The sequence below is a fragment of the Vibrio sp. 1978 genome, from assembly GCF_033344345.1.
On the sequence record NZ_JAWPOP010000009.1, the window covers coordinates 57,672 to 115,342 of the forward strand.

The 57,671-nt window shown below is 44.3% G+C and carries 50 protein-coding genes, 1 tRNA gene, 1 pseudogene and 1 riboswitch (2 of these 53 cut by a window edge); of the genes and pseudogenes, 15 read left to right on the forward strand and 37 right to left on the reverse strand.

The window, feature by feature from the left end; all coding sequences use genetic code 11:
• The 10 genes from mltG to yceD form a co-directional block, all read right to left on the reverse strand.
• Positions 1–120: the start of an endolytic transglycosylase MltG gene (gene mltG / locus R8N49_RS11000; RefSeq protein ID WP_005372950.1), read on the reverse strand. Its footprint begins 897 nt before the window's first position; only the first 120 of its 1,017 coding nucleotides appear in the window; its start codon is at positions 118–120; its stop codon lies off the left edge, out of view.
• Positions 117–932: an aminodeoxychorismate lyase gene (gene pabC, locus R8N49_RS11005; RefSeq protein ID WP_065274708.1), complete on the reverse strand. Its 816-nt coding sequence runs from the start codon at positions 930–932 to the stop codon at positions 117–119. The genes mltG and pabC overlap by 4 nt, the downstream gene beginning before the upstream one ends.
• Before the next feature lie 107 nt (positions 933–1,039).
• Positions 1,040–2,290 carry a beta-ketoacyl-ACP synthase II gene (gene fabF, locus R8N49_RS11010; RefSeq protein WP_005372948.1) on the reverse strand — a complete coding sequence of 417 codons (1,251 nt, stop codon included), beginning with the start codon at positions 2,288–2,290 and terminating at the stop codon, positions 1,040–1,042.
• A gap of 93 nt (positions 2,291–2,383) precedes the next feature.
• Positions 2,384–2,617, reverse strand: coding sequence for an acyl carrier protein (acpP, locus tag R8N49_RS11015; RefSeq protein ID WP_004406112.1), 234 nt, complete (start codon positions 2,615–2,617; stop codon positions 2,384–2,386).
• 246 nt (positions 2,618–2,863) lie between these two features.
• The gene (gene fabG, locus R8N49_RS11020) at positions 2,864–3,598 is read right to left on the reverse strand and encodes a 3-oxoacyl-ACP reductase FabG (RefSeq protein ID WP_031781117.1); all 735 of its coding nucleotides are present in this window, start codon (positions 3,596–3,598) and stop codon (positions 2,864–2,866) included.
• Between the two features lie 45 nt (positions 3,599–3,643).
• Positions 3,644–4,567 carry an ACP S-malonyltransferase gene (gene fabD, locus R8N49_RS11025; protein WP_005387313.1) on the reverse strand — a complete coding sequence of 308 codons (924 nt, stop codon included), beginning with the start codon at positions 4,565–4,567 and terminating at the stop codon, positions 3,644–3,646.
• Positions 4,568–4,642: 75 nt separating this feature from the next.
• Positions 4,643–5,593 carry a beta-ketoacyl-ACP synthase III gene (locus R8N49_RS11030; RefSeq protein WP_017821385.1) on the reverse strand — a complete coding sequence of 317 codons (951 nt, stop codon included), beginning with the start codon at positions 5,591–5,593 and terminating at the stop codon, positions 4,643–4,645.
• Positions 5,594–5,598: 5 nt separating this feature from the next.
• Positions 5,599–6,624 (reverse strand): phosphate acyltransferase PlsX, encoded by a 1,026-nt coding sequence (gene plsX, locus R8N49_RS11035; RefSeq protein ID WP_017633846.1) that lies wholly within the window; start codon positions 6,622–6,624, stop codon positions 5,599–5,601.
• Positions 6,625–6,634: 10 nt separating this feature from the next.
• Positions 6,635–6,805, reverse strand: coding sequence for a 50S ribosomal protein L32 (rpmF, locus tag R8N49_RS11040; RefSeq protein WP_005396978.1), 171 nt, complete (start codon positions 6,803–6,805; stop codon positions 6,635–6,637).
• Positions 6,806–6,864: 59 nt separating this feature from the next.
• Entirely contained in the window at positions 6,865–7,389 is a 525-nt protein-coding gene (gene yceD, locus R8N49_RS11045) for a 23S rRNA accumulation protein YceD (protein WP_318189980.1), read from the reverse strand.
• A 149-nt stretch (positions 7,390–7,538) separates the two neighbouring features.
• Between yceD and R8N49_RS11050 the strand changes: the two genes are divergently transcribed.
• Positions 7,539–8,120, forward strand: a complete 582-nt coding sequence (locus tag R8N49_RS11050; RefSeq protein WP_017821384.1) for a Maf family protein — start codon at positions 7,539–7,541, stop codon at positions 8,118–8,120.
• A 58-nt stretch (positions 8,121–8,178) separates the two neighbouring features.
• On the opposite strand, the gene rluC is transcribed toward R8N49_RS11050, so the two are convergent.
• A complete protein-coding gene (rluC, locus tag R8N49_RS11055) occupies positions 8,179–9,123 on the reverse strand; it encodes a 23S rRNA pseudouridine(955/2504/2580) synthase RluC (RefSeq protein WP_021033985.1) in 945 nt (314 codons plus the stop codon).
• A 639-nt stretch (positions 9,124–9,762) separates the two neighbouring features.
• On the opposite strand from rluC, the gene rne reads away from it, so the two are divergent.
• Positions 9,763–12,837, forward strand: coding sequence for a ribonuclease E (rne, locus tag R8N49_RS11060; protein WP_258489674.1), 3,075 nt, complete (start codon positions 9,763–9,765; stop codon positions 12,835–12,837).
• Between the two features lie 332 nt (positions 12,838–13,169).
• Positions 13,170–14,729 (forward strand): SulP family inorganic anion transporter, encoded by a 1,560-nt coding sequence (locus R8N49_RS11065; RefSeq protein ID WP_005380840.1) that lies wholly within the window; start codon positions 13,170–13,172, stop codon positions 14,727–14,729.
• A 60-nt stretch (positions 14,730–14,789) separates the two neighbouring features.
• Here the strand turns inward: R8N49_RS11065 and R8N49_RS11070 are convergent, their stop codons facing one another.
• Positions 14,790–15,245 carry a low molecular weight protein-tyrosine-phosphatase gene (locus R8N49_RS11070; RefSeq protein WP_318189981.1) on the reverse strand — a complete coding sequence of 152 codons (456 nt, stop codon included), beginning with the start codon at positions 15,243–15,245 and terminating at the stop codon, positions 14,790–14,792.
• A 117-nt stretch (positions 15,246–15,362) separates the two neighbouring features.
• On the opposite strand from R8N49_RS11070, the gene cobO reads away from it, so the two are divergent.
• Entirely contained in the window at positions 15,363–15,968 is a 606-nt protein-coding gene (cobO, locus tag R8N49_RS11075; protein WP_005380837.1) for a cob(I)yrinic acid a,c-diamide adenosyltransferase, read from the forward strand.
• Positions 15,969–16,030: 62 nt separating this feature from the next.
• On the opposite strand, the gene R8N49_RS11080 is transcribed toward cobO, so the two are convergent.
• From R8N49_RS11080 to apbC, 3 genes are all read right to left on the reverse strand, one after another.
• Complete coding sequence (locus R8N49_RS11080; RefSeq protein ID WP_085569760.1) at positions 16,031–18,118, reverse strand: AsmA family protein; 2,088 nt, start codon at positions 18,116–18,118, stop codon at positions 16,031–16,033.
• 188 nt (positions 18,119–18,306) lie between these two features.
• Positions 18,307–18,948, reverse strand: coding sequence for a uridine kinase (udk, locus tag R8N49_RS11085; protein WP_005380833.1), 642 nt, complete (start codon positions 18,946–18,948; stop codon positions 18,307–18,309).
• A gap of 180 nt (positions 18,949–19,128) precedes the next feature.
• Positions 19,129–20,205: an iron-sulfur cluster carrier protein ApbC gene (apbC, locus tag R8N49_RS11090; RefSeq protein ID WP_054729788.1), complete on the reverse strand. Its 1,077-nt coding sequence runs from the start codon at positions 20,203–20,205 to the stop codon at positions 19,129–19,131.
• Between the two features lie 162 nt (positions 20,206–20,367).
• Between apbC and metG the strand changes: the two genes are divergently transcribed.
• Both metG and R8N49_RS11100 read left to right on the forward strand, forming a co-directional pair.
• Positions 20,368–22,443 carry a methionine--tRNA ligase gene (gene metG, locus R8N49_RS11095; protein WP_005387290.1) on the forward strand — a complete coding sequence of 692 codons (2,076 nt, stop codon included), beginning with the start codon at positions 20,368–20,370 and terminating at the stop codon, positions 22,441–22,443.
• A 209-nt stretch (positions 22,444–22,652) separates the two neighbouring features.
• Positions 22,653–23,462: a hypothetical protein gene (locus R8N49_RS11100; protein ID WP_213905685.1), complete on the forward strand. Its 810-nt coding sequence runs from the start codon at positions 22,653–22,655 to the stop codon at positions 23,460–23,462.
• 110 nt (positions 23,463–23,572) lie between these two features.
• On the opposite strand, the gene fadR is transcribed toward R8N49_RS11100, so the two are convergent.
• Positions 23,573–24,412, reverse strand: coding sequence for a fatty acid metabolism transcriptional regulator FadR (gene fadR / locus R8N49_RS11105; protein WP_005380824.1), 840 nt, complete (start codon positions 24,410–24,412; stop codon positions 23,573–23,575).
• A 639-nt stretch (positions 24,413–25,051) separates the two neighbouring features.
• On the opposite strand from fadR, the gene nhaB reads away from it, so the two are divergent.
• Positions 25,052–26,638 (forward strand): Na(+)/H(+) antiporter NhaB, encoded by a 1,587-nt coding sequence (nhaB, locus tag R8N49_RS11110; RefSeq protein ID WP_154205151.1) that lies wholly within the window; start codon positions 25,052–25,054, stop codon positions 26,636–26,638.
• Between the two features lie 83 nt (positions 26,639–26,721).
• Entirely contained in the window at positions 26,722–27,258 is a 537-nt protein-coding gene (dsbB, locus tag R8N49_RS11115) for a disulfide bond formation protein DsbB (protein ID WP_031779052.1), read from the forward strand.
• A 79-nt stretch (positions 27,259–27,337) separates the two neighbouring features.
• Here dsbB and R8N49_RS11120 read toward each other — a convergent pair whose 3' ends face one another.
• Positions 27,338–27,955, reverse strand: coding sequence for a YecA family protein (locus tag R8N49_RS11120; RefSeq protein ID WP_005380818.1), 618 nt, complete (start codon positions 27,953–27,955; stop codon positions 27,338–27,340).
• A 170-nt stretch (positions 27,956–28,125) separates the two neighbouring features.
• On the opposite strand from R8N49_RS11120, the gene dusC reads away from it, so the two are divergent.
• Positions 28,126–29,085 carry a tRNA dihydrouridine(16) synthase DusC gene (dusC, locus tag R8N49_RS11125; RefSeq protein WP_213905683.1) on the forward strand — a complete coding sequence of 320 codons (960 nt, stop codon included), beginning with the start codon at positions 28,126–28,128 and terminating at the stop codon, positions 29,083–29,085.
• 51 nt (positions 29,086–29,136) lie between these two features.
• Here dusC and R8N49_RS11130 read toward each other — a convergent pair.
• From R8N49_RS11130 to yfbV, 6 genes and pseudogenes are all read right to left on the reverse strand, one after another.
• Positions 29,137–30,595 (reverse strand): annotated as a pseudogene (locus R8N49_RS11130) (sensor domain-containing diguanylate cyclase).
• 174 nt (positions 30,596–30,769) lie between these two features.
• Positions 30,770–32,596, reverse strand: a complete 1,827-nt coding sequence (gene malZ / locus R8N49_RS11135; protein WP_258489667.1) for a maltodextrin glucosidase — start codon at positions 32,594–32,596, stop codon at positions 30,770–30,772.
• Between the two features lie 141 nt (positions 32,597–32,737).
• Positions 32,738–33,532 (reverse strand): ABC transporter ATP-binding protein, encoded by a 795-nt coding sequence (locus R8N49_RS11140; protein ID WP_005387275.1) that lies wholly within the window; start codon positions 33,530–33,532, stop codon positions 32,738–32,740.
• A complete protein-coding gene (locus R8N49_RS11145; RefSeq protein ID WP_012841584.1) occupies positions 33,529–34,464 on the reverse strand; it encodes an ABC transporter permease in 936 nt (311 codons plus the stop codon). The genes R8N49_RS11140 and R8N49_RS11145 overlap by 4 nt, the downstream gene beginning before the upstream one ends.
• A gap of 175 nt (positions 34,465–34,639) precedes the next feature.
• A complete protein-coding gene (locus R8N49_RS11150) occupies positions 34,640–35,605 on the reverse strand; it encodes an ABC transporter substrate-binding protein (RefSeq protein ID WP_017633858.1) in 966 nt (321 codons plus the stop codon).
• A gap of 330 nt (positions 35,606–35,935) precedes the next feature.
• The gene (gene yfbV, locus R8N49_RS11155; RefSeq protein ID WP_005380809.1) at positions 35,936–36,388 is read right to left on the reverse strand and encodes a terminus macrodomain insulation protein YfbV; all 453 of its coding nucleotides are present in this window, start codon (positions 36,386–36,388) and stop codon (positions 35,936–35,938) included.
• 347 nt (positions 36,389–36,735) lie between these two features.
• On the opposite strand from yfbV, the gene R8N49_RS11160 reads away from it, so the two are divergent.
• The 3 genes from R8N49_RS11160 to R8N49_RS11170 all read left to right on the forward strand — a co-directional run bounded on the left by R8N49_RS11160 (position 36,736) and on the right by R8N49_RS11170 (position 40,977).
• A complete protein-coding gene (locus tag R8N49_RS11160; RefSeq protein WP_005380807.1) occupies positions 36,736–37,932 on the forward strand; it encodes an acetate kinase in 1,197 nt (398 codons plus the stop codon).
• Positions 37,933–38,068: 136 nt separating this feature from the next.
• Positions 38,069–40,213, forward strand: a complete 2,145-nt coding sequence (gene pta, locus R8N49_RS11165) for a phosphate acetyltransferase (RefSeq protein ID WP_005380805.1) — start codon at positions 38,069–38,071, stop codon at positions 40,211–40,213.
• Positions 40,214–40,554: 341 nt separating this feature from the next.
• On the forward strand, positions 40,555–40,977 hold the full coding sequence (locus R8N49_RS11170) for a hypothetical protein (protein ID WP_005380804.1): 423 nt from the start codon (positions 40,555–40,557) through the stop codon (positions 40,975–40,977).
• Positions 40,978–41,090: 113 nt separating this feature from the next.
• Here R8N49_RS11170 and R8N49_RS11175 read toward each other — a convergent pair whose 3' ends face one another.
• The 11 genes from R8N49_RS11175 to moaA all read right to left on the reverse strand — a co-directional run bounded on the left by R8N49_RS11175 (position 41,091) and on the right by moaA (position 51,192).
• On the reverse strand, positions 41,091–42,038 hold the full coding sequence (locus R8N49_RS11175; RefSeq protein WP_042523110.1) for a glutathione S-transferase family protein: 948 nt from the start codon (positions 42,036–42,038) through the stop codon (positions 41,091–41,093).
• Between the two features lie 167 nt (positions 42,039–42,205).
• On the reverse strand, positions 42,206–43,219 hold the full coding sequence (oppF, locus tag R8N49_RS11180) for a murein tripeptide/oligopeptide ABC transporter ATP binding protein OppF (protein WP_005387265.1): 1,014 nt from the start codon (positions 43,217–43,219) through the stop codon (positions 42,206–42,208).
• Complete coding sequence (locus tag R8N49_RS11185; RefSeq protein ID WP_005380792.1) at positions 43,198–44,169, reverse strand: ABC transporter ATP-binding protein; 972 nt, start codon at positions 44,167–44,169, stop codon at positions 43,198–43,200. The genes oppF and R8N49_RS11185 overlap by 22 nt, the downstream gene beginning before the upstream one ends.
• Before the next feature lie 27 nt (positions 44,170–44,196).
• A complete protein-coding gene (gene oppC, locus R8N49_RS11190) occupies positions 44,197–45,099 on the reverse strand; it encodes an oligopeptide ABC transporter permease OppC (protein ID WP_017633861.1) in 903 nt (300 codons plus the stop codon).
• 15 nt (positions 45,100–45,114) lie between these two features.
• Positions 45,115–46,035 (reverse strand): oligopeptide ABC transporter permease OppB, encoded by a 921-nt coding sequence (gene oppB, locus R8N49_RS11195; protein WP_005380786.1) that lies wholly within the window; start codon positions 46,033–46,035, stop codon positions 45,115–45,117.
• A gap of 128 nt (positions 46,036–46,163) precedes the next feature.
• Entirely contained in the window at positions 46,164–47,840 is a 1,677-nt protein-coding gene (locus tag R8N49_RS11200; RefSeq protein WP_017633862.1) for an ABC transporter substrate-binding protein, read from the reverse strand.
• Positions 47,841–48,371: 531 nt separating this feature from the next.
• Positions 48,372–48,827, reverse strand: coding sequence for a molybdopterin synthase catalytic subunit MoaE (gene moaE, locus R8N49_RS11205; RefSeq protein WP_005380781.1), 456 nt, complete (start codon positions 48,825–48,827; stop codon positions 48,372–48,374).
• A 1-nt stretch (position 48,828) separates the two neighbouring features.
• Positions 48,829–49,086: a molybdopterin synthase sulfur carrier subunit gene (gene moaD / locus R8N49_RS11210; protein WP_186584795.1), complete on the reverse strand. Its 258-nt coding sequence runs from the start codon at positions 49,084–49,086 to the stop codon at positions 48,829–48,831.
• Positions 49,083–49,562 (reverse strand): cyclic pyranopterin monophosphate synthase MoaC, encoded by a 480-nt coding sequence (moaC, locus tag R8N49_RS11215; RefSeq protein ID WP_005380779.1) that lies wholly within the window; start codon positions 49,560–49,562, stop codon positions 49,083–49,085. Before moaC ends, moaD begins: the two co-directional genes overlap by 4 nt.
• 26 nt (positions 49,563–49,588) lie before the next feature.
• Positions 49,589–50,101 (reverse strand): molybdenum cofactor biosynthesis protein B, encoded by a 513-nt coding sequence (moaB, locus tag R8N49_RS11220; RefSeq protein ID WP_005388935.1) that lies wholly within the window; start codon positions 50,099–50,101, stop codon positions 49,589–49,591.
• 101 nt (positions 50,102–50,202) lie between these two features.
• Positions 50,203–51,192 carry a GTP 3',8-cyclase MoaA gene (gene moaA / locus R8N49_RS11225; protein WP_186584794.1) on the reverse strand — a complete coding sequence of 330 codons (990 nt, stop codon included), beginning with the start codon at positions 51,190–51,192 and terminating at the stop codon, positions 50,203–50,205.
• Positions 51,181–51,315, reverse strand: a riboswitch (molybdenum cofactor riboswitch). Its footprint overlaps the gene before it by 12 nt.
• Before the next feature lie 175 nt (positions 51,316–51,490).
• Between moaA and R8N49_RS11230 the strand changes: the two genes are divergently transcribed.
• Positions 51,491–52,387, forward strand: a complete 897-nt coding sequence (locus R8N49_RS11230) for a YvcK family protein (RefSeq protein WP_186584793.1) — start codon at positions 51,491–51,493, stop codon at positions 52,385–52,387.
• 138 nt (positions 52,388–52,525) lie between these two features.
• On the opposite strand, the gene luxU is transcribed toward R8N49_RS11230, so the two are convergent.
• The 3 genes from luxU to uvrB all read right to left on the reverse strand — a co-directional run bounded on the left by luxU (position 52,526) and on the right by uvrB (position 56,596).
• Positions 52,526–52,870, reverse strand: coding sequence for a quorum-sensing phosphorelay protein LuxU (gene luxU, locus R8N49_RS11235; protein ID WP_017636054.1), 345 nt, complete (start codon positions 52,868–52,870; stop codon positions 52,526–52,528).
• Positions 52,867–54,273, reverse strand: coding sequence for a quorum-sensing sigma-54 dependent transcriptional regulator LuxO (luxO, locus tag R8N49_RS11240; protein ID WP_005380768.1), 1,407 nt, complete (start codon positions 54,271–54,273; stop codon positions 52,867–52,869). The genes luxU and luxO overlap by 4 nt, the downstream gene beginning before the upstream one ends.
• A gap of 292 nt (positions 54,274–54,565) precedes the next feature.
• Entirely contained in the window at positions 54,566–56,596 is a 2,031-nt protein-coding gene (gene uvrB, locus R8N49_RS11245; RefSeq protein ID WP_017636056.1) for an excinuclease ABC subunit UvrB, read from the reverse strand.
• Between the two features lie 559 nt (positions 56,597–57,155).
• Here uvrB and R8N49_RS11250 point away from each other — a divergent pair.
• Positions 57,156–57,231 (forward strand) — tRNA-Asn (locus tag R8N49_RS11250).
• A 350-nt stretch (positions 57,232–57,581) separates the two neighbouring features.
• Positions 57,582–57,671: the 5' portion of a formate C-acetyltransferase gene (gene pflB / locus R8N49_RS11255; RefSeq protein ID WP_053349610.1), read on the forward strand. Its footprint extends 2,208 nt past the window's final position; only the first 90 of its 2,298 coding nucleotides appear in the window; its start codon is at positions 57,582–57,584; the stop codon falls past the right edge of the window.

Here is a 57,671-nt window from a genome sequence, read left to right on the forward strand (position 1 = left end):
AGGTTGTTCCAATAGAATAGGCTTTTCAACGTATTGTTTAGCCTGTGAAATTATATAAAAAACAGCTGCTGCGCCTATCACTGCGATCAGCACAACAAAAGCCAACAGTTTTTTAATCACGTAGTTAAATTCCCTTGCAGTCGTTGAGTCAATTTTCCTATCGGAAATATAGTCTTAGAGTTCGATGTCACTATGCTGCGAATAGGTGCGACACCTAATATTGAGTTACACATGAAAGCCTCGTCAGCACTCAGCAAATCTGGAAGTATAAAACGCCCCTCGATGACTTCAATATGACTTACTTTAAGTAACTCAAGCACCTTACGACGCATTACGCCCGTAACGCCTGATAAGGTCAGCTCCGGCGTAAATACTTTATTACCTTTAACCCAAAAAAGGTTGGCCATTGTAGTTTCAATGACATGGTTTTGCACATTTAACGTTATTGCATCTGCAAACTCTGTATTGTCGATTTCAGCCTTGGCGAGAATCTGCTCTAAACGGTTATTGTGCTTATGTCCCGCAAGTAAAGGTTGAATCCCTAGACGAGTATTACAAACGCCCAAGTCCACACCTTGTTCTTGCCAAGATGAATAATGAGAAGGAAACGCAAAATTGGAAATCGTCACGATAGGGCTTTCAATCCCATTAGGGCTATACCCTCGCCCGCCAATACCGCGGCTAACGTGAATCTTCACCCCCGCTCGTGCGTCAGATAAAACCGCTTTGCTTGCCCAATCATGCACAACTTTCCAGTCAGGTGAAGAGATCTTCAAAGCGTCAAGGCAAGCACTCATGCGCTCAGTATGTTCCTGCCAGTAAACCAACTCTCCATTTTGGGTCAGGATGGTGGTAAAGCCTCCATCACCGTATTGGAATGAGCGATCACCTAGCTCTACATGCGTTTGCGGAACTCCATTTACCCAAAACATTCACGTACCTTCAAATTAGCAGACAACAAATAAAACAAAACGGCTCAATGCTAAGCATCGAGCCGTTAGAATACAAGTTTCGCTTATCTAAATTAGGTTAGATAGTGTTACTCAGCGAACTTCTTGAAGATCAAAGAACCGTTTGTACCACCAAAGCCAAACGAGTTACAGATAGCGTACTCCATACCTTCAACTTTGCGCGCTGTATGCGGCACAAGGTCGATGTCTAGACCTTCTTCTGGATCATCAAGGTTAATGGTTGGCGGAACAATTTGGTCAACCAAAGACATAACCGTGATAATTGCTTCAACAGAGCCAGCAGCACCTAATAGGTGACCCGTCATCGACTTAGTTGAAGACACAAGAACTTGCTTCGCACCTTCTTCACCAAGAGCACGTTTCACGCCTTTGATTTCTGCAACATCACCAGCTGGAGTAGAAGTACCGTGAGCATTCACATAACCTACTTGAGTACCTGTGATGTTAGCGTCACGCATCGCCGCTTCCATCGCAAGTGCACCACCAGAGCCGTCTTCGCTTGGAGATGTCATGTGGTAAGCATCACCAGACATACCAAAACCAACCAGTTCTGCGTAAATCTTCGCGCCACGTGCTTTTGCGTGTTCGTACTCTTCAAGCACCATCATGCCAGCACCATCACCTAGAACAAAACCATCACGGCCTTTATCCCATGGGCGAGACGCTTTTTGAGGCTCTTCATTACGAGTAGATAGCGCTTTAGCTGCACCAAAGCCAGCCATGCCAAGAGGCGTAGAAGCTTTTTCTGCACCACCAGCAACCATCGCATCTGCATCGCCGTAGGCAATCATACGTGCTGCATGGCCGATATTATGCAGGCCAGTAGTACATGCGGTAGAAATCGCGATATTTGGACCACGAAGACCACGCATGATAGATAGGTTACCTGCAACCATGTTTACAATGGTCGAAGGAACAAAAAATGGGCTAACTTTGCGAGGGCCTTTGTCTACTAATGCAGTATGGCCAGTTTCGATAAGGTCAAGACCGCCAATGCCTGAGCCGATAGCAACACCAACTCGAGCCGCATTTTCTTCGGTAATTTGTAAGCCAGAGTTATCAAGAGCTTGAATACCCGCTGCAATGCCGTACTGGATGAAAAGGTCCATCTTACGAGCATCTTTTTTAGACATGTACTCTGTGCAATCGAAATCTTTAACAAGACCTGCAAAACGAGTTGAGAAGTTCGTAGTATCAAAGTGCTCGATATTTACGATACCACTTTGACCTTCTAGCAGGGCTTTCCAAGATGATTCTACTGTGTTGCCTACCGGTGACAACATACCCATGCCAGTGACAACTACACGACGCTTGGACACGATATAATTCTCCGGGAATTGAATATTTCTATGAGAGGATAGAAGAAGTTAGAAAGAACACAGGCGGTCTAGGAGACCGCCTGGGAGAGCTAATTACTGAGCGCTGTTTACGTAGTCGATTGCAGCTTGAACAGTAGTGATCTTCTCAGCTTCTTCGTCAGGAATCTCAGTGTCGAATTCCTCTTCTAGAGCCATAACTAGTTCTACAGTGTCTAGAGAATCAGCACCTAGATCGTCAACGAAAGAAGCTTCGTTTTTAACTTCTGCTTCGTCTACACCTAGCTGTTCAACAATGATTTTCTTTACGCGTTCTTCGATGTTGCTCATTTTTCTTTTCCTTTACAGATTTCGCCTAATGCGATGATTCCGTAGTTTATTCGAACTATTGAAAGTTGCAAGGGGGTCCTTGCTGGTCAAACCACAAAATTAGCGAATTTAACCGAATTTCAATACATTTTTGACTTAAATCATGCACAAATCTTGCGCATAAGCATGACAAGTTCATGACAGTTAACTGCAACTATAGGCTATTTTTCACAATGTAAAATAGCTTATTTTGCATAAACTGTCGCATTAAACCATGTACATGCCACCATTTACATGCAAAGTTTCACCAGTAATGTACGCTGCTTCAGGAGAAGCAAGGAAAACTACTGCTGATGCAATTTCACGTGGGTCACCTAAACGACCTGCTGGCACGTTCGACAAAGTTGCCGCACGTTGGTCATCATTTAGCGCCTTAGTCATGTCAGTTTCGATGAAACCAGGAGCAACAGTGTTCACTGTTACACCACGAGACGCAACTTCACGAGCCATTGATTTAGTAAAACCAATCACGCCCGCTTTCGCTGCTGCGTAGTTAGTTTGACCAGCATTACCCATGGTACCAACAACAGAGCCTACGTTGATGATACGACCCGCACGTTTTTTCATCATACCGCGTAAAACCGCTTTAGACATGCGGTAGATAGGCGTTAGGTTGGTATCGATGATGTCGTTCCACTCATCATCTTTCATGCGCATCAATAGGTTGTCACGAGTAATACCAGCGTTATTCACCAGAATATCGATCACACCAAATTCTTCGTTGATCGTTTTTAATGTCGCTTCGATAGACTCGACATCAGTCACGTTAAGCGCTAAGCCTTTACCGTTATCACCAAGATACTCGCTGATAGCAGCCGCACCACTTTCAGAAGTAGCAGTACCGATAACCGTAGCACCTCGCTCGACAAGAAGTTCCGCGATCGCGCGGCCAATACCACGGCTTGCGCCGGTAACTAGCGCGATCTTACCTTCTAGATTCATCATGTTGTGTTTCCTTTTCTTATCGCAAATTTATCGCTTGATGGATTACTTCGCAGCGTCTAGCGATGCGATATCATTCACTGCTGCTGCAGTTAGCGTTTTCACGATACGTTTTGTTAGACCTGTTAAAACTTTACCAGGGCCAAGCTCAAGAAGATTTTCTACGCCTTGTTCGTGCATCAGTTCAACTGTTTCAGTCCAACGAACTGGGCTATGTAGCTGACGAACAAGCGCATCTTTGATTTTTGCAGGATCTGTCTCAGCAACCACATCAACGTTGTTGATAACTGGCAGCTGTGGTGAGTTAAATTCGATAGACTCAAGAGCTACAGCAAGTTTTTCCGCTGCTGGCTTCATAAGTGCACAGTGTGAAGGTACTGAAACAGGAAGAGGAAGCGCACGCTTCGCACCAGCTTCTTTACATAGCGCACCAGCTCGCTCTACTGCGTCTTTGCTACCAGCGATAACGACTTGGCCAGGCGAGTTAAAGTTTACTGGAGAGACCACTTCGCCTTGCGCTGCGTCTTCACACGCTTTTGCAATCGCATCATCAGCCAAACCGATAATCGCGTACATTGCGCCAGTACCAGCTGGTACTGCTTCTTGCATAAGTTGACCACGTAATTCAACCAGCTTGATGGCTTCTTTAAAGTCAATAACACCCGCACATACAAGTGCTGAGTACTCACCTAGGCTGTGACCAGCTAGGTTGGCTGGTTGCTCTAAGCCAAGTTCCTGCCATACACGCCAGATTGCAACAGATGAAGCTAGCAAAGCTGGTTGAGTACGGAAAGTCTCGTTTAAATCTTCTGCAGGTCCATTTTGAACAAGCGCCCATAGATCGTAACCTAGTGCGTCAGATGCTTCTGCAAATGTTTGTTTTACTACGTCATATTGTTCGCCTAGTTCTGCAAGCATACCTACAGCTTGAGAACCTTGACCTGGAAATACGATAGCAAACTTGCTCATGTTGTTTTCCTTTAAGCAAAGTAAAAAGAAATAAGATGCACCAAGTGCACCTTAAATTTTGAATTCTTGTGAAACTTAGAACTTCACAAGGGCCGAGCCCCAAGTGAATCCGCCGCCAAACGCTTCAAGAAGCAGAGTTTGACCGCGTTTAATACGACCATCACGTACCGCTTCATCTAGTGCTGTTGGCACAGTAGCAGCTGATGTGTTGCCGTGTTTATCAAGTGTAATCACGACTTGGTCTAGTGACATCGAAAGTTTCTTCGCTGTCGCTGAAATAATGCGGTAGTTCGCTTGGTGCGGCACTAGCCAGTCTAGTTCAGACTTATGCATGTTGTTGGCTTCAAGCGTATCTTTTACTAGTTTCGATAGCTGAGTGACAGCGACTTTGAATACTTCGTTCCCAGCCATATGAAGCCATTTATCCGCATCTTGCCCCCGCACAGGTACAGGTAGGCTTAGAAGCTCTCCGAATTGACCATCCGAATATATGTGGGTAGAGATAATGCCAGGCTCTTGGCTAGCGCCTACGACAACGGCTCCGGCACCATCACCAAATAGGATGATGGTTGAACGGTCTGTCGGATCACACGTTTTAGACAAAGCATCTGAACCAATCACAAGTACGTTTTTGCACATACCAGATTTGATATGTTGGTCTGCAACAGATAATGCGTACACAAAACCAGAACAAGCAGCGGCTAAGTCAAAAGCTGGACAACCTTTAATGCCAAGCTTTGCCTGCACCTGACACGCAGATGAAGGGAAAGTATGGCTACTGCTCGTTGTGGCTACGATAATCAGGTCGATATCGTTTTTATCAATACCCGCCATATCGATAGCGTTTTCAGCTGCGTAGAATGCCATGTCTGCTACAGTTTCGTTTTCTGCAGCAATTCGACGCTCTTTAATACCCGTGCGAGCAACGATCCACTCATCACTTGTATCTACCATTTTCTCTAGATCTGCGTTTGTACGCACCTGAGATGGCAGGTAGCTGCCAGTACCTAAAATTTTGCTATACATGAAGACTAATAATGCCTCTCGAGTAAAACCGCTTCCAAACGATCGCTAATACGGCTTGGTACTTGTCGTTTGACCTCGTGTACTGCCTCGCCAAGTGCATTGACAATCGCAGATACATCCGCACTTCCATGGCTTTTTATGACAATGCCGCGCAATCCTAGCAAACTTGCGCCGTTATACTGGTCGGGGTTCAGTGTTTTTAGTTCATTAAACAGCCTAGAAAACAACTTTCTAGCTATCCAACCCTTTATCGTTGATGCCATTATGCTGGTTTTAATTTTTTCGATAAAAAGTTGAGCTGTTCCCTCACTGGCTTTTAAGCATACGTTGCCGACAAATCCATCACAAACAATGACGTCAGCAACATCATGCAAAATTTGATTACCTTCAATATAACCGACAAAGTTAATCGCATCGGTCTGAGAAAGCATTTCTGCGCAACGTTTGACTAAATCGTTACCTTTAATCTCTTCTGCGCCAATATTGAGTACAGCAACGCGAGGAGGACGACCCAAGTGTTCTTCAGCTAATGCACTGCCCATTACAGCAAATTGGAACAAGCTATCAGCATCGCACGATACATTCGCCCCCAGATCCAGCATCCAAGTACGCTTTCCGGTAATCGTCGGTAAAGCGGAAACTAAAGCAGGACGTTCAATGCCAGGAAGTAACTTAAGAATGAAACGCGATAGTGCCATTAATGCACCGGTGTTGCCACCACTAACACAAGCATCCGCTTTCTGCTCAGAAACCAAATCGATAGCCATACGCATAGAACTATTTTGGCTATTACGTAACGCCAATGAAGGTTTTTCTGAGTTCGAGATAACTTTCTCGCTGTGAAGAATAGTCAAGCGGGAACTGGTCGAGGTACCGAGTTGAGATAATTGAGACGTGATCAGAGATTGATCACCAATAAGAATCACTTTTAGCTCTGGGAAATGAGACAGTGCCTGCACGGCGGCAGGCACTGTTACGCGTGGACCGAAATCCCCGCCCATTGCATCAAGTGCAACGGTAATACTTTGCAAAGGTTCAACCTTACTTGTTGATAACCTTTTGACCACGGTAGTAACCTTCAGCAGTTACGTTGTGGCGTAGGTGAGTTTCACCAGAAGTCGCGTCTACAGATAGAGCAGCTGTAGTTAGCGCATCGTGTGAACGACGCATACCGCGCTTAGAACGAGTTTTACGGTTTTTCTGTACGGCCATTGACCCTACTCCTATACTATTGGGTTAAAAACCTGAAGAAGAATCGGCTACCACACCTATTACTTTTTCAGACTTTTCAAAACGTCGAATGGATTCGGTTTTTCTTCCTCAATTTCTTCAGGAATCTCACCAAAAACCATGTTATTTGAATCAACGCTACAATCCGCTTCATCGTGCATCGCAATTTGAGGTAATGCTAAGATGAACTCGTCTTCAACAAGTTGTATGAGGTCTAATTCACCATATTCATTTAGATCTACCAAATCATAAATTTCTGGTGCTTCCTGTTCTGTTTTCTCACCGTAGTAAGGAGTAGAAAGGAATTCAACTTCGCACTCATGTGCGAATACCTCATTACAACGCTGACACTCTAAATCGACTTCGATGTTAGCTTTACCAGAGATAACAACGAGTCGCTGTTCATCCATCCCAAATGACAATGAGACTTCTGCGTCGCGTTTTACGCCTTCAGTTGTTTCCACTAAGCGCTTGAAAAGACTAGCTTGGATGATGCCATCGTAATCCAATCGTTTCTGTACAGCTTTAGCTGGGTCAACCGTTCGCGGTATTTTTACCTTTTGCATAGGGCGCGAATATTATCTTCCAAATCAAAATTAGTCAAAGAAAAAGGCAAAAAAGTTGTACTTTTTTACGCTTAACATACAGAGCATTAGCCAGAATCATTTTTGATCGATTATCCTATTGGAAATGCTCCCACGAATTGTAATTCAAAATGAAAAATTACCAACTGGTTTTAGCCTCAACTTCCCCTTTTCGTAAACAACTGCTTGAAAAGCTCTCACTACCATTCGTTTGTTTACCACCTGATTGCGATGAAACACCTTTTGACCAAGAAACGCCAACTGAACTTGTGCAGAGACTGGCCCAAGAGAAAGCAATATCTTGCCAGACGGATAAAGCAAGTTTAGTTATCGGCAGTGACCAAGTTTGTGTCATTAATGGTGAAATCGTTGGCAAGCCTTTAAATAGAGATAACGCGATAAATCAACTTTTGGCTCAAAGTGGAAAAGTCATCACTTTCTATACTGGTCTTGCGGTACATAACACCGTGACAAACCATACAGAAGTCGGCTTTGATTCTTTCGAGGTGCACTTTAGAGATTTAACGCTTGAACAAATCGAACGCTACGTCGACAGGGAAGAACCTTTTTACTGCGCAGGCAGCTTTAAAAGCGAAGGCATGGGAATTTGCTTGTTTACGAAATTAGTCGGTAAAGACCCGAACACACTTGTCGGACTACCATTGATTGATTTGATTGATATGTTGAATGTTCAAGGACTCGATGTCCTTTAACCCAAATACGATAAAAGGGAGCCACGGGCTCCCTTTTGCATCCGCGAGGAAAACATGGTTACGCGTTTCTTAAACCCGCCAACACTTTTTCTAGTTTCGGTTCCATCGGTGCGTTGATTTCCATCCACTCATCATTTGATGGGTGTTGGAACTTGATGTTTGCCGCGTGTAGGAACAAACGATCTAAACCAACTTGACCTGTGTAAGCATCAAAGCGACGATCACCGTAGCGATCATCCCAAGCGATTGGGTGACCAGTGTATTGCGTATGAACTCGTATTTGGTGAGTTCGACCAGTAATCGGACTCGCCTGAATCAATGTAGCTTGTTCGAACTTTTCCAAAATCTTAAAACGCGTTTCTGACGGCTTACCATTAGGGTTAACACGAACAATACTGTTCACTTCGTTTTTGAGCAGTGGCGCGTTCACAACCTTACAACTGCTTTTCCATTGCCCCATGACAAGAGCTAAGTAAAACTTCTTTACTGTCTTTTCACGAAACTGGGCTTGCAAGTGACGAAGTGCAGAACGCTTTTTAGCAACCAGCAAAATCCCTGAAGTATCACGGTCAATACGATGCACAAGTTCAAGAAAGCGAGCTTGAGGACGCAGAGCCCTAAGCGCTTCAATCGCACCAAACTTTAAACCACTGCCACCATGCACAGCGGTGCCAGATGGTTTGTTTAGAATCAACATATGGTCATCTTCGAAGATAATCATATTTTCCAACTCAGCGACTTTGTTAAGTTTCGTACTTGGTGCGACATCGTCATCTTTTTTCTCGACGGTCACCGGTGGAATACGAACGAGATCGCCTGCTTTTAACTTGTACTCTGCTTTTATACGCTTTTTATTTACGCGCACTTCGCCCTTACGCACAATTCGGTAAATCATGCTTTTAGGAATGTCTTTTAATTGGTTGCGCAAAAAATTATCAATGCGCTGACCCGCCATATCTTCGTCGATGTCGACGAACTGGACTTTTGTTCTTATTTCGTTCATGGGCGGTATTGTAAACTCAATTTCGTGCGACTTCACATTATTCTTGTCGTAAAAGAAACACTCGGTGGCACATACTGGTCTAAATTTCGCCAAGCTTTTGTTTAAATTATTAAAACTCTCAATCAAGTTCTCAATTTGTTTTCTGTCTTGAACAGTTTGCACATCTCAATTGCTTATGAAACAGCCAGTTATAAAATAGAAATTTTGAGTTTAGCGGCAAATTTTCTATCGTTTGCGTGAAAGCAGATTGCTGATAGCCACGCGCACTGCTATAGTTCACAGCTGCTAAGGAAGGTTTGGTTACATTTTATTCATTACCAATCATTTATCCTCAAGCAATGTGAGTAGATCGTTGAAGGTCGAGTGCAGCATTGGCGTGAGACACATCGAATTCAACACTCTTGCCACCCTACTCCTCGCATATTCACGTTGAGTACCTACCGCCCAAATAGCGGGTCACAAGTCTACGTTTCCAACAGAAACCACAAGAGGCTTGTGATGACTGAAGTACCCGAGAGCATCCCCTTCCAGCCGGGAGGCTGCAAAATACAAGCCATGGGATCAGGCACCGTGAAAGAGCGAAAAAACAGTGGCAAGTCGACAAGAAAGATATAAAAGAAAAGACAACGAGAATTTTCAATGAAAAGAATGTTAATTAACGCAACTCAAAAAGAAGAGTTGCGTGTCGCTCTGGTTGATGGCCAGCGACTTTTCGATCTTGATATCGAGAGTCCAGGTCATGAATCTAAAAAAGCGAATATCTACAAAGGACGTATCACACGTATCGAACCAAGCTTAGAAGCCGCATTTGTTGATTACGGCGCCGAGCGTCACGGTTTCCTCCCTCTCAAAGAAATTGCCCGCGAATATTTCCCTGAAGGTTACACCTACCAAGGTCGTCCAAGCATCAAAGAAGTGCTAACGGAAGGCCAAGAAGTTATCGTTCAAGTGGAAAAAGAAGAACGTGGAAGCAAGGGCGCAGCTCTTACTACTTTCATTTCTCTTGCTGGTAGTTACCTTGTTCTGATGCCTAACAACCCTCGTGCTGGCGGTATTTCTCGTCGAATCGAAGGTGACGAGCGTACTCAACTAAAAGCCGCATTAAGTACTTTGGAACTGCCTCAGGGCATGGGCCTAATCGTACGTACTGCTGGCGTTGGCAAGAGTGCTGAAGAGCTTGAGTGGGATTTGAATGTACTACTTAACCACTGGGGTGCAATCAAAGGTGCAGCGGACTCTAACCCTGCTCCATTCTTAATCCACCAAGAAAGTAACGTTATCGTTCGTGCAATCCGTGACTATTTGCGTCGTGATATTGGCGAAATCTTAATTGATAGCAACACCATCTACGAACGTGCAAAAGAGCACATTCAATTGGTGCGCCCTGATTTCCTTAACCGCGTTAAGAAATATGAAGGCGAAGTTCCACTATTCAGCCACTACCAAATCGAAAGCCAAATTGAATCGGCTTTCCAACGTGAAGTGCGTCTGCCATCTGGTGGTTCTATTGTTATTGACCCGACTGAAGCACTAACGTCTATCGATATCAACTCTGCTCGTGCAACCAAGGGCGGCGATATTGAAGAAACAGCTCTAAACACGAACCTAGAAGCAGCCGACGAAATTGCTCGCCAATTACGTCTACGTGACTTGGGTGGCTTAGTGGTTATCGACTTTATCGATATGACCCCAGTTCGTCACCAACGAGAAGTAGAAAACCGTCTACGTGAAGCCGTTCGTCTTGATCGCGCTCGTGTACAAATCGGTCGTATTTCTCGCTTTGGTTTGTTGGAGATGTCACGCCAGCGCTTGAGCCCTTCTCTTGCAGAAGCAAGCCATCACATCTGTCCTCGCTGTAGCGGAACTGGTGTCGTTCGCGACAACGAATCTCTAGCACTTTCTGTACTTCGTTTAATTGAAGAGGAAGCGCTAAAAGACAACACAGCACAAGTACTTGCAGTCGTACCTGTGCCAATCGCCTCTTACTTACTGAACGAAAAACGTCGTTCAGTAAACCATATCGAACGCATTCAAGAAGTGAAAATTACGGTTGTTCCTAACTCTGATATGGAAACACCGCACTTTGAAGTTATCCGTGTTCGTGAAGGCGAAGAGCTCGATCTGATTTCTTACTTACTTCCTAAGAAACTGGAAGCAATGAAAGAAGCAGAAGGTAAAGAGCCAGCGGAAGTTGACGTAAAACCAAAACGAATTGAAGAGCCAGTTCTTAAAGGCTTTGCTGCTCCGTCTCAAACCGCACCTGCACCAGCAGCTAAACCAGCTCCTGAGGCGAAGAAGAAAGAACAAAACGTTGAACAAGAAGAGAAACCTGGATTGTTCAGCCGTCTGTTTAAAGCACTTGGTAGCTTCCTATTCGGTGGTTCTGAAGAAACAAAAGAAGAACAGAAACCTCAGGAAGAGAAAAAACCAAATCGCGATAATCGACGTAACAAACGTGATCGCAACGATCGTCGTCGCAATAACAACCAGCGTGATAATCGTGATAACCGCGACAATCGCGATAACCGACGTCGTCGTAAGCCTCGTGATGAGCAGGCTAATGAGCAAAACGAAGCTCAACAACAAACAAATAAACCGCAAAACCGTAACCAAAAGCGTAAACCTAAAGCTCAACAGGCAGATAAAGCCCAAGAGCAGAAAGCAAACGCAAAAGTAGCGGAAAAAGGTCTGCAGCTAGCAGCGGAAGCTCGTACTGAAACAAAACCAGAAGAGAGCAAACCGAAGCAGCAAAATGCGAAAGCAGAAAAAGTGAAAGAGCGCCGCCAACGTCGCAAATTGAACAAGTCTGTACGCGTTAAGGACCAAGAAGCTATTGAGAAGAAAGCCGAAGAAACAGCGGTTAAGACTCAAGAAACGGTTGAAGCTAAAGTTGAAAAGCCAACAGAAGCAGCGGTAGAGGCACAGCAAGACAACAAGCAAGCAGAATCTAAGCAACGTCGTAATCGTCGTTCGCCACGTCACCTGCGTGCAAGCGGCCAGCGTCGTCGCCGTGGCCGTGATCGCCGCCCTAACCCGTTCCGCCTACGTAAGGGAGGTGTCGCTTCTCCTGAAATGGCTATGGGTAAAGTAATGCCACGTTACATTCCGAAACCAGCACCTAAGAAGGAAGAGCGAGTTAAGGAAGAAGCTGTAGCAGCAGTACCTACAATCCAAGGTGGCTTTGCGTGTCCAGAAATGGCAATGGGTAAAGTGATTATTCGTCGCGAGCAACCTGTCGTAACAGATGCGCCAGTTGTTGAACACAAGGTTCAAGAAACCGTTGAAGCGAAAGTGGAAGCTCCAGTAGTAGAAGCACCTGTTGTTGAAACAGTAATCGCAGAAAAAGCTGAATCGGCAGTAGTAGAAACAGCATCGGTAGAGCCTATCGTTGAAACTCCTGTAACTGAACATGCTGAACCGGTTGATGCCATTGTAGAAACGGCACCTACTGAAGAGCCTATCGTTGAAGCAGCAAAAGAGATTGTAGCCGAAGCGCCAGTAGATAAACCAGAGCCTAAAGTCGAAGCCATTAAAGTTGCTGCTAAGCTAAACGCTAGCGCACCGATGACGAAAGCACCTGGCCCTCAAGAGCTACGCGAAATCACGGTTGCAGCAGCGCCGTTCAAAACCGAACGTTACCAAGCTAAAGGTGCAGGTAGCCAAGTGGCTAAAAACCGTGCATCGGCAGAGATGACAAAGCCTAACTTTAACTAGGCTAAATCATTACGTTCAACTGCTTAACGGCATAAATAAATTAAAGGCTACCATCTGGTAGCCTTTTTTATCTTCATATTTGCCCAATAAATTGTTCATATAAATACCAATTCGTGATCACATTTGTACGCCATTATTCGTATCATTCTTGAACTTAATCACACTTTTCGGTAGCATGCGCCGACTCAAGTTTTCGACACCATTCTGATGCTGCTCTTTTAATACTACGGTTTACACTGCAATGTTTGATTAAAAATCAACCTTCCAGTGGCTTGTGCAAATACGAATATGTGTCGGGTTTAACTCATTGCAAAGAGAACTTAAAAACAAACATGTTCGAATTTCCCCAATTTTCTAAGCACTCCGTAAAAAATGATGTGCTATCAGGCTTAACCGTTGCGCTAGCATTGGTTCCTGAAGCTGTCGCATTTGCGTTCGTCGCAGGCGTAGATCCGATGGTCGGTCTTTACGCTGCATTCATCGTTGGTCTTATTACTTCCATTTTCGGTGGTCGTCCTGGCATGATTTCTGGTGCAACAGGTGCCATGGCAGTCGTAATGGTTTCGCTTGTCGCGACTCACGGTGTCCAGTACCTATTCGCAGCCATCATGCTCGCTGGTATTCTTCAAATTGCCGCTGGTATGTTTAAATTGGGTAAGTTCATCCGTATCGTACCTCACCCTGTGATGATCGGTTTTGTGAACGGTCTGGCTATTGTTATCTTCCTAGCTCAGTTGGGTCAGTTTAAAGCGCCAGACATCAACGGCATGCTTACTTGGCTACCACAAGACCAGATGCTGCTAATGCTTGGTTTGGTTGCGCTGACTATGGCAATCATTCACTTTCTACCAAAAATCACAACAGCTGTACCCTCTTCACTTGTTGCGATCGTAACGGTGACGGCTTTAGTGGTTGGCTTGGATCTGGAAACTCGCACTGTTGTTGACTTCCTGCGTACAATGTCTGGTGATGAAGCTGCAACACTCGCAGGTTCACTACCAACCTTCTCTATTCCTGCGGTACCATTTACACTAGAGACACTACAAATCATTCTTCCATACGCGATCATTCTCGCGGCCATTGGTCTAATTGAATCTCTACTAACACTGACAGTTTTAGATGAGATGACGAATACTCGTGGTCAATCTAACCGCGAATGTATCGGTCAAGGTATGGCAAACATGACGTGTTCTGTGTTTGGCGCAATGGGTGGTTGTGCGATGATTGGTCAGTCGATGATCAACGTAAACTCAGGTGGTCGCGGCCGTCTATCTGGTATCGTTGCGGCTATCGCTCTATTGATGTTTATCTTATTCGCTTCTTCGCTAATTGAAATGATCCCACTCGCTGCTCTGGTTGGTGTGATGTTCATGGTTGTCATTGGTACATTCGAATGGGCAACATTTAAGCTAGCACGCCGCGTACCGAAGCAAGACTTCTTCGTTATTGTTCTTGTGACCGTTGTTACTGTTCTTACTGACCTTGCTGTTGCCGTAGCGGTTGGTGTTATCGTTTCTGCATTAATGTTTGCATGGCAACACGCTAAGCACATCTATGCCGACACGTGCTTAAACGAGGAAGGTTCAAAAGAGTACAAGATTCACGGCCCTATTTTCTTTGGCTCTGCGGCTAACTTCCTGGAGTTGTTTAACGCGCCTGAAGATCCAAAAGATGTGATTGTCGATTTTGCAGACTCTCGCGTGACAGATCACTCTGCAATTGAAGCCATTGAAACACTGGCTGAGCGTTACAATGCTCAAGGTAAAACGCTGCACCTTCGTCACCTAAGCCCAGATTGTCGTAAACTTTTGGACAAAGCTGGCAGCTTGGTTGAAATTAACGTGAAGGAAGACCCAAGCTACAAAGTCGCAACCGACATACTAGCGGGTTAACACGAATAAAAAGGGATGAGCTGAGCTCATCCCTTTTTCTATTGTCTTCAAGCACGGCGATTATAGCTTCTTCAAAATTGCGTCTGATGCCTCTTCGATTAAATCAAGCACCAGTTCAAAGCCATCTTCCCCACCATAACCATAATATGGGTCCGGGACTTCGTCGTAACCTGACTCAGAATGACTTAAAAATAACGATACTTTGTGTCGATACTTCAACGGACAAATATCCAATAAATCGGCCAAATTTGCTTTATCTGCGGCTAATATAAGGTCAAACTTTTCAAAGTCATCAATGGTGACTTGGCGCGCTTGCATTCCTTTAAAAGAATAACCTCGCTGCTTTCCTGCTGCCATCGCTCTTGAATCCGGTCGGTTTCCTGCGTGGTAGCCAATTGTACCTGCCGAATCAACCTCTACTTCAACGCCTAGCTTTTGAGCTTTCGCTCTTAACACTGCCTCTCCAGTTGGTGACCGACAAATGTTTCCCATACAAACAACAAGTATTTTCTTCATTTTATTCCCTGAATTATCGGTGGTTTTTCTTCACGATATGTTGGTCTATCATAGCGAGATAAATCAATGAACCCAAATTAGCTTGGGCACAGCACGAAAAGGAATTGAGGAAGTATTATGTCTATCGAAGAAAATAAAGAAGCACGCCATAAAGCTCGCCAACAAAAAGTCAAAGAACAGGTAGACGCAAAAATCGCTGCTGCTCAAGAGGAAAAAGGTCTGCTACTGATCATTACCGGAAATGGTAAAGGTAAATCGACATCAGGATTCGGTACGATCGCACGCGCAGTGGGTCATGGTTTGAATTGTGCTGTCGCGCAGTTTATTAAAGGTACTTGGGACAACGGTGAGCGCAACCTACTTGAGAAACTCGGCGTTGAATTCCAAGTAATGGCGACCGGCTTTACATGGGAAACTCAAAACAAAGCCGCTGATACCGAAGCAGCGCAAGGCGTATGGCAAGAATGTAAACGCATGCTGCAAGACGACTCTATCGATGTCATCTTGTTTGACGAGCTAACTTATATGGTGAGCTACGGCTACATCGACTTAGACGAAGTGGTCGAAGCGCTGAGCAACCGACCTAAAATGCAGTCGGTTATTATTACTGGGCGTGGCGCACATCGAACCCTGATTGAAATGGCCGATACCGTTTCTGAAGTGAAAAATGTAAAGCACGCATTTGAATCTGGCGTAAAAGCCCTCAAAGGCGTCGATTGGTAACACTCGCAGAGTAATTTAAAAAGGGTTGGCAAAATGCCAACCCTTTTGGTTTTCACGCACGGTTAGTTGAAAAGATTCTTCAATAAACCATCGACCGCATCTTTGGTTTTCTCGTCTTTGATTTTGTCCGTTAGCTTCTCCACGCCACGATCGATTTCTTTTTGAGCTTTCTGCTTCAGAACATCATCGAATACGAGCTTGAATTTAGGTTCTGCCCACTTACCAGACACATTGATTGGAATCGTGATGTCTTTCAGCTCATCTATATCTTTACCGCCCTGGCCTTCTAGGCTGCCTACAACTGACGTGCTGATAGTAAAGTCGACTGTTTCATTGATGTAGTTTGCGGTACCTTTACCACGAACACGTAACAATGGAGACTGAGCTTGCATATTATCCGTTGATACTACACCTTTGTTGAGTTTCAATGTCGCCGTCATCGCACTGAAGTCTGTTTTCTTAGCTTCATTGGTGCCTTCAACTTTTTGCCCTTTAAATTTCGCATAGTTTTCACGAATCAACTGAGCAACGTTGATGCCATTCACCGCACCGTCAGCAAAATTGATAACAACCGTACCAGATAGATTCTTCTTGATACCGGTAGGCGTTAGACTCTTACCTGTAACATTCACATCAATGTTACCTGTCCCTTCAAGTTTGTCGTTCTCAGCAACGTCTATAAGTAGCGGTTGAACTTTCACGCCTTTGATTGACTTTTTAACGCTGTAAGTCGCTGGTGATTGGCGTGCATCTAACTTCGCTGTCGCTGAGATTGAGCCTTGGTACAACTTCGAACTAAATGATGTAAGCTCAAACACGCCACGATTTACAGTGAAGCTCGTTTTTACCGCTTCCATCTTCGCATTTGCCGCTTTGAATTTGTCGATGGTAATGTCACCCTTTACATCTAACGCTTTCAACGCAGACAAATCAGGCTCAACCTCAGGTCCGGCAGGAGCACTCTCGCCACCAGAAGCAGGCTTATTACCTTCGGCAGCTTGCTTATCTAACCCTAAGAACTCATCAAGATCGATATTGGGGCTATGGAGAGCAAAGCGTACTTTAGGAATATCACCGAGTGTCACATCTGCCTTACCATCTAGGGCGATAGCATTCGCTGTTAACTTCTCTAGAACAAAACTCAGATGGTTTTTCGTTAGGTCGAAAGACAGATCAGACACCATGTCGACTTTCATCGGGGACTGAGGTAAAGCATCACCCTCAAAAGTCGATTTAAGAGTTAACTTATCCAACTGTACTTTGCTGATAGCCTTGTCCACGCTAAGTTGACCAGCACCCTGCATATCTAACTTCATACCACCAGCGTCACCCTTAATGGCATAAGTCAGGTTATTTACTTTATCGAATTCAAACGTGTCTAAACCGATCGTTGCCGATTCAATTTTATTGGCAGGGTCAGAGTATGTCGCATCAAAGTTGATGTTCTTTAGCGCGTAGTTTGCCAAACCTTTTTCTAGCTTAAAGTCTGCCTGACCTTTCGCGGTGAACTTTTGGTCGTTCATTTCGCCCTTCACGCCAAAATCAGCCGTTGTCCAGTTGTCAAAAGCGAATTCGGAAAGGTTTAATGAAATATCATAAAGTTTGGTGTAACTACCGGCTTGCTTATCCTGCATTTCTAATGAACCGTTAGAAACCGTAACGCCAGCAAGATTAATACTCCAATCAGAACCAGAAGTTTTCGTTTCACCATTTTGCGTAGGCGCAGCATTGCTCTCTTGTTCTGCTTGTTGTGTTTGGGCTTTCGTCAATGCATCAATATTCTTGCTGCCATCTTTCTTGGTTTCAATGTAGAACTCAGCACCATCAAGCGTGACGTTTCCAATTTCAAGCTGTTGACTAAAAAGTGGCATAACAGAGATGTCTACACCAACGGTATCAACTTTGAATAAATTGGGTTTACTAAAGCCTTGTGGGTTTCGCAATTCTGTATGTCCCAACTCAAAGCCAATCGATGGGAAAAATTGCCAACTGATATCCCCTTCAATCACCAACTCTAATCCCGTTTGCTTTTGCGCTTGCTCAACAATAAGGGGTTTAAACTGATTCGGATTGACGAAGATGGTTAACGCTAAAATTGCGACCAAAATGACCACAATCGGTATTGCTAGAATTAAGAGCAGTTTCTTCATTTGTTTTTCCTTGCTCGAGTGTTTTTACAATTATAAGCGCAGACTCCATTTACCGCTGACAGTTCCACAAAAGCGTGAAAAGTGTCTGGTTTTAACCTGCAACTGACTAATTTAAAAACAAAAAAAGAAGTGGCACTTAAGGTGCCACTTCTTCTCTTAAAAATAAAGCGATATAGCCGTCTATAGGCTTAAGCTTTCAAAAGTCTTGCAATGTGAGCTTTTAATACATCAATTGCGATACGGTTTTTACCACCGCGAGGAACAATAATGTCCGCATATTGCTTAGAAGGTTCGATAAACTGCATGAACATCGGACGTACTGTTTGTTGGTATTGCTTAAGAACAGACTCCATAGTTCGGCCTCGTTCTTCCACATCACGCTTAACACGGCGAAGCAAGCAAATATCTAACGGTGTGTCCATAAATACTGTCGCATGCATCAAATCACGAAGACGAGGGTCTGTAAGAAGAAGGATACCTTCTAGAATGATCACCTTTTTAGGTGTCATTGTGGTGGTGTTAATTGTTCTTGTGTGCTCAGTGTAGCTGTACTCAGGCACTTCTACTGCTTCACCACGTACCAATTTTTCTAGGTGCTCACACAGTAGGTCGTGGTCCAACGCACTCGGGTGATCGTAGTTCGTCTTTACTCGCTCTTCCATGCTTAGGTGGCTTTGGTCGTTGTAGTAGCAATCTTCCGTGATGACACCGATTTGATGATCGCCTACTTTCGCGCGAAGCTCATTATAAATAGTGCTCGCGATCAGACTTTTTCCAGAAGCAGAAGCGCCAGCAATACCTACGATGACGCATTGATTATTATCAGACATTAGTTTGCACCCGATGATGATTTCTAGTCACATAAAAAGATAAACTGCCTGATTATAGGGAGTTCACCCCATAGTTACTAGTTGGAATTAGGGTTTAGTCATAAGTTTCTGCCTGCTCAGAGGATTAACCTCCGAGCAAACGTTAAAATGTGCAATTATCAACCAACAGGCATAGTAAACTTAGTTCACCATTGTAAAGCTAATCGCATCTGGTTTTGCTTTGCCTTGCCAAAACATCGTGCTACATACGCGATCGGCAAGTTGCTTATAATACCCTGCATGCTCACTTTCTGGGCGTCTTGCTACCGTTGGCACGCCAGCGTCAATATCTTCTCTCATAGAGATATGAAGCGGAATTTGTCCTAACAATGCTAAGCCAAATTCTTGCGACATTTTTTCAGCTCCGCCCATACCAAAAATATGCTCTTTCGCGCCACATTGACTACAAATGTGATAACTCATGTTTTCCACAACACCAATAACCGGGACATGGACTTTGTTAAACATTGCCGCTCCCTTCCTTGCATCGGCAAGGGCTAAATCTTGCGGTGTTGTGACTAACACGCTACCTGTTACCGGAATTTGTTGTGACAGCGTCAATTGAATATCCCCCGTACCTGGCGGCATATCAATCACCAAATAATCCAAATCTGGCCAATCTGTTTCAGTTAATAACTGCGACAACGCTTTTGAAGCCATTGGACCGCGCCATATCGCCGCTTCTGATTTATCCACCAAATAACCGATAGAATGAGTATAGATGCCGTGAGCAAAAATGGGTTCCATCCACTTGCCATCACGAACTTCTGGTTTAGCATCTTCTTGCCCCAACATCATAGGTACAGACGGACCATAGATATCTGCATCCAACAATCCCACTTTCGCCCCAGATTGAGCAATTGCCAACGCTAAGTTAACTGCGGTAGTAGATTTACCAACGCCACCTTTCGCAGAACTGACGGCAATGATGTTCTTAACACCCTTAACCGAGTTAGCCACTTGAGTTTCTAAAGCTTTAACTCCAAGGCGAATATTAAATGGGAATTCAGATACTTTACCCGAGGCTTGCTGCTGTTTGATCCAGTCATGCAGTACGGTTTGAAGCTCATTACTTGCGAATGGCAACGTTATATCAATAGAACCCTGTGTCGTAATCGAAATTGCGCCATGAATATCTGCCCAGTTTTCCACCAACTGTGGATGTTGGAATTGGTTAAACAAGTGACAAAAATCTTGTTTTGAAGTGAACTGATGCATAAGCCCTCCTTTTAGATGTCATGCTACCACCGTCCAGGCTCAACCAGAACCCCAAAAAAACTAAGGCATTCCGCAGTTTGACACCTTGGAGTTAGTCAGTTCATGGGGTAGTATTATCCATCAAAATTTATTTATACCTATCAAGAAAAGCGAATATTAAGTATGGCAAACGATCCAAAAAACTTTCCGTCAAGGAAAATGCTGGTAACTTGTGCCCTTCCGTACGCTAACGGTTCGATCCACCTTGGTCATATGCTTGAGCATATCCAAGCGGACATTTGGGTTCGTTACCAACGCCTACGCGGCAACACTGTAAACTTCATCTGTGCTGACGATGCTCACGGCACGCCAATCATGCTTAAAGCGCAACAGATGGGTATTACTCCTGAAGAAATGATTGCCGCAGTTAGCGAAGAGCACCAAAAAGACTTCGCTGGATTTGATATCAGCTTTGATAACTACCACAGCACACACTCAGATGAGAACCGTGAGCTAGCGTCACACATTTATCTTGAGTTGAAGAAAAATGGCTTTATCTCTAGCCGCACTATCTCTCAGCTGTTCGATCCAGAAAAAGAGATGTTCTTACCGGACCGTTTCGTAAAAGGTACCTGTCCAAAATGTAAGTCTGAAGACCAGTACGGTGACAACTGTGACAACTGTGGTGAGACTTACAGCCCAACAGAACTGATCAATCCTAAATCTGCGGTTTCTGGTGCGACGCCAGTAATGAAAGATTCAGAGCACTTCTTCTTCGACCTGCCTCAGTTTGAAAGCATGCTAAAAGAGTGGACTCGCTCTGGCTCGCTACAAGCTGAAACAGCGAACAAAATGCAAGAATGGTTCGAATCTGGTTTGCAGCAATGGGATATCTCACGTGATGCACCATACTTTGGCTTCGAGATCCCTGGTGAGAAGAACAAATTCTTCTACGTATGGCTAGACGCGCCTATCGGCTACATGGGCTCTTTCAAAAATCTATGTGACAAGCGCGACGACCTAGATTTCGACGAGTATTGGAAAAAAGACAGCTCAGCAGAGCTGTACCACTTCATCGGTAAAGACATCGTTTACTTCCACAGCCTATTTTGGCCAGCAATGCTAGAAGGTTCTGGCTTCCGCAAGCCTAACAACGTATTCGTACACGGTTACGTAACCGTAAACGGCGCGAAAATGTCGAAGTCTAAAGGTACGTTCGTAAAAGCAAGCACTTACCTAGAGCACCTAGACCCTGAGTGTCTACGTTACTACTACGCTGCGAAGCTAAACAGCCGTATCGATGATCTAGATCTTAACCTTGAAGACTTCACTCAGCGCGTAAACGCTGACGTTGTTAACAAGATCGTTAACCTGGCATCTCGTAACGCAGGTTTCATCGCGAAACGTTTTGAAGGCAAACTGTCTGACAACTTTGCAGAGCCTGAACTTTACAACGAATTTGTTGCTGCTGCTGACCGTATCGCTGAGCTTTACGAAACGCGTGAGTTTGGTCGTGCAATCCGTGAAATCACGGCATTGGCAGACAAAGCTAACCAATACGTTGATGAAAAAGCACCGTGGGTTGTAGCAAAAGAAGAAGGCAAAGATCAGGAACTACAAGACATCTGTTCTGTCGGTATCAACCTGTTCCGCGTACTGATGACTTACCTGAAACCAGTAATGCCATCGCTAGCTGCGCGTACTGAAGCGTTTCTAAACCAAGAGCTAACTTGGGAAAACATCGCTGCTCCACTAACAGGCCACGAGATCACTAAGTTCAAAGCACTGTTCAACCGTATCGATCCGAAGAATGTTGAAGCGATGATCGAAGCGTCTAAAGAAGATGCGGCGGCAGAAATGGCGGCGAAAGAGAAAGCTGAAGCGGAAAAGAACAAGGCTAGCCAAACCGAGCTAGACAAAGAACCAATCGCTGAAGAGATTGAGTTCGATGCTTTTGCCGCAGTAGATATGCGTATCGCTCGCATCATCTCTTGTGAAGAAGTACCAAAAGCCAACAAACTGCTTAAGTTCCAATTGGACATCGGTGGTGAAACTCGTCAGGTATTCTCTGGCATCAAGTCAGCTTACAAACCTGAAGAGCTAGAAGGCAAGCTAACAGTAATGGTAGCAAACCTAAAACCTCGTAAGATGAAGTTTGGTATGTCTGAAGGTATGATCCTAGCGGCAGGCCCTGGTGGTAGCGACCTGTGGATCCTTGAGCCACACGAAGGCGCTCAACCAGGGATGCGTGTAATGTAAGTTGTAGCTTTACAATCAAATTTAAAAAGTCCTCGCCAGTTCAGCGGGGACTTTTTTGACTGAATTCACACTTTTGGGGAATTTGTGCACCAAACTTGTACAGCACCTCTCCCATCACAATCCTAAATTACTGTTTTAATAGAATTTAATTAGTGGCATCAAAACTGCAATCTTCCTTGCTAGGTCCAAACACTAACAAGGAGTTGGTTATGTTTGTTTTGATTTCCACATTATTATCTATCGCTATTTTAGCCGGAATATATCACTTATCTTCTAAACGAGAGCAGCAACACGCGCGTAAATATCAGCTGTTAACATTATTGCGAGATGTTGTTCATCTGCTGAGACGCCATCGAGCTGCGACGCACTACTCACTTCAATTTCAACAAAATAACGAACAAGAATTAGAAGTCCTTCATAACGATCTCACCAACAAGCTTCATCTTTTAGTCGAAACCTCACGGTTTGAAAACAAACCCATGTATCGCGTATTACAGATTAAAGTAGGGAAACTACTTGAACAATGGAATGACCATAGTGTTGCAAGAAACCAGATGGAGCATGGTAAGTTAATTCGTCATTGCTTGTTTTTGATGGATGAAGTAACCATCGCATGGCTAGCGGTTGAACAAAGAGATGACTTGCATAATGAGTATCACATGAACTGGCAAAACATTATGGATAGCTTGGAGACCCTGACTCAGTTACGAATCAGCATTCAAGATTTAGGAGAGCAAGGCGGAAATGAACGTTTCAAAAATTATGCATCGGTCATGATGCGTAAGCTAAACCAACTAGCGGTTATCGCTCCACTTAGCATTACCTCTCCTGCTTCCACGCGCTCAATACAGACGCTAAATGAATACGTGACAGAGAGTCATGTCGACTTAACAGAAGCAGAGCTTTATGGCGTCACATCGGACTTGTCATTGACCATCTTCAATACTTACGACCATGTCCTTTCAGATGTCGTAGAGTCATTATATCTACCGTTACCCAGACTCTCGCTAGCAGGATAAACGTTCCATGCCTTATTATTGGTGCTTGGTCCGTCGCCGACTTATAAATAAAAACAAAAAAACCGCAGGCCTAAGGCACTGCGGTTTTCGCTTATCCAACTTGTCAGCGCTTAACTGTCGTCTTCCGTGAAGTTCGTTGGTAATTGCTTTTTCATTTCGTTCCAGATCAACGCACTTTCCATACCATAATGACGAATCACTACTGGTAGTTGTTCACGCTGGCCACTTTCACAAGTTTCGAGCAATTGATGGTAAAACTTCAGAGCTAGCTCACGAGAAGCTGGATTTGAGAAGTAGTAGCTACCGACACGATCGTAAAGCTTCTTCAAACCATTAAAGATCAAACCGTAAATTTGATTTCCTGAATGGAATGCTAGGCGCTGGAAAAGCATATAATCGTAAAAGTTGAACGTTTTAGCAATCAAGATTTCTTGACGCTTCGCTTCATCTTTCTCGTTATCTTCTTTCACATTCTGCAGAACTTTTTCAGCATACGGCGAAGAAGCGATGAATTCGTCCCAGGAAGCCGCATTCATTAAAGCTTCACAAGATTCGATTACGTTCTTAATTGTACGCTCAGAGCTCTCTTTGTTCGCTTTAAATGCATAGCGCATAAAGATAGGACTGATGTTAGTACGTGCCGCAAGCAGATCTTCTACAATGTTTGTCGCATTATCAACGTCTAGCGTCATTAAAGTATCCAAAATATGCAGGCCAGAGGTCTCCATAAATTGGTTAACTTTCGTAGGTTTGCCGTGCTGGATAGTCAACCATCCGTCACGGGCTAGTCGTTGAAGAACCTCTCTTAAAGTCGTTCGAGTAACACCAATCAGTTCGGACAGCTCGCGCTCAGCAGGTAAAATTGAGCCTGGAGGAAAACGGCCGTTCCAAATGCTCTCGATAATATATTTTTCTGCGAATCCCGCAGGGCTTTTCGCCTTTATGACCATTCTACTTTTTATCCAATATTGATTTCTGAGGGTCGATACTACTCATCATACCACTACTTAGCGGTTTGAGAAAATTTACGATCAATAGTGGAAATGACTCCATAACATAGAGTTAATACTCTATATTTTGTGTCAATTTAAGAGGCTCTAACATGCGAGCGAAAGCAGTAAAATATGAATTTTCATTTAATTAAACAGCTCACAAATCTCGGAGAAATAAAGACAACCGTGTCACATTTTTATATTCAAAATATGAAAAATTACTTTGTATATCACAGTTAATATTCTTTCTTAATTTGCCTTTTCTCGTCACTGACCGTCATTTAAAATCCAAGAGGATTTTTTTAAGACTTTCATGGTATAGTAACGCCGTTTTGATCGCGTTATTACATTTAAAAAGTCATTTTAGTCAGTAGCATCACGTTTTGTTATTGACTAATAAATGCCTGAGTGTAGAGTTTGCGGTCGAAAGTGAGCGGTGCTTGAGTTCAGGGGAAGTAACTTGGCAAGACTACAATAAACAAAGGATTGTTGTTTTACTAAGTTATTGTTTTTAAAGACTAGTTAATAAGTCTAACAAACAGATACTTAAGCACTATTGTAGTGTCTATTCATAATTTTGTTATAAAGAGAATTATCATGCCGATATCGCTCGGAAACGCTTTTATCAAGAACTTCCTTGGTAAAGCGCCTGATTGGTACAAAGTTGCCATTATAGCCTTCTTAATAATTAACCCGATTGTATTCTTCCTAATAAACCCATTTGTAGCTGGATGGTTGTTGGTCGCTGAATTTATTTTCACGCTAGCAATGGCATTAAAATGCTACCCATTACAACCTGGCGGTTTACTTGCTATTGAAGCCATTGCTATCGGCATGACTAGCCCTGCGCAAGTTAAGCACGAATTAGTAGCAAATATCGAAGTACTGCTACTTCTGGTATTTATGGTTGCGGGCATCTACTTCATGAAGCAGCTATTGCTGTTCATTTTTACCAAAATTTTACTTGGCATTCGCTCTAAAACCCTACTATCACTCGCGTTCTGCTTTGCTGCGGCATTTTTGTCTGCATTTTTGGATGCCTTGACGGTTATCGCCGTTGTTATCAGCGTGGCGATCGGCTTTTACTCTATCTATCACAAAGTAGCGTCTGGTAACCCTATCGGTGACCATGACCATACACAAGATGACACGATCACTGAACTAACGCGTGATGACTTAGAAAACTATCGTGCCTTTTTGCGCTCTTTGTTGATGCATGCTGGTGTAGGTACTGCCTTAGGTGGCGTAACCACGATGGTTGGTGAACCTCAAAACTTAATTATTGCAGACCAAGCGGGTTGGTTATTTGGTGAATTCCTAATCCGTATGTCTCCAGTGACACTACCTGTATTTTTCTGTGGTCTCGTCACTTGTGCTTTAGTTGAAAAGCTTAAAGTGTTTGGCTACGGCGCAAAGCTTCCTAACAACGTTCGTCAGATCCTCGTCGATTTTGACCGTGAAGAGCGTAAAACGCGAACAAATCAAGATGTCGCAAAACTCTGGGTTCAAGGTCTTATTGCGGTTTGGTTGATCGTTGCACTCGCTTTGCACTTAGCGGCTGTCGGCTTAATTGGCCTTTCTGTGATCATATTAGCGACCGCATTTACTGGTGTCATTGAAGAGCACTCCATGGGGAAAGCGTTTGAAGAGGCCCTGCCCTTCACTGCACTGCTTGCAGTATTTTTCTCGATCGTTGCCGTAATCATTGACCAAGAGCTGTTTAAACCAGTCATCGATGCGGTGCTTGCCGTTGAAGATAAAGGTACTCAGCTAGCTCTGTTCTATGTGGCGAATGGCTTATTATCTATGGTGTCGGATAACGTGTTCGTTGGTACGGTTTACATCAATGAAGTAAAAACTGCACTCATTGAGGGTCTCATTACTCGTGATCAGTTCGACTTACTGGCGGTGGCAATCAATACTGGTACTAACCTGCCTTCTGTTGCAACGCCAAACGGTCAAGCGGCATTCCTATTCTTACTCACATCGGCTCTCGCTCCATTAATTCGTCTGTCTTACGGTCGAATGGTTATCATGGCGCTGCCTTACACCGTCGTTCTTGCGATTGTCGGTCTGATGGGAATCATGTTCTTCCTAGAGCCTGCAACAGCTTCTTTCTACGAAGCTGGTTGGATTTTACCTCATAGTGGTGATCTGACTCCCGTAGTATCCGGTGGTCACTAAAATTTGAGTTGATTAGGAAACTTATCCACGATAAAAAGCTCTGAGTATTCAGAGCTTTTTCTATTTCAGACAGGAACAAAAACGTGACTATTTTAAATTCACTTAACCAGTTTTCAAAGGGACGTTTATCGTGGCTACTGCTTCTGCTATTTGTCGTTTTCTTTGAAGCATGTGCCCTCTATTTTCAGCACGTCATGATGCTTGCACCATGTGTCATGTGTATTTATGAAAGAGTCGCGATGATGGGAGTGGGCGTCGCTGCAATGGTTGGTATATTGGCACCCAAGAACCCAATTTTCCGCTGGCTAGGTTTGATAGGCTGGGGATTAAGTGCTTACAAGGGTTTGTTACTTGCGATGCAGCACGTTGACTACCAGTTTAATCCATCACCATTCGCGACTTGCGATTTATTCGTCACATTCCCTAGCTGGGCTCCGCTCAATCAGTGGGTTCCTTGGATGTTTGAAGCATATGGTGATTGCTCTAAGGTTGTGTGGCAGCTCCTTGATTTATCAATGCCACAATGGTTAGTAGTAATTTTTGCAGGCAATTTAATCGCTTTGGCATTAATTGTAATTGCACAATTCTTCCCTGCAAAACGCGTTAATCCAATTCGTTAATCCTACTAACGCGTAAAAATTAACAAAAAGCCGACCATCTGGTCGGCTTTTTGTTAAGTGGATAGCGCGGCGATTCGCTTTAGCCGCGTGATTGACCACAGCACTGCTTGAATTTTTTTCCGCTCTCACAAGGACAGGGATCATTGCGCCCGATACCTTTGAATGGGTTTAGGCTTTGAGCTTTATTTCCTACCATCAACTCATCCGCGCCCAGCGCGACTTCACCGACCATTAAATCAAGCTGGTCGACTAAATCTGTCAGGGCCGGTGGCGTTTCAATACCTGCGTCGCGCATCTGTTGCTGCGTTGCTGGCTCATCAATAGCCAGCATCAAAGTGGTCAGTAATGCTTGCAGCATACGCTGTAATCCATCATTGAGCTCAACGTCCTGCCACTGTTCTTCAATCATTGGCCAAACAGACATAAAGCCTTCGGCAAAATCAGCAAGTTGTTCAGGTTCTTTGCCTGTTAGCTCTAGCACGGAATATTCGTTTCGTTGAATTCGGTTATGCTGCTTGTGAATTTGCTCTTCCACAGCTGGTTGAATCGCTTTGAATCCCTCACCTAATAGCGGCTCTAACCACTTTTCAGGAGCGAGTGGTTTTGTCGTCAGATTCGCAGCTAACACTGCGCCTTCGATAAATAGGCAAGATTCATCGACGTGAACTTCACCTTTTTCAATCAATGTGTATTGCATGACATCTGGTTTCCCATAAATTTGGCGGCATTATACCTCAGAGCTCAAAAGCACGTAACCTAACGTTGTGTGTTTGACAGCACTGGGCGCTTCGACTCTTTTAATGACAAACTTAACTTACATCGCTACAATCGCCCTCTTTTTTACCACCAAACTGTATTAGGCAAGCTATGCGAGTTGTACTAGGCCCAATGGAAGGCGTTTTAGATCATTTGATGCGCCAAATCCTGACCGAGATAAACGACTATGACCTGTGTGTTACGGAGTTTGTTCGCGTAATCGACCAGCTATTACCCGATCATGTATTTCACCGTTTATGCCCGGAGCTGTTGCAAGGTTCTCAGACTGCATCTGGTGTGCCAGTACATGTGCAATTGTTGGGACAAGAACCAAACTGGATGGCTGAGAACGCAATTAAAGCGGCAAATCTTGGCGCCAGAGGTATTGATATAAACTTTGGTTGCCCAGCCAAAATGGTCAACAAAAGTAAAGGTGGAGCAGCGCTACTCCAACATCCAGAGCTCATTCACCGTGTTGTTAAAGCTTGTCGAGAAGCCGTTCCAGAAGCCATTCCCGTAACTGCAAAAATTCGTCTTGGCTGGGAGAACCCTGAAGATTGCTTTGAAATTGTCGATGCCATTCAGTCTGCTGGCGCAAATGAATTGACCGTACACGCACGTACTAAACAAGGTGGTTATAAAGCTTCTGAGATAAAATGGGATTACATCAACCGAATTCGCGAACGTTTCGATATCCCACTGATAGCGAATGGTGAAATTTGGAATTATGAAGACGGTCAACGTTGCATTGAAACGACTGGCGTTAACTCTTTGATGGTGTGCCGAGGCGCTTTCAATATCCCTAACTTAGGCAATATGGTAAAACATAACCACCAGCCAATGTCATGGCCCGAGGTGGTTGAGTTGCTTATCTATTATTCCAAGTTTGAGATGAAAGGCGATAAAGGCTTGTATTACCCAAACCGCGTAAAACAATGGTTCTCTTACTTACGTCAGGCTTATCCTGAAGCAAAAGACCTATTTAGAGAAATCAGAACGTTCAACAAAGCCGCACCAATTGTTGAGCATATTCAACGCTACCGCGATGACTTAAACTCTCAGGTTGCATAACTCCCGAACACAAAAAAGGACGAATATCTCGTCCTTTTTTGTATCTAAATCCTAGTAACAGATCTTATTTTTGCCGGTACTTTTGGCTTGATATAACTTTTCATCCGCCGCTTTAAACAATTCATCAAAGTTTTCTACTCGGCTCTCTTTACTAAACACCACACCGCCAGAGATCGTAAAGCCTTCTTTCGTTACGCGTGTCGAGCGCTCATCTATGGCCTTTTTTACTCTGTCTAAAATGAGTTTAATGCCCTCTGAATCTTCGTCATAAATCGCTAAAACGAACTCTTCGCCACCAAACCTTGAGGCAACATCGGTATGGCGAATATTTTCACGTATACATTTTGCAACAAGCTGAATTGCAGAGTCACCGACATCATGACCATAGGTGTCGTTGATCTTCTTGAAGTTATCAATATCGAACACTGCTAAAGCAACCTGTTTTTTTGTCATCTTATTACGCCACACGGTTTGCATACCTCGACGATTCAATAAACTGGTCATTGGGTCTCGCTGCCAGTTCTTTAAAGTAACGTCGCTCGCTATGCATATTCACATAGAACAAGACGACGGTACTCAGCACGTAAATAAATAGTGCGACAATAAGGCTGTATTTTTCAAAAACCGCTAGGTTCTTAGCTTCATCCCAAAGGTTGTACTCGTAGTACATGCTGTGATTCGCACTCAATCGCTCTAATTCGACTGGTTTGATTCGTGTACTGTTTGAAGGAATGGATTGTAAATTGGAAACCAAATGAAACTGACCAACAAGACCTAGCGACGAAGCCATGAGCGTATTGATGTCAAAATCAATAGACAAAACACCTTGGTGTTCTCCTTTCTCATAGACGGGTACCGTCATACTAATGACTTGACCTTCCATCGAGTCCAACACTGGCCCTGGTCCAGCCAAGGTAATGTTCACTTTATCTTGCGCGGTTTTTTGCCAAAAAGGTCGGGCTTTTAGCGTTGACAAAAGTTCTCTCGTGAAATTTTTTGCGTAGGTATCGGGTGAGGAGATAACGTAACCGCGTTTGTCAATGTAATGGATTCCAACAATGTGCGATTCAATATCGTGCAGAAATGACAAGGACGGCGCAAAACCCACCTTTTGTTCAGCTAACTGGTTAATCGTTGAACCTTGCTGGCATAAGCTTTCGTCCCCTACGATCATATAATCAAGGTCAACCGCAGGTAACCCTTCACTATAAACACTTTCGAGTAATAACACATCTATAGGCCAAAGATAACAAAGCCCTTCTTTGACTAAAGAATTATGTTCTTCAAACAGTGGGTTAGCGTAATTGGTATAGTTGGTGAAGCTGTAATCTAAAGCCGTGAGTACTTTAATACCGCGAGACATTGCACGCTCGATACGCGAATACTCAGAATCGATATAGCGGTTAACCGCATCATAGTAATTTTTCGTTGTCACGAGTAAAACCACTACAAATAACGCCAGAGGAAAAAAGATGACAAATGAGAGGCTAAATCGCCTTTGGTTTACCATTGAGTACCATACATATGAAAGGTCAATAGTCTCTTATGACTGCTATTAAATTGATACTCGTTATCTGGTGACGCATGCAATGCAGCACCAGATAACAAGAGACCAAACAAATGTGTGCGCGCTGTTTGAGACCGTTTATATATTAAAGGAGTTTAATCAATATAGAGTGTGGTGTCACTTTAGTCGCCATAATTTGCAGCTCTGTGCAGACATATTGACAGAGATATGACCTTTATAATCAACCTGTTCTGTGTCATCTAACAACGATACAACTTGGCTAACCTCCAAGCCCAGTTGCCACATAGGTAAATCGATTGAACATTCATTACCACTGAGATTAATCATTACAACGACTGCTTCACGACCCAGTACACGTGCGTACGCCAACAGGTTGTTAGTGCAATGAAGCCATTGAATACAGCCCGACTGTAAAGGCTTACATTGTTTACGTATCTTGATCCATTGTTGGTAAAGCGATAGCCATTGTGAACTTTCAATTTCATTCCAAGGAAAACAGCAACGATTATCTGGGTCTAGACCTCCTTCTAGACCGACTTCACTCCCGTAGTAAATACAAGGCGTGCCAACGTAAGTCATAAGCATTGCTAGCGCGATGTTCATTTTACGCTTATCACCATCAACCAGTGTGATAAACCGAGCAGTATCGTGACTATCGAGTTGATTTAGCTGCGATAGCTGATTCGAAAATGGGATTTTTGCTCTGGCTTCGTCCAACCATGCTTTAAACTCCAAACCATCAATGTTGATTGGATCGTACATAATGTCTTGTCGTGCGATAAAAGCTCGAACTGGATGAGCAAAACCGTAGTAGTTCATCGCCCCATCCTCTTGATCACCTTGCAACCACTGCGTTGCTTCAAAAAAGTGCTCACCTAACACATAAGCATTCGGGTTTACTGACTTAGTCGCATTACGAAACGCTGCCACATAATGAGCATTGTTTTTCGCGCCGTCTCCTTCGCCAAGCATATGGATTACATCAAACCGCCAGCCATCAACCAAGTACGGTGGCTTCAGCCAATACTTGATGACAGAATCTTCACTTTGGTAGATGTAGTCGCGCACCTGTTCATTTTCGAAGTTCAGAACCGGTAAGTTACCAATGCCTTTCCAACCAATGTAGTGATTGGTTTCGCCTTCGAAAAAGTAGTAATCACGGAGCTTTGACTGCGGATTGCCATATGCTCCTTCTCCTTTTTGTTGGATATCAAACCAAGGATGATGCACTGACGTGTGGTTAAACACCGCGTCTAAGACAATCTTCATATTCTTACCACGGATTTTCTCACACAGTTCAGCAAACTGATCGTTGGTGCCGAACATAGGGTCAACAGTGAAGTAATCAGTGGTGTCGTATTTATGATTACTTGGTGAAGAAAAGATCGGATTAAAATAAAGCGCAGTAACGCCGAGCTGTTCAAGATAGTCCAACTTTTGCTCCACACCTTTGAGGTCGCCGCCAAAGAATTCACGTGCCCCGGTATTTTGGTGAGAGCCTACCGCGTCTCCCCACGCCTTGACGACCGATGCAGAATCATACTGAACATAAGCGTGGCGAATATCAGACTCACTTTTACTAGCAGAAAAACGGTCAGGAAAGATTTGATAGAAAACTTGCTCTTGGACCCAGCTTGGTGGCTGATGCTCTACATTCAACTTAAAGTGGAACTCTTTGGGTGGAATACGCTTTTGTACGCCTCGTGCATCGAGCCAGTATTGCTGTCCGTCTTTGAGGAGCTTAAACACATAATGTGTGACATCTCGATCTTGATTTGGTCGAAACGATGCCTCCCATAGTAATAATTCACCAGCTGTTCCTACTTGAGCCATATCGACCAGATATTCTTCATTGTCCGGCTCAATACGCACATAGACGGAATCAAAATCCAATGTCTCGGTTTTCAGTCTGACTGTAACTTGCTCGTCATTAAAAGCTAAACCATCAATAGTTTGACTATGAAAAATAAATGGCAGGTTCATTATGGGCACTCCTCGTCATCGGATATGCCACTATGTTATTGAAGAATTAGAGACAAGAAATCCTCCCTGCGAGTTGACATATCAGCCAATTTTCGCAAGGAGGATCACACTTAGTAGGCGTAGTGACTTGTCGGATACCGCTTAGTTCAACAAAAGACTGTCATCTGCCAGCTCTTCACCACGCACTTTGGAGAACATATCCAACAAGTCTGGTACTTGCATGTTAGCGCGCTGCTCTCCAGCCACATCAAGCACAATTTCACCTTGGTGAAGCATTACGGTCCTATCGCCACATGCTAATGCGTCTTTCATCGAATGCGTCACCATCATCACGGTTAAATCGAACTCATCGACAATACGTTTAGTTAAGTCGATAACAAACGCCGCCATACGAGGATCAAGCGCTGCCGTGTGTTCATCAAGCAACAACAACTTACTCTCCGATAACGTCGCCATCACAAGGCTAACGGCTTGTCGTTGTCCACCAGACAGCAACCCAATGCTATCGCCCAAGCGGTCTTCTAAACCAAGACCGAGGATGCTAATTCGCTCTTGGAACAGCTTGCGACGTTTGGTAGAGAGCGCCAACCCCCAGCTGCGTTTTTTACCACGCATGTGCGCGAGAGCCATGTTCTCTTCTATCGTCAGTTCACCACAAGTCCCGGCCAATGGATCTTGAAACACTCGGGCGCATTGCGTTGCACGTTGGGCAACCGTCTGCTTGGTGACGTCTTTGCCATCAATGATCACCTGACCACCTATCATCGGCGTCTCACCTGTCACCGCACCAAGCAACGTCGATTTTCCTGCGCCATTAGAACCAATCACGGTAAGAAATTGATGCTCTGGAACCTCTAAAGAGACGCCTTTCAATGCACGATTTTCCAAAATCGTCCCAGGGTTGAACGTGACCTGAATATTATTTAGTTCGATCATAATGCCTCCCCAGAACCATTTTTTGATGCCGCTTGTTTAGCATCAGTAACGCGTTGTTTCGCTCTCATGCTCTGTTTTAGCTTTGGAGCAATAAGCGCCACAGCCACCAATACTGCGGTAACCAGGTTGAGGTCTGAAGCTTGTAAACCAAACATGCCAGAGCTCAAAGCGAAAGCCACTGCAAGGCGATAAAGTACCGAACCGATGATGACAGCAAATACCGCAACCCAAATTTTTCGCCCCGGAATGAGGGTCTGGCCCAAAATCACAGCAGCCAAACCAACCACAATGGTGCCCACGCCAGAGGTCACATCTGCAAAGCTGTTCGTTTGTGCAAACAACGCGCCTGCGAATCCGACAAAACCGTTAGATAAAGCCAAGCCAAAGTAGGTATAAAAGCCAGTGCTCGCCCCTTGCGCAGAAACCATACGCGCATTCACACCCGTGGCTCGTAAACCAAGACCAAAGTCGCTGTTCAGCAGGCGAATGACAAAGAAAGCGGAAAGAAGAACTAAGACCCCAACAACCAGAGGGCGAATAAACATCGCATCGCCCAATGCTTCAAACGGAGTGAGAATCGTATCCTCTCCAAGCAACGCCATATTAGGTTTGCCCATAATACGAATATTAATTGAAAATGCAGCGATCATGGTAAGAATGGAAGCTAACAGGTGTAAAATACCACACCGAACAGCCAGAAAAGCGGTTACCCACCCCGTCATACTACCAGCTATCATCGCCATTATTGTCGCAAGCCAAGGATTAATACCTGCGACAATCGCCGTTGCAGCCACCGCCGCTCCCATTGGAAAGCTGCCATCCACACTCAAATCGGGGAAGTCGAGAACACGGAACGTAAGATACACACCCAGAGCGACTAGGCCATAAATCAAGCCAATTTCGAGTGCACCAAAAAAAGCAAATGCAGACATAACTGCTCCTTTCTGCATGCTCAGGCTGGCTAATACCAACCTGAACGTAAGACTTCTAACGTATACTCCCCTTCTTCTCTAGCAGAATGCTCTACACGAGAAGTCTGGCGAGTATCAATTTTGGGGCAAGCCTCTACCAACCAGCGTGACGGTCTTTACCCCAAAAGAACGTTACTTATTGCATGCTTGTCGCACGTTCAACCACAGAACTTGGCAGCTTGATACCGAGCTTAGATGCTGCGCTTTCATTAATTACAAGGTCAGAACCCGTCGCGACTTTTACATCCAGCTTGCCTGGTTCTTGACCATCAAGAATCGCCGCCACATAATCCGCGGTTTGTACACCAACCTGGTAGTAGTCAAAACCTAAGCCTGCAATTGCACCCTTTTCGACATACGACGTCGCGCCACCAAATACAGGTTTCTTCGCTTGATTCGCTGCCACAATCATCCCTTCAATCGCACTTGCAACTGTATTGTCTGTTGGGGCGTAAAGAATGTCTGATTTCGCTGCAATCGCTTGAGTCGCAGACTGAACATCAGCACTTTTTAGTGCGGTCGCTTCAACCACTTGTATGCCTTTTGCTTTTGCGCTTTCTTTTAGTAATTCAACTAAAGTCACGGCATTAGCTTCACCGGGATTAAATACAACCCCGATGCTTTTCACCTGAGGAAGAATTTCTTGGATGAGATCGACATGCTGAGCAACGGGTGAAAGATCAGACAGGCCAGTTACGTTTTTACCTGGTTGTTCCATCGACTTAACCAATTTCGCACCAACCGGATCTGTTACCGCAGTAAAGACAACAGGAATAGAGCGAGTAGCCGACACCAAAGCTTGTGCCGAAGGTGTCGCGATGCCAACTAACACATCAGGATTTTCGCCGACGTACTGACGGGCAATTTGCACCGCAATCGCTGGATTACCCTGTGCGGTCTTATAATCAAATTCTAGATTTTTGCCTTCTTCGTAGCCTTTCGCTTTCAAACCATCAAGTAACCCTTGGCGCGTCGCGTCTAACGCCGGGTGTTCGACAATCTGTGAAACTGCGACAGTTGCAGTGGCGGCCAGTACATTGGTAGAAGAGAAAATAGCAGTAGCTGATAGAACGGCAGTGGCTAATAAACGTTTCGTTTTCATCATAACTCCTTGATGTGACTTCGTCCTTGTTTCACGAGCTTTCAATATGTGTATCGACTCGTGAATTCAAATGTTTGAAGGCGGTATTGTTGTGTTCATATAACTGTGCACTTCTTGCGCATCTTGTTTTTATTATTACTACTAAGTCTTAGTAAAGAAAAGAAAGATTTAACACTAAAGCAACATTTGTGATCGGGGGGACTTCTTCATCCGGAAAGAATCTTTGGTAAACAAAGCTTCGCTCGCTTCATCAACGACCGTCAAAGTAGGTAATAGAGGCAGGATCAAAAATGGAGCGGCCAGTGCACACTCCATTTCAAACAATTTAAATTAGAACCAACGCTCTAATGACGATTTATCGAGCTGGCGAAACGCTCGGTTCAATATTATCGCAAGCTCTTTGTAACGAGGGCGAGCTTTGACAGGCTCTAATGCAAAACCTGTTTCCACAATTTTTTGATGCAACTCCCGATACCAAGAGGCCAAAGAAGGCGGCAATTTCGTGTTGGATCGAGCACCAAGCCACCAAATGCCTTGAAGTGGCAAGCTAATCGCAAACAAGGCGACAACAATGGATTGAGGTAACGCGTGGTAATTGTTGAATGCCATTTGAGTGAGTACGCTGATCGCAGCAACGGCCGGCATGACTTTAATGCCAAAGCGAGTCGCCTTAATGATACGCTGTTCCGGAAATATGGCGCTTAGCTCTTTACGAACCGGCCAGATCTCCATGTAATTCTGGCCATCTTTCAGGCTATGGATCAATCCGACTTTATTACTCATACCGTTCTCTCACTAAAAAATAGTTGAACATTTCAACTGAAGGTACAAAAAATTGATGAAAGTTAATATTCTTTCAAATTTTTTTTGTTATCATTGCTTATTATCGCTATCCTTTGCAGACCCTCAATCTCATTGTTGCTGTTATTTACAATTTAAGCAACTCCGAGATATCTATCTGCACGGATCGCATCATAGTGATGGAAGGGTTCATCACTATTTCTTTATATGGAATTAGAACAATTTTTGACCAGGATTAGTACGCAGCCTTCTGGGTATCGGCTATTCTTGTGATTAATTTTTCATTCTTTAACTGATTTTTTTATCAGACGAATAACAGGTAGTCATACATGTCTAAGCTAGTTTTAGTTTTAAACTGCGGTAGTTCTTCTCTTAAATTTGCCGTTGTTGATGCCGAGAACGGCGACGAGCACTTGTCAGGTCTTGCTGAGTGTCTTCACCTTCCTGAAGCTCGCATCAAGTGGAAACTTGATGGCAAGCACGAAGCTCAACTAGGCAATGGTGCAGCTCACGAAGAAGCACTAGCGTTTATGGTAGAAACTATTCTTGCTTCTAAGCCAGAGCTTAAAGCTAACCTAGGCGCAATCGGTCACCGTATCGTTCACGGCGGCGAGCAGTTCACTCAATCTGCACTAATTACTGATGAAGTTCTAAAAGGTATTCAAGACGCTGCAACATTTGCACCTCTTCATAACCCTGCTCACATCATCGGTATCGAAGCGGCTAAGAAAAACTTCCCAGAGCTGAAAAACGTTGCTGTATTTGACACTGCGTTCCACCAAACTATGCCTGAAGAGTCTTACCTATACGCTCTTCCATACAACCTATACAAAGAACACGGTATCCGTCGTTACGGCATGCACGGTACTTCTCACTTGTTCATCACTCGTGAAGTTGCAGGCCTACTAAACAAACCAGTTGAAGAAGTAAACATCATCAACTGTCACCTAGGTAACGGCGCATCTGTATGTGCGATCAAGAACGGTCAATCTGTAGACACTTCTATGGGTCTTACTCCACTTGAAGGTCTGGTAATGGGTACTCGCTGTGGCGACATCGACCCTGCTATCGTCTTCCACCTACACGACGCTCTAGGTTACTCTGTTGATCAAATCAACACGATGCTAACTAAAGAGTCTGGTCTTCAAGGTCTAACTGAAGTGACTTCTGACTGTCGTTTCGTTGAAGACAACTACGGTCAAAAAGAAGAAGCAACACGCGCAATGGACGTGTTCTGCCACCGTCTAGCTAAATACGTTGCTGGCTACACTGCTTCAATGGAAGGCCGTCTAGACGCAATCACTTTCACTGGCGGTATCGGCGAGAACTCTGGCCCTATCCGTGAAATGGTTCTAAACCGTCTTGGCATCTTCGGTATCGAAGTAGATAGCGAAGCTAACCTTAAAGCTCGCTTCGGCGGCGAAGGCGTTATCACGACTGAAAACAGCCGTATCCCTGCAATGGTTATCTCTACTAACGAAGAGCTAGTCATCGCTGAAGACACTGCTCGCCTGACAGGTCTTTAATTGAATTCCTGGCTAGCCACTCGGCTAGCCAGATTTTCATTCAAACGAATTTCTTAGGGGCTCAACTCCTATTCTTCGAGCTTCATGGAATAAGAGTTGAGCTTTTATCCCCCAAATAGCTAAAGGTACTCTACGAATGTCTCGTACTATTATGCTTATCCCTACTAGCGCAGGCGTTGGCCTAACAAGCGTTAGCATGGGTGTTCTTCGCGCTATGGAGCGTAAAGGCGTTAAAGTTTCTTTCTACAAGCCAATCTGTCAGCCACGTTCAGGTGGTGATCAGCCAGATCTGACTTCAACTATCGTTGGTCGTAACAGCGATATGAAGATCGGTGAACCAATGGCGATGTCTGTTGCTGAAAGCCTAATCGGTAACGACAACATGGACGAGCTGCTAGAAACCGTTGTTGAACGTTACAACCAAATCAACAAAGACGCAGACGTTACGCTAATCGAAGGTCTTGTACCTACTCGTAAGCACCCATTTGCAAACCAAGTAAACGCGGAAATCGCGGCAACACTTGGTGCAGAAATCGTGCTAGTTGCGACTCCAGGTACTGATAACCCTGCGCAACTGAAAGAGCGTATCGAAGTAGCATGTTCTAACTTCGGCGGCACTAAAAACAAAAACATCTCTGGTGTTATCATCAACAAGCTAAACGCTCCTGTTGACGAAGCTGGCCGTACTCGCCCTGACCTATCTGAAATCTTTGACGATGCAGACAGCGCAAAACAAAACGAATTGAAAGTGATGGAAATTTTCAACACTTCTCCAATTCGTGTACTAGGTTGTGTGCCATGGAGTATTGATCTGATTGCGACTCGCGCAATCGACATGGCTAAGCACCTGAAAGCAGATATCATCAACGAAGGTGACATCAACACTCGTCGCATCAAGAGCATCACTTTCTGTGCACGTTCTCTGCCAAACATGATTGAGCACTTCAAACCGGGTTCTCTACTTGTTACTTCTGCAGACCGTCCTGATGTTATCGTTGCTGCTTCTCTTGCTGCAATGAACGGTGTGGATATTGGTGCAGTACTGCTAACTGGCGGTTACGATATCCCTAGCGAAATCGAAGGCCTATGTAAACCAGCATTCGACACTGGTCTACCTATCTTCAAAGCACAAGGTAACACTTGGCAAACGTCTCTAAACCTGCAGAGCTTCAGCATCGAAGTACCTGCAGACGATAAAGAGCGTATCGAGTTCATCAACGAACACGTTGCTGGCCACATCGACGGTAACTGGATCGAGTCTATGACTGAAGGCACTCAGAAGTCTCGTCGTCTAAGCCCACCAGCGTTCCGTTACCAGCTAACTGAACTTGCTCGTAAAGCAGGTAAGCGTATCGTTCTTCCAGAAGGTGACGAACCACGCACAGTTAAAGCAGCAGCGATCTGTGCTGAACGCGGCATTGCAGACTGTGTACTTCTAGGTAACCCAGATGAAATCCGTCGCGTAGCGGCTCAACAAGGCGTTGAGCTAGGTACTGGTGTAACCATCATTGATGCAGATGCTGTTCGTGAAAACTACGTTGCTCGCCTAGTTGAGTTGCGCGGTGCGAAAGGCATGACTGAAGTTGTGGCTCGTGAGAAGCTACAAGATTCAGTATTCCTAGGCACAATGATGCTTGAGAACGACGAAGTTGACGGCCTAGTTTCTGGTGCTGTTCACACTACGGCGAACACTATCGTTCCTCCGTTCCAAATCATCAAGACGGCACCAAATGCGTCTATCGTATCTTCAGTATTCTTCATGCTTCTGCCTGATCAAGTACTGGTTTACGGTGACTGTGCAATCAACCCAGATCCAACTGCTGAACAGCTTGCTGAAATCGCTATCCAATCTGCTGACTCTGCAGCAGCATTCGGTATCGAACCACGCGTTGCAATGATCTCTTACTCTACTGGTGAATCTGGTAAGGGTGCAGACGTTGATAAAGTACGTGAAGCAACAAAACTGGCTCAAGAGAAACGTCCTGATCTTATCATTGACGGTCCTCTACAGTACGACGCTGCTATTATGGAAAACGTTGCTGCTTCTAAAGCACCAAACTCTCCAGTTGCAGGTAAAGCGACAGTATTTGTATTCCCAGACCTAAACACGGGTAACACGACTTACAAAGCGGTACAACGTTCAGCTGACCTAGTATCTATCGGTCCAATGCTGCAAGGTATGCGTAAACCTGTAAACGACTTGTCTCGTGGCGCGCTAGTAGACGACATCGTGTACACCATCGCTCTAACAGCTATCCAAGCAGACCAAGAAGCTAAATAATCGCTTCTGACATCTAGTTGGATATAGATACAAAGCCCTCGATTCGTCGAGGGCTTTTTCTATTGCTGGCCAGAACACTTATTTGTTTTTTATACCAATCACTGCACAACCTATAATTACTGGTGCACAAAGCTTTTCTCCCTATCGCCCCCATACCTAATCGACATTGCTCGTGCTTGTTCTTACACCGATTGACCCACTCCCCAAAATGCATTGGCTCCAAAGCAGCACGGTCCCTGTTCAATTTATCGGCATTATTTACGTTTTAGCTAAACTTTTTTGCTAGGAAATACGTAAAAGCTACTGCAATGCACAAACTCATTGACTGCTAAGGAATATATATGAAGGATTTCATCAATACATCACTGATAAAGTTTGGTTTAGCTGCGTTTCTGATTAGTTTTTCTTCATTCAGCTTTTCCGCCCCGAGTATTAAAGGCGTCGATCAAGATATGTCCGGAGGAACGGTGACCGCTGAAATGGCTCATGCTGATGACAATGGGTGGATGGTTGTCCACCGAACAGACGAATCAATGAAGCCTGGTCCTGTTATCGGCTACGCTCCGTTAAAAATGGGAAAGAATGAAAACGTAAATGCAATTTTGATGGAACCAGTAGAATCAGGCGATATGCTGATGTTAATGGTCCACGGAGAGAAAGGTGGCATGAAGACTGGTGTGTTTGAGTATACGCTCGGCGCTAAAGAGGACGGTCCTGTAAAAGTGGACGGAAAGCTAGTGATGGACATCGTACGCGCTAAGTAAGGTGACGATGAATGAAAAAGTAAACTCCTACTCCCGGTATTTAGATGACACAAAAGTACTTAACGGCATTGCTAACCGTTAAGTACTTTTTCATTTGCGATGGAAGCAGCAAACTAGCCAATCCTTTCTCTTCCATGAGGAGTATTTAGGTCTAAATCAGGCCCTTTTGGTACAACTTGCGTCGGATTAATCCCAGTGTGGCTGAAGTAGTAGTGGCGTTTAATGTGATAGAAATCCGTCGTGTCTTCGACGCCTTCAACTTGATACAACTCTTTTAAGTAGCCTTGTATATTTTCGTAGTCTGCGATGCGCTGCTTGTTACACTTGAAATGCCCCACATACACCGCATCAAAACGAATAAGAGTCGTAAACAAACGCCAATCCGCCTCAGTAATTGTGTTCCCTGCTAAGTAACGATGCGTCGCTAGGTGAGCATCGATTTTATCTAACGCATTAAACAAAGAATCAAACGCTTCTTCATACGCCTCTTGTGTAGTCGCGAAGCCACAACGATACACTCCGTTGTTGACATTCGGATAAACAAAATCGTTCCACTCATCAATAACGTGTTTTAGATGTTCTGGATAGTAGTCGTCGTGATTCCCTGTTAACGCATTGAATTCCGAATTGAACATGCGAATGATCTCTGACGACTCGTTTGACACAATAGTATTGGTCTTTTTATCCCAAAGTACAGGCACGGTTACGCGGCCCGTGTAATCGGGTTTGGCCTGCGTGTAAATTTGATACATGCGCGTGTGACCAAACAATGGCTCAGGAAGCCCCATTTGCCAACCTTGGCTGAGCATATCAGGGCAAACGACCGTGACATCAATATGTGGTTCTAAACCTTTCAGCTTGCGGAAAATGAGGGTTCGATGTGCCCACGGACAAGCAAGAGAGACATACAAATGGTATCGACCGGACTCTGGTGTAAACTCCGCATCAGGGTCGTTTTTAACCCAGTTACGGAATCCGGCATCTTCGCGCACAAATTTGCCACCATTTGATTTTGTGTCATACCAGACATCTTGCCAAACACCTTCAACCAACTTACCCATGATTGCTCTCCTCTCGTTCTGTTTGTGTCTATATTAGCGTTTCCTATCAAACAGAGAATCATCGAACTTAGGACATCATGTTCAAGAAATTCGAATGTATAAATCAGACACATAAAAAAAGCGCGACCCGATGAAGGTGTCGCGCTTAAGCCCGTCACAGGCTGAATTTATACACTAACGTGTAAACAAGATACCGCGTGAACGTCATTACCTAAAATGGTTGGCTTTGTCTTCGCACACTCTTCGGTTGCTTGTGGGCAACGAGTGCGGAATACACAACCCGACGGTGGGTTGATAGGTGAAGGAAGATCACCCTCTAGCATTTGGATTTTCTTATTGCGCTCAATATCCGGGTCCGGGATCGGAACCGCAGACATTAGCGCACGCGTATATGGGTGCTTAGGATCAGCAAACAGAGCCTCGGCCTCGCCAAGTTCCACGGCATTACCTAAATACATAACTAAAACGCGATCTGAAATGTGTTTAACGACAGACAAGTCATGCGCAATGAATACCAGAGAAAGCCCTAACTCTTTTTGAATCTCTTTAAGTAGGTTAACCACCTGAGCTTGAATAGATACATCAAGCGCCGATACTGGCTCGTCACAAATGATCATCTTAGGCTTAAGGATAAGCGCACGCGCTATCCCGATACGCTGACACTGACCACCCGAGAACTCGTGTGGGTAACGGTTAATCACGTTAGGTAATAGGCCAACTTTCGCCATCATCTCTTTAACGCGATCTTTCACTTCCTGCTTAGACAGTTCTGGATAGAATGTCTCAAGAGGTTCAGCAATGATATCACCAACAGTCATACGCGGATTCAGCGATGCCAATGGGTCTTGGAAAATCATCTGAATTTCTTTACGCGTCTCACGGCGCTGAACGCTTTTCATTTTAGTAAGGTCTTGACCCAACCAAACTACTTGGCCGTCAGTAGCTTCAACCAGACCAATGATGGCACGAGCAAACGTCGATTTGCCACAACCTGATTCACCTACTACACCAAGCGTTTCCCCTTCGTATAGTCGAACGTTCACGCCATCTACCGCTTTCAGGCTCGAAGGCTTTGACCACGGCCATGCCGACTTTGAGGCAATGCTGAAGTGAACTTTCAGCTCAGAAATGTCCAGAATTAGTTTTTTGTCTACTGCGTTCATTTGTTCCAAGCCTCCCATTCAGAAAAACATGCACGCTGACGACCATCACCAAATGGTGTCAGAATTGGCGCCTCGCGCTTACAACGATCCATCACACGGTGACAGCGCTCTTGATAAGGGCAGCCCGGCGGTAGACGAAGCAAGTTTGGTGGATTACCAGGAATGGTCGGCAGAATTTCACCCTCAGTATCGAGGCGAGGAATCGCCTTCAGCAGCCCCTCCGCATAAGGATGGCTTGGATTGTAGAAAATTTCGTTTACGTTGCCGTACTCCATGGTACGGCCTGCATACATCACCAGCACCTTGTCACACGAACCTGCAACCACACCAAGGTCGTGAGTGATCATGATGATCGCTGTGTTGAACTCAGATTTCAGCTCATTCAACAAGTCCATGATCTGTGCTTGTACCGTCACATCAAGTGCTGTTGTTGGCTCATCGGCTATAAGCAGTTTAGGACGACATAACAACGCCATCGCGATCATTACACGCTGACGCATACCGCCTGAAAACTCATGCGGGTACATCGTGATACGCTTACGCGCTTCAGGGATTTTTACCGCTTCCAGCATGCGTACTGATTCTTCAAATGCTTCCGCTTTGCCCATGCCTTTGTGCAGCATAAGCACTTCCATCAACTGATCACTGACTTTCATGTAAGGGTTCAGTGATGTCATTGGGTCTTGGAAGATCATTGCGATCTGTTCCGCACGCACTTTGTTCAGTTCTTTTTCTGGTAAGTTTAGGATTTCTTTGCCTTCAAACTTTGCGCTACCAGAAATAATACCATTCTTAGCCAAAAGGCCCATGATTGCGAATACGGTTTGAGATTTACCTGATCCCGACTCTCCAACGATACCTAAGGTTTCGCCTTGGTTGAGAGAGAAGTTCAAATCGTTTACTGCGGTTACGATACCATCTTGCGTGGTGAATTCGACGCGCAGATCTTTGACATCTAATAAGCTCATCATTGCTTCCTTAATCTTATCTTTTAATTATCTGTCTTTTGGATCCAGCGCATCGCGCAGGCCGTCACCAACGTAGTTGAAGCAGAATAGCGTCACAACCATGAACACTGCTGGGAATGCCAGCTGCCAGATTGCTACTTCCATTGTCTGTGCACCTTCTTGTAGAAGAGCGCCCCAACTTGTCATTGGTTCCTGAACACCAAGACCAAGGAATGATAGGAATGATTCCGTTAGAATCATACTTGGGATAAGCAGCGTAGAGTATACCGCTACAATACCCAGTACGTTCGGTACGATATGACGAGTAATGATTTTCCAGTTGCTTACACCACACACATGTGCCGCTTCGATAAACTCCTTGCTACGTAGACTAAGAGTCTGGCCACGTACGATACGCGCCATATCTAGCCATGCGATAGCACCAATCGCAACGAAGATCAGCATGATGTTACGACCGAAGAATGTTACCAGTACAATCACCAGGAACATAAACGGTACCGCGTATAAAATTTCTAGAATACGCATCATTACGCGGTCAACTTTACCGCCGATGAAACCAGATGCTGCGCCGTAGAGCGTACCAATCAGTACCGCTACAAATGCACCCATAACACCTACCATCAACGAAATACGACCTCCAATTAGCGTACGCACGTATAAATCACGGCCTAAGCTGTCAGTACCAAACCAATGGTCAGCATTCGGTGCAACGTGCATCGCGTACCAGTCAGTATCATCAAATGTGTACGGTGCGATCATTGGCAGGATAATAACCGCCAACGTCATTAGAACAAGAAGGAATAAGCTCACCATCGCCGCTTTGTTGCGCATGAAACGGATACGAGCATCTTGCCAAAGACTGCGACCTTCAATCTCCAAGTTTTCGGAGAATTTCTCAATCGCTTCTAGGTTTTCTTTTTTCGTTAACATAACCAAACGTCCCTGTTAGTAGCGAATTTTCGGGTCAATCATTGCAAGTAAAATATCTACAATCGCGTTGAATAGAATGAATAGGAAACCAATCAGAATGGTTACCCCCATTACTAGCGAGTAGTCACGGTTAAACGCAGCGTTAACGAATAGTTTACCAATACCAGGCAGACCAAAAATGGTTTCGATAACAACGGAACCGGTGATGATACCTACGAAAGCTGGGCCCATGTAAGAAACAACAGGGAGAAGTGCCGGCTTAAGAGCGTGTTTGATAATGATATAACGGTAACTTAGACCTTTAGCACGTGCCGTACGAATAAAGTTACTGTTTAGGGTTTCGATCATCGAACCACGCGTGATACGAGCAAAGGTAGCAACATACAGTAGCGACATACCAATAACAGGAAGCACTAAATACTGCCAGCTACCATCTTGCCAACCGCCCGCAGGGAAGATATTCCAATGAAGCGAGAATATGTAGATAAGCGCAGGCGCTAATACAAAGGATGGCATTACGACACCAAGCATCGCAGTCGACATAATGGTGTAATCAATCCAAGTATTTTGCTTGAGCGCAGCAATGGTACCGACGGTAACCCCCATTATCAAAGTAAAGATAAAGGCGATGAAGCCCACTTTAGCCGAAACAGGTAAGGCAACCGCGATCAGCTCGTTTACTGAGTAATCAAGGTATTTAAATGACGGTCCGAAATCACCTTGGATAACATTGGTCAAATACGTGGTGTATTGTTCAAATACAGGTTTATCCAAGCCATATTTAGCTTCGATATTTGCCATTACTTCGGGTGGCAATGGACGCTCTGTCGAGAAAGGGTTTCCCGGTGCAAAGCGCATAAGAAAGAAAGATACGGTGATCAAAACCAACATTGTTGGGATCGCCTCAAATATCCTTTTTGCGATGAATTTAAGCATAAACTCACTCTTTCAGTCTGTGACAGTTAAATTAAAGAAGTCGTCCAATTCTTTTGGACTAAAGATAGGCGCTACATGCAATTTCTCACATGTAGGGCCTCATTTTTATAGTTCTATCGAGTTACGAATTACTCTGTGATGTAGAGATCTTTAGAGTAAATCTTGTCTTCCGCGTTATTTACTGGGAAGCCACCAACTTTCGGTGATAGTAGACGTGATTTCACGTACTGGTAGATAGGTGCGATTGGCATATCTTTGGCCATCAACTTCTCTGCTTCTAGGTAAAGTGCTTGGCGCTCTTCGTCAGAAGTTGAAGCAAATGCTTTGTTCATGATCGCATCGTACTCTTTGCTGTCGTAGTGAATACCACCAGTAGTGTTATTACTCATCATCAGCGTTAGGAAAGATGAAGCTTCGTTGTAGTCGCCACACCAACCTGCACGAGCAACCTCAAAGTTGCCAGAATCTTTGGTAGATAGGTAAGTTTTCCACTCTTGGTTTTCTAGCGTAACGTCTAGACCAAGCGTCTTCTTCCACATTGAACCCAGTGCAACCGCAAGTTTCTTGTGGTTCTCTGATGTATTGTATAGAAGGTTAAATTCAAGAGGGTTGTCTGCGCCGTAACCCGCTTCTTCCAATAGACGCGCAGCTTCTGCGTTACGCTCTTCTTGCGTCATTTTGCCGTATGCAGGAATTTCTGGGTTGAAACCTGCCGTAATTTCAGGTGTTAGGAAGTAAGCTGGCTTTTGACCTTGACCTAAAATCGCATCAGTCACAATGTTACGGTCAATCGCATAAGAAATCGCTTTACGCACACGAACATCATCAAACGGCTTTTTCTTCGTATTGAAGATGTAGTAGTAAGTACATAAGTTACCGGTTACAGACACTTCTTGTGGGTGCTCTTTCTTCAGACGCTTGAAGTGCTCTGTAGGCAGCTCGTTCGTGAAGTCGATTTCACCCGCTAGGAAGCGGTTCATTTCCGCTACTTGGTTCTCGATTGGTAGGAAAGTAACTTGGTCAAGCGTCGTGTTTTCGTTGTCCCAGTACTGTTCGTTACGTTTTAGAACCAAACGCTCGTTTACAACCCAGTTGTCAACAACATAAGCACCGTTACCTACAAAGTTCTCTGGCTTCGTCCATTGATCGCCGAACTTTTCAACAGTTGCTTGATGAACAGGTTTCACTGTCGTGTGGCCCATCATCATTACAAAATATGGTACTGCAGTATCTAACTCAACCACTAACGTGTGATCGTCAACCGCTTTAACACCTAACTCGCTCTTATCTTTTTTACCCGCAACAATGTCTTTTGCGTTCTTCATCTTGGTGTATTCCATGTACCAAGCATATGGAGAGGCGGTTGCTGGATCGACTGCGCGTTGGAAGCTGTAAACGAAATCACCTGCAGTGACAGGATCACCGTTTGACCATTTTGCGTCTTCACGTAAGTGGAAAGTGTATGTTTTGTTGTCTTCAGTTTCCCAAGATTCTGCAACACCAGGGATAGTGTTACCGTCCGCATCTTGGTTTACAAGGCCTTCAAGAAGATCGCGAATCACGTGGGATTCTGGAACACCTTGAGATTTATGAGGGTCTATTGTCGCAACTTCTGTACCGTTACCACGCACCAATTCTTGAACAGCAGCAAGTTTTGGCTCTTTAGAATCAGATTTAGCTTCAGGGGCTGGAGCCGGAGCAGGCTCAGCAGCTTGTTTCTCCGCAGGCTTTTCACCACAACCAGCTAGAGCGAGAGAAAGACCAGCACCAATAAATAAAGCGCGCGTGATTTTATTCTTATACATGCGTAAAACTCCAAATTTTTTCGTTAGCATCCATGACTTCTTTGTAAGGGCCTGGAACGGTCAGAGTTTTAGATTTTTTTAGTGCACTTTCTGAGCACAAAAGTCTAAAACCTTACAAAGACTGCGGCACACATTAGCAATCATTGAAGTAATTTGCCATAAAAATGTAGCAAAAAAACCAATAATGCTGACCAAACCACACATATCTAGCAGTAAACTCTAACTCCAAAGCATTCACCAGCCAAATAAAGACCAGAAGCGACATTTAACAGGCGAAACTTTCGATTAATCTGAGTTTAAACCATTTACTAGCATCTTATGCTAGATATTTACACATCATTTAACATTTATGACAAATCAAGTCTAACAAATAATTGTTTATATATTGGGCAAAAAACTTTTATTGTGAAGAATATCACCAGACAAAAGATAGGAAATATTGAAACAAAGTGAGCAATACAATGAAGATAAATACAAAAAAAGCTAAGTGCCATTAGCACTTAGCTTTTTTCACTAGAATGCGGGTTAGTTCTATTTTTCCCAACGCTGTGCAGCTTGATGATCGGTGTCGCGCGACTCAATCCAACGATCTTCATTCGTCGTACGCTCTTTTTTCCAAAATGGTGCTTGGGTCTTCAGATAATCCATGATGAACTCGCACGCATCAAATGCCGCGCCGCGGTGCGCACTAGAAACGCCCACAAATACAATTTGATCACCGCTATCCATGTCTCCGACGCGATGAATCACGCGTACACCTAATAGTGGCCAGCGAGACTCAGCTTGATCACAAATGTCGCTCAAGCTCTTCTCTGTCATCCCCGGATAGTGCTCTAGATGTAAACCAATGACATTATCCCCAAGGTTCATATCTCGAACTTTACCAACGAATGTAACGACAGCGCCGGCAGCCGTCCCTTCAGATAGACGTTGATATTCTTGCTCAACCGAAAAGTCTTCAATTTGTACAGAAACACGAGAATCCATCTTAACCCCCAGTTACCGGCGGGAAAAACGCAACTTCGTCACCTGCTTTTACTTGTGTATCCAGAGGGACGATGGATTGGTTCACTGCAGCAAGTAGCTTTCCTGGCTCGAGCGCTAAATCCCACTTGCCATCTTTCTTAGTGCCTTCTTCCACTAGATGTGCACGAATTGATTCAACCGTTTCAAACGGCCTGTCTAACTCGACACTGTCGATGCCAATCAGCTCGCGAGTTTGAGCAAAGAAAAGTACTTTAATCATGATTCCACCTTAAAGTGACCAGATTTACCACCCGTTTTCTCCAGTAGACGAACTTGACCAATGACCATGTCTTTTTGTACTGCTTTACACATATCGTAAATCGTTAGAGCAGCAACGGAAGCTGCCGTGAGCGCTTCCATTTCCACACCAGTTTTACCCGCAAGTTTACATACTGATTCGATGCGAACTTTGTTTTCTGCTTCGATAGCTTCCAGTTGAACTTCAACTTTAGAGAGTAGTAGCGGATGACAAAGTGGAATCAAATCCCAGGTTTTCTTCGCAGCTTGAATACCAGCAATACGAGCCGTCGCAAATACATCACCTTTGTGGTGCTGGCCAGAGACAATCAGTTGAAGTGTTTCTGGGGCCATGTGAACAAATGCTTCAGCACGAGCTTCACGAACCGTCTCCGTTTTTGCTGACACGTCAACCATGTTTGCTTCGCCAGAAGCATTGATATGTGTAAATTGGGTCATTGTTTTTCCTTCGCTTTTAGGAAAGGTTATACAGATAGGTGTGGCATGAAGTTACAAGGGCGATGACTTGCATCCAACTGCTGTTTAATAATTTTTGTCCAGCCTGTGCGGCACGCACCAGTTGAACCTGGCATTGCGAAGATCACGGTGTGGTTAGCAAAACCTGCAATCGCACGAGACTGAATAGTTGACGTACCGATCTCTTCGTACGACACCATACGGAACAACTCACCAAAACCTTCAACTTCTTTATCAAATAGGGGCTTAAGTGCTTCTGGCGTGCTATCACGTGAGGTGAAACCTGTACCGCCAGTAATCATGATCGCTTGTACGCTTTCATCAGCAATCCATTGAGAAACAATCGCGCGGATCTTATACATGTCATCAATAACAATTTGCTTGTCTACTACGTTGTGACCCGCTTCTTGAGCATGCTCAGCTAGGTAACGACCAGAGGTATCGTTTTCTTCAGTACGAGTGTCAGATACCGTTAGAACGGCAATATTTGCAGGTTGGAATTTGCTTTCAGCGTGACCCATTTGTTCACCTATTCTCTTAATTAGCTTTGATACGCTTGGTATCTATTCGGAAAAAGTTAGAGCCAGCTTATCAGTGAACTCGCTCTAAAAATTGAATGAAGTTAGCCGCCGATAGACGCGAGGTGTGGCGTCATACCAGTATTGCCATCATGCAAGAAATGGCTTACCGACTTGGTTTGTAACTGCGCCTGGATACGTTCAATAAGCTCACTCTCTTGCTCATCACGTTCCAAAAGATCACGCAATTCTACACCGTGGTCTCCAAACAGACATAGGTGCAGCTTACCCACCGCAGAAACGCGCAGTCGGTTGCAGCTTTCACAAAAGTCTTTTTCATAAGGCATGATAAGACCTATTTCACCCTTGTAATCAGGATGAACAAATACTTGCGCAGGACCATCATTATGCGAGCGCACTTTCAGCAACCAACCATTTGCAATTAGCTGGTTACGAATTGCCACTCCGGATACATGGTGCTTATTAAATAGCTCATCCATCTCACCCGTTTGCATCAACTCAATGAAACGCAGTTGGATTGGACGATCTTTTATCCAGTTAAGAAACGCTGGCAGCTCGTGATGGTTCAGATCTTTCATCAACACCACATTAACTTTTACTTGCTCATAACCGACCTCGAACGCACGTTCGATACCATTCATGACTTCAGTAAACTTATTTTCACCTGTGATTTGACGAAACATACGCGGGTCAAGGCTATCCACACTGACATTAATGTGGGTTAAACCCGCTTCACGCCAATCTGCGACTTGTTTTGCCATGCGATAGCCATTGGTTGTCGTTGCAACTTTTTGAATGCCAGGCGTCGCCACTACTGAATGGATAATGTCGGTAAAATCTTTGCGTAAGCTAGGCTCACCACCAGTGATGCGCACTTTTGACGTGCCACAATCAGCGAATGCTTTTACGACCCGTTTGATTTCAGGGAGAGATAAAAAAGACGAGTTTTTATTGCCCGAAGGCTTATAGCCATCAGGAAGGCAATAGGTACATTTGAAATTACATACGTCGGTCACAGACAGACGCAAGTAATAAAACTTACGATGAAATTTGTCTTCGAATTGTTGCGCCACGGAACACCTTTCCAAACACGGGAGGCATGGCCATTTCCAATCATGCCCTTGTGACAGTATGCCACTGGCTCAAAACGCCTATCCAAGGACTTAGCAATAGTGAGCTCGGAGTTATGGCAACCAGAGATATGAAATCTCTGATAGCTTTGCGGTGTAAAATACTTAATATTTGTAATGGAATCCAGACTTGAGTGATAAAAAACTCTCTAGAGACACAATTTACCGCTAAGTGAGTACCTTTAAGACACCCCTTAAGATAAATTGTAGCCGTTTTTTATTAGATTATTAGAAGAACATAATGAATATCTACACAGATAAAAAAGTGGTCGCTGTTGGCGGTGGTCATGGCTTAGGTCGAATGCTGGCCGCATTACGAGATTTTGGCAGCAATGCAACTGGGATTGTTGCCACGACTGACAATGGTGGTTCAACAGGAAGAATTCGTCACTGCCAAGGAGGAATCGCTTGGGGAGACACACGTAACTGTATTAATCAGCTCATTACAGAGCCTTCAATCAGTTCGATGATGTTTGAATATCGCTTCAAAGGCACTGGCGAACTTGATGGTCATAATCTTGGTAATTTGATGCTTACTGCACTCGATAACTTATCGGTCAGACCTTTAGATGCCATTAATCTGATTCGCAATATGTTAAAAGTCGATGTTAACATCCTTCCTATGTCCGAACACCCTTCGGATCTTTCCGCGTTATCCGTAGATGGGAAGTGGGTTACGGGAGAAACAAATGTCGACGAAATGAAATCAGACTTGCGACGTTTGGATCTTTCACCAGAAGTGCCTGCTACCAAAGAAGCCATCACAGCTTTGGCGGAAGCGGACGCGATTATTCTTGGCCCTGGCAGTTTTTTAACTAGTATCATGCCTCCTTTATTGCTGCCTGAACTCGGCAAAGCGATTGCAGCAAACACAAAAGCAAAAGTCATTTTTGTTGCTAACCTGAGTCCAGAATACGGCCCAGCGGGACGAATGACGATGGCTCAAAAATTAGAATGGTGTGAACGTGCCTGTCAAGGAAGAAAAATAGACGTGGTTCTAGCAGAGAAAACCGAGCAAGACGTCTTAAGTCAATGGAATGTAGTGACGGAGTCACTCGCCTCCTCTAACCGAGACTGGCGTCACGATAGAAACAAGCTCAAACTAGCGATTGAAAGTCAGCTACAACTTTCTATTTAAGAGCACGTTACCTGGCTAGCGCCCTCTTTTAAGGTGTTTATTGATAATGAAAACCCTTCTGTCATCGAAGGGTTTTAGTTCAGGCATCCAGTAAGAACAGATGTTTACTAAGAAAAAATGGTTAATAGGAATAAATAGTTACTGTCGCCAAGAGCGATAAGCATCTCGAGTTTCGTGCAAAAGATCGAACATAGCCTCTAACTCCTCAGACTCCGCAGTTAACTCACCGGCTTTCGCTTTTTTGTCTATGGACATCGCCAGTTCACAAAGGCGATCTGCCCCAAAGCTCGCAGCACTACTTTTCAACGCGTGGCTGATTTCTTTTGAGTAAGCTAATCGCTCTGCCCCCTGTAGTTGGGATAAGTTCTCGATATAGGTATCCATTTCTCCTAGGAAGATATCGAACAGTACAGGTACGTTGTCACTGCCAATTTCCATCGACAGTTCATCTATTTTTTGCTGATTTAATACATTTACACTCATACTTTTTGCCGCTCTTCCTTGCCGTTCCATGCCTGTAACTTGCGGTAAATCGTCGACGGACTGACATCAAGGTATCCCGCCGCTCGAGGAATATTGCCATCACATGCTTCAATCGCTTGCTCGATTGCCATTTTTTCCGTCATCCATAATGGCATAATCTCAGATGCGGTCATCGCTTTCGGCTCAATTAATTTAGCCACAGACGACGGACGGTCAAGCGGTTGATTCAACGGTGGCGGTAACATGTCCAACGTAATCTCTTTACCGTTGTTTAGAACAACGATATTGCGTAGCACGTTTTGTAACTGACGAACGTTACCCGGCCACTCATAGCTGTTGAATCGCTCGATGACATCAGGCGCAAAACGTATGAAGCTTTTTCCTTCTTCGTGTGACATGTAACCTAACAGTGAGTATGCAATTTCAATAACATCTTCGCCTCGTTCGCGTAAAGGCGGTAAATGCAAAGGAATGACATACAAACGATAGTACAAATCTTCACGGAATCGACCTTCTTGCACCTCTTTCCATGGGTCACGGTTAGTGGCACACACAAAGCGCACATCCACGCTCTTCATTTTTGAGGAACCCACTTTTTGGAATGTGCCCGTTTGAATAAATCGTAGCAACTTGGTTTGTAAATCCAAGTCCATCTCACAAAGCTCATCTAGAAAAAGTGTGCCGCCATCCGCTAACTCAGCTGCCCCTTGACGATCATTCGCAGCGCCAGTAAAGGCCCCTTTTACGTGACCAAACAGTTCACTCTCAATCAAATCTTTTGGAATTGCAGCACAGTTAATTGCAATAAAAGGTTTGTCACCTCGTTTACTTGCTGCGTGAATAGCCTCGGCACATACCTCTTTACCAGTACCACTTTCACCAGTGATAAAAATACTCGCTTTACTGCTCGCAGCTGAATCTATCGTACGGTAAACCTGCTGCATGGTTTGGCTACTGCCGATAAACCCCTGATAGCTCTGATTACCTGGATTATCGGCTTCATTTTTTAGTTTGGTCGCTTTACGAATGGCATTGTTAACCGTGACACGTAAACGGTCTGCTTCACACGGTTTGATTAAAAAGTCTTGTGAGCCATGACGCATGGCCTCGACAGCGGTATCGATAGAACCGTGAGCGGTCATAAAGATTATAGGTACGTCGGGATGACTCTTTTTAACGGCATGTAAAACGTCCATCCCCGTCATATCTGGCAGACGGAGATCGAGTAAAATAAGATCTGGAATTCGATGATTTAGGCTCTCAATGGCATCCCTACCTGTGCCGACAATATTGATATCTATGCCAAGCGGTGTCAGGTATGAGCGGTACAGAGCCGCAACAGATGCGGTGTCCTCGACCATTAAAAGGTAACGAGACTTTGGGCCTTCGGGTTTTTGTTGCATAACCTAGCTATTATTTTGTTGTGTTTTAAACAATAATCGCATTACGCTTTGCATTTTGCAAATAACATTAGCTAAATTATGAGCAAAGGAAAAAATTCAAAAATAATATCAATTATTTAAAAAGTGGCACAAACCATGCTGTAACGATAGTGACCCCTCGGGTCACCTAGCCAACTGACGTTGTTAGTGAACGATATGTTCACAAAACAAGCCAATAGACCCGACTGCCTATTGGCTTCTTTTTTTTTACAAGCGACCTAAAATGCTTAGATAGCTAAATCGGTAAGTTTGTTCAACTATTTGCGATGAACTGCGCTCGTAGTTTTTCAATCTCGTCACGCTTTTGTGCCGCTAACTCAAATTCTAAATCTTGCGCATGCTGATACATCGCCGCCTCCAGTCGACTGATTTCTTTTTCTAGCTGCTGAGGGGACAGTGCCTCGTAAGTTTGCGAAGGCTCCGCCACTTTCGATAATGGTACCTGTTTAGTGTTACGCTGGCGTTTAGACTTAGTGATATCGCCAAGTTCCATGATGTCTTTGATATTTCGTTTGAGCGCTTGTGGCGAAATACCCATTTCTTCGTTGTACGCTTCCTGCTTCTCGCGACGACGGTTAGTTTCATCCATCGCCTTTTTCATTGAGTTGGTGATTCGGTCAGCGTATAAAATCGCCTTACCTTCGATGTTTCGTGCAGCACGACCAATGGTCTGAATGAGTGAGCGTTCAGACCGCAAGAAGCCCTCTTTATCCGCATCCAAAATTGCAACTAACGAGACCTCTGGCATATCCAGGCCCTCTCTCAATAAGTTGATTCCCACCAGCACGTCAAATTCTCCAAGGCGAAGGTCACGGATAATTTCCACACGCTCAACAGTATCAATGTCTGAGTGTAAATAACGTACCTTAACATCATGTTCGTGAAGGTATTCGGTGAGATCTTCAGCCATTCGTTTGGTCAGTGTTGTAACCAGAACTCGCTCATCTTTAGCAGCGCGAATACGGATCTCAGACAATAGGTCGTCGACTTGGGTCGCTACTGGGCGAACTTCCAACTCAGGGTCAAGCAAGCCTGTAGGACGAACGACTTGATCCGCTACATCACCCGCCGATTTTTCTAGTTCGTAATTTCCAGGAGTAGCAGAGACGAAAATCGTTTGTGGCGCTAGTGCTTCAAACTCCTCAAACTTCAGTGGACGATTATCCAAAGCTGAAGGTAACCGGAAACCAAACTCCACCAGCGTTTCTTTACGCGAACGGTCGCCTTTATACATGGCACCTATCTGCGGTACTGTCACGTGAGATTCATCGATGATCAACAAGCCATCATGAGGTAAGTAGTCAAACAGGGTTGGTGGCGGCTCACCTTCCGAGCGTCCACTGAGATAACGAGAATAGTTTTCGATACCGGAGCAAAAGCCCAACTCATTCATCATTTCGATATCGAATTGAGTGCGCTGGCTAATTCGCTGCTCTTCCAGTAGCTTGTTGTTATCTAGAAGCTGCTTTTTGCGCACTTCTAGTTCGACTTTAATATTTTCAATCGCTTCAAGAATGCGATCTCTTGGCGTCACATAGTGCGTCTTGGGATAGATGGTATAGCGCGGCAAGTCTCGTTGTTTGACCACGCCTGTCAATGGGTCGAACACACTGATGCAATCCACCTCATCGTCAAACATCTCAACGCGCACAGCGTCTTGGTCTGATTCAGCAGGGAATATATCAATCACCTCGCCACGGACACGGAACTGCCCTCGCTCAAAAGCAACATCATTGCGCGAGTATTGGAGCTCCGCTAGGCGACGAAGCATATCACGCTGATCAATCACATCTCCACGTCGCAAATGAAGCATCATTTGTAAGTAGGATTCCGGATCACCCAAACCATAGATAGCTGAAACCGAAGCAACGATAATAGCGTCTTTCCGTTCCAATAAAGCTTTAGTGGCAGACAGTCGCATTTGCTCAATGTGGGCGTTAACCGAAGCGTCCTTTTCAATGAAAGTATCTGTTGTGGGAACGTATGCTTCAGGTTGGTAGTAATCGTAGTAAGAAACAAAATACTCAACCGCATTATTAGGAAAGAATGACTTCATCTCACCATATAACTGAGCAGCAAGCGTTTTGTTTGGCGCAAGTAATATTGCAGGTCGTTGGGCTTGAGCAATCACATTCGCTAGTGTGAAGGTTTTACCTGAGCCTGTGACCCCCAACAAGGTTTGATGTGCTAGCCCAGCATCGAGCCCCTCAAGCAACTGATTGATCGCTCCTGGTTGATCGCCCGATGGCTGATAATCGGAGACCAATTCATAGACTTTACTCATACCCTTCCTCAATTTTACTGCGCTTTGGCTGTATATATATACACCTTAGCTAATGAAATCTACGTCTATCGAGAATTTAACCATCATTGTTAATAAATTTTCTTGTTTGTCTAGAATGCTATAGCCATACAAAAGTGACTCTGATATAGTACTTCGCCCTAGTTGAAGAGCTACACACATTCTTTACATTATAGTTTCCACAACTTTTCCCCAAAAATTAGCTTAAAACTTTCTTATCCCCAAAAGATTGATTTTTATCCACTTTGAATACCTTTTGATTAACATCGATAAATCTCTGTTTTATTTGCTTATTTTACGCATAACTCCGACTAAAAACTCATTAAATAAAAACTTAGTTGCATATTAATTTTCTTTACCCAGATCTCATCAACATACTTATCCACAAATTTAGTGGATAACTAACCTCGAGCCTTTACTGGCAAGCCATACAGAAAAGTAAAGCCCTTAAATCAATATTTTTTGCTAAAAATGTATTTTTTTACTGTTGACAGTAGTTTGAGTGCTCGGTAAGATTCTTCCCGCTTTCAAGCAAAGCAATTCCTCCTTAGCTCAGTTGGTAGAGCGACGGACTGTTAATCCGCAGGTCGCTGGTTCGAGCCCAGCAGGAGGAGCCAGATTATAGAAAAGCCGTGTCGCAAGACACGGCTTTTTTGTATCTTAATCGCCATGAAATCTAAGCCAATCTAGGCGCCATAAAATCACACCGAAATAAGTTCAAATTACAGAACTCATAACATTGTCATAGATAGTGTTCTCACAGCACCACACATTTAATTCTGTCTCTTTTCTAGCAAAACACAATCGTAAATAGTTGAATCTATTATTAATGCAATTTAATCATTAAAAAAATGAAAAGCATTCATTTTACTCATAATAAATAAATCCATACGATTAAAAGGGTTAAGAATGGTTCCGTCCTACTCGTCGCCTCCATTCTAATTATCAATAACTTAGGGATTTACTTATGACTATTCCGACAACTGACATGCTAGATGCATGGGCTGGATTTACTGCTGGTGAATGGCAAAACTCTGTCAACACTCGTGACTTCATC

Excerpts from the sequence above, each read along its gene's own strand:
- pabC (WP_065274708.1), bottom strand. The coding sequence starts at position 932 with ATGTTTTGGGTAAATGGAGTTCCGCAAACGCATGTAGAGCTAGGTGAT.
- acpP (WP_004406112.1), bottom strand. The coding sequence starts at position 2,617 with ATGAGCAACATCGAAGAACGCGTAAAGAAAATCATTGTTGAACAGCTA.
- fabG (WP_031781117.1), bottom strand. The coding sequence starts at position 3,598 with ATGAATCTAGAAGGTAAGATCGCGCTAGTTACCGGCGCAAGCCGTGGT.
- fabD (WP_005387313.1), bottom strand. The coding sequence starts at position 4,567 with ATGAGCAAGTTTGCTATCGTATTTCCAGGTCAAGGTTCTCAAGCTGTA.
- R8N49_RS11030 (WP_017821385.1), bottom strand. The coding sequence starts at position 5,593 with ATGTATAGCAAAATTTTAGGTACTGGCAGCTACCTGCCATCTCAGGTG.
- rpmF (WP_005396978.1), bottom strand. The coding sequence starts at position 6,805 with ATGGCCGTACAGAAAAACCGTAAAACTCGTTCTAAGCGCGGTATGCGT.
- yceD (WP_318189980.1), bottom strand. The coding sequence starts at position 7,389 with ATGCAAAAGGTAAAAATACCGCGAACGGTTGACCCAGCTAAAGCTGTA.
- R8N49_RS11050 (WP_017821384.1), top strand. The coding sequence starts at position 7,539 with ATGAAAAATTACCAACTGGTTTTAGCCTCAACTTCCCCTTTTCGTAAA.
- rluC (WP_021033985.1), bottom strand. The coding sequence starts at position 9,123 with ATGAACGAAATAAGAACAAAAGTCCAGTTCGTCGACATCGACGAAGAT.
- rne (WP_258489674.1), top strand. The coding sequence starts at position 9,763 with ATGAAAAGAATGTTAATTAACGCAACTCAAAAAGAAGAGTTGCGTGTC.
- R8N49_RS11065 (WP_005380840.1), top strand. The coding sequence starts at position 13,170 with ATGTTCGAATTTCCCCAATTTTCTAAGCACTCCGTAAAAAATGATGTG.
- R8N49_RS11070 (WP_318189981.1), bottom strand. The coding sequence starts at position 15,245 with ATGAAGAAAATACTTGTTGTTTGTATGGGAAACATTTGTCGGTCACCA.
- cobO (WP_005380837.1), top strand. The coding sequence starts at position 15,363 with ATGTCTATCGAAGAAAATAAAGAAGCACGCCATAAAGCTCGCCAACAA.
- R8N49_RS11080 (WP_085569760.1), bottom strand. The coding sequence starts at position 18,118 with ATGAAGAAACTGCTCTTAATTCTAGCAATACCGATTGTGGTCATTTTG.
- udk (WP_005380833.1), bottom strand. The coding sequence starts at position 18,948 with ATGTCTGATAATAATCAATGCGTCATCGTAGGTATTGCTGGCGCTTCT.
- apbC (WP_054729788.1), bottom strand. The coding sequence starts at position 20,205 with ATGCATCAGTTCACTTCAAAACAAGATTTTTGTCACTTGTTTAACCAA.
- metG (WP_005387290.1), top strand. The coding sequence starts at position 20,368 with ATGGCAAACGATCCAAAAAACTTTCCGTCAAGGAAAATGCTGGTAACT.
- R8N49_RS11100 (WP_213905685.1), top strand. The coding sequence starts at position 22,653 with ATGTTTGTTTTGATTTCCACATTATTATCTATCGCTATTTTAGCCGGA.
- fadR (WP_005380824.1), bottom strand. The coding sequence starts at position 24,412 with ATGGTCATAAAGGCGAAAAGCCCTGCGGGATTCGCAGAAAAATATATT.
- nhaB (WP_154205151.1), top strand. The coding sequence starts at position 25,052 with ATGCCGATATCGCTCGGAAACGCTTTTATCAAGAACTTCCTTGGTAAA.
- R8N49_RS11120 (WP_005380818.1), bottom strand. The coding sequence starts at position 27,955 with ATGCAATACACATTGATTGAAAAAGGTGAAGTTCACGTCGATGAATCT.
- dusC (WP_213905683.1), top strand. The coding sequence starts at position 28,126 with ATGCGAGTTGTACTAGGCCCAATGGAAGGCGTTTTAGATCATTTGATG.
- malZ (WP_258489667.1), bottom strand. The coding sequence starts at position 32,596 with ATGAACCTGCCATTTATTTTTCATAGTCAAACTATTGATGGTTTAGCT.
- R8N49_RS11140 (WP_005387275.1), bottom strand. The coding sequence starts at position 33,532 with ATGATCGAACTAAATAATATTCAGGTCACGTTCAACCCTGGGACGATT.
- R8N49_RS11145 (WP_012841584.1), bottom strand. The coding sequence starts at position 34,464 with ATGTCTGCATTTGCTTTTTTTGGTGCACTCGAAATTGGCTTGATTTAT.
- R8N49_RS11150 (WP_017633858.1), bottom strand. The coding sequence starts at position 35,605 with ATGAAAACGAAACGTTTATTAGCCACTGCCGTTCTATCAGCTACTGCT.
- yfbV (WP_005380809.1), bottom strand. The coding sequence starts at position 36,388 with ATGAGTAATAAAGTCGGATTGATCCATAGCCTGAAAGATGGCCAGAAT.
- R8N49_RS11160 (WP_005380807.1), top strand. The coding sequence starts at position 36,736 with ATGTCTAAGCTAGTTTTAGTTTTAAACTGCGGTAGTTCTTCTCTTAAA.
- pta (WP_005380805.1), top strand. The coding sequence starts at position 38,069 with ATGTCTCGTACTATTATGCTTATCCCTACTAGCGCAGGCGTTGGCCTA.
- R8N49_RS11170 (WP_005380804.1), top strand. The coding sequence starts at position 40,555 with ATGAAGGATTTCATCAATACATCACTGATAAAGTTTGGTTTAGCTGCG.
- R8N49_RS11175 (WP_042523110.1), bottom strand. The coding sequence starts at position 42,038 with ATGGGTAAGTTGGTTGAAGGTGTTTGGCAAGATGTCTGGTATGACACA.
- oppF (WP_005387265.1), bottom strand. The coding sequence starts at position 43,219 with ATGGGAGGCTTGGAACAAATGAACGCAGTAGACAAAAAACTAATTCTG.
- R8N49_RS11185 (WP_005380792.1), bottom strand. The coding sequence starts at position 44,169 with ATGAGCTTATTAGATGTCAAAGATCTGCGCGTCGAATTCACCACGCAA.
- oppC (WP_017633861.1), bottom strand. The coding sequence starts at position 45,099 with ATGTTAACGAAAAAAGAAAACCTAGAAGCGATTGAGAAATTCTCCGAA.
- oppB (WP_005380786.1), bottom strand. The coding sequence starts at position 46,035 with ATGCTTAAATTCATCGCAAAAAGGATATTTGAGGCGATCCCAACAATG.
- R8N49_RS11200 (WP_017633862.1), bottom strand. The coding sequence starts at position 47,840 with ATGTATAAGAATAAAATCACGCGCGCTTTATTTATTGGTGCTGGTCTT.
- moaE (WP_005380781.1), bottom strand. The coding sequence starts at position 48,827 with ATGGATTCTCGTGTTTCTGTACAAATTGAAGACTTTTCGGTTGAGCAA.
- moaD (WP_186584795.1), bottom strand. The coding sequence starts at position 49,086 with ATGATTAAAGTACTTTTCTTTGCTCAAACTCGCGAGCTGATTGGCATC.
- moaC (WP_005380779.1), bottom strand. The coding sequence starts at position 49,562 with ATGACCCAATTTACACATATCAATGCTTCTGGCGAAGCAAACATGGTT.
- moaB (WP_005388935.1), bottom strand. The coding sequence starts at position 50,101 with ATGGGTCACGCTGAAAGCAAATTCCAACCTGCAAATATTGCCGTTCTA.
- R8N49_RS11230 (WP_186584793.1), top strand. The coding sequence starts at position 51,491 with ATGAATATCTACACAGATAAAAAAGTGGTCGCTGTTGGCGGTGGTCAT.
- luxU (WP_017636054.1), bottom strand. The coding sequence starts at position 52,870 with ATGAGTGTAAATGTATTAAATCAGCAAAAAATAGATGAACTGTCGATG.
- luxO (WP_005380768.1), bottom strand. The coding sequence starts at position 54,273 with ATGCAACAAAAACCCGAAGGCCCAAAGTCTCGTTACCTTTTAATGGTC.
- uvrB (WP_017636056.1), bottom strand. The coding sequence starts at position 56,596 with ATGAGTAAAGTCTATGAATTGGTCTCCGATTATCAGCCATCGGGCGAT.